Raw genomic sequence first — 57671 nt, 5'->3', positions numbered from 1 at the left:
TAAATCTTTTTCAGCAAAGCGTGAAATCACGAATGCGTTTCTTGTAACCGATGATGACATTATTATATGTGATCCCGAAGCCGAGTACGCCGCCCTTGTTCATAAATTTGACGGTCAGGTAATCAAGATCAGTTCTTCAAGCACAAACTATATCAACCCGATGGATATTAACACCAACTACTCTGAGGACGATAATCCGGTGGCTTTGAAGGCGGACTTTATCCTGTCCCTCTGCGAACTGATCATGGGCGGAAAAGACGGTTTGCAGCCCATTGAAAAGACGGTTATTGACCGCTGTGTGCATCAGATTTATCAGCGGTACTTTGATCATCCTATGCCGGAGAATATGCCCATTCTGGAGGATCTGTATAATGCCCTTCTGAAACAGGAGGAAAAGGAAGCCCATCATGTGGCAACGGCTCTGGAAATCTATGTAAAGGGTTCCCTGAAGCTGTTTAACCACAGGACAAATGTGGACATCAATAACCGTCTGGTCTGCTATGACATTAAGGAACTGGGGAATCAGCTGAAAAAAATCGGTATGCTGATTGTTCAGGATCAGGTCTGGGGGCGTGTGACTGCCAACCGCAATGCGGGCAAATCGACCAGATATTATATTGATGAGTTCCATTTATTGCTGAAAGAAGAACAGACTGCCAATTATTCTGTAGAGATTTGGAAGCGGTTCCGTAAATGGGGCGGCTTGCCGACGGGTATTACCCAGAATGTAAAGGATCTGCTCCGTTCGCCCGAAATTGCCAATATCCTTGAAAATTCGGACTTCATTTATATGCTGAACCAGGCAAGCGAGGATCGGACAATTTTGGCAAAGCGTCTGAATATCTCTCCGCACCAGCTGTCTTATGTAACCAATTCCGGTGAGGGCGAGGGACTTCTGTTCTATGGTAATGTGATCCTGCCCTTTATTGACCGGTTCCCGACCGATACGGAACTTTACCGTATTATGACCACGAAATTAAATGAAGTGGTACAGGGAAAGGAGGTCTAACACATGGCAAAGAAACCTACCCGCCTTCATTTTACAGAGGATGAGCTTGCAGATCCCCGGCTTCAGAAAGCCGCCGAACGGGCAGAGAAAGCTGCTGACAGAGCTGAAAAAGCGGTGGGAAAATTATCTTCTCAGAAGAAAACCCATAAGCTTCATCTGGAAACAGATGCTTCCGGCTCACGGAAAGCGAAACTCCGCTTTGAAAAAGCAGTCATTTCAGAAGTTTCGGAACGCCCTTCTAGGGCAAAGCAGCTTGTTACCCGGAGTGCCGCAGCGTCTGTTACGGTCAAAGCACATCAGGCAGTATCGGAATATGAAGATGATAATGTGGGGGTGCAGTCTGCACAGGAAATGACAAAGGCGGCGGAAACTACTGCCTATACGGCGGATCATGCAGTATATAGCCGTAAACTGAAAGCTCACGATAAGGCAGACCGGCTGACAGAGAAATCAGACAAAGCCAATGTGAATGCTCTCTATGAAAAATTCAAGAGGGAACATCCGGATGCCAGTTCCAATGTAATTTCTCGTTGGAAACAAAGGCAGGCGATCAAAAAAGAATATGCTGCCGCCAGAGCCGGTAAAGATACGGCAAAAAATACGGCGGCGGGTGCGAAAGGAACCGGAAAAGCTGCAAAAACAGTAACGGAAAAGGTATCTGCGTTCTGTGCATCACACTCTAAAGTAATCCTGCTTGTATTAACCGGCGGGCTTCTTTTTATGATTGTATCCAGTATGTTCTCCTCCTGTGGAGCCATGTTCCAGGGCGGTATGCAGACCGTTCTTGGAACCTCTTTTACTGCAAAAGACGAGGACATTATCGGAGCGGACGATGATTATAAAGCTCTGGAAGCTTCCCTGCGGGATGAAATCAATCAAATTGAAAGCACTCACAGCGGGTATGATGAGTACCGGTATGAACTGGATGAAATCAACCATAATCCCTATGAATTGGCGGCATATCTGACCGTAAAATTTGAGGATTATACCCGTTCTGAAGTTCAGGACACTTTGCAATGGCTGTTTGAACAGCAGTATGAACTGACGCTGACGGAAGAAGTTGAAATTCGTACCGGAACCACATCCTCCACTGATCCGGAAACCGGAGAAACCACCACAGAGGAATATGAGTATGAATATTATATTCTTCATGTAAAGCTGGTAAACAAAGGTTTGAACCAGGTCATTCTAAATTCAGAATTATCAGAAGATGAAATGGAGCGATACCATGTATTGCTTCAAACCAGAGGAAACCGACCGGAACTTTTCGGAGATGATATTTACGCCACACCGGGCGGCGAATATACCGACTATGATATTCCGGGAGAAGCTCTGACAGATACACGATTTGCCAATATGATCCAAGAAGCGGAAAAATATCTGGGCTATCCTTACGTTTGGGGAGGAAGCAGCCCTTCCACCTCTTTTGACTGCTCCGGTTTTGTATCCTGGGTAATCAACCACTGCGGGAATGGATGGAATGTTGGCAGGCAGACAGCAAACGGACTGATGGGATGCTGTGACATTATTCCGCCGGATTCTGCCAGACCGGGGGACCTGATCTTCTTTCAGGGAACTTATGATACTTCCGGTGCATCGCACGTTGGAATCTATGTAGGAAATGGGATGATGATCCACTGTGGAAACCCGATTTCCTATGCATCCATTGAAACAAGCTACTGGCAGCAGCACTTTTATTGTTATGGAAGAATCAAATAAGGAGGGACTTCGAGTGGGAACAAAATTAGAAAGAATCGGTGCAGATCTGGAAAAAGCACGAAAAAAACAGGCTGAGTGGACAGCACGGGTAAAAGATTTGGAACGCAGATACCAGGAGGAAGAAAATACAGAGATCCATGACATGGTTCATGCGGCAAATCTGAACCCGAAACAGCTTTCAGAGCTGCTTAAAATGTTTGCTTCGGATATGGTTCCGAAGCCGGAAACAATCCATTCGATAAATGAGGAGGAAGTGCAGAATGAAATTTAAGAGAATCAGTGCGGTATTACTGGCATTTGTCATGTGCCTCGGAATTTTTTCTACTACGGCGTTTGCTTATGTGGACGAAAATGCAGCGGAGGAACCATCCGTTGAGGAAACGGCTTCTGAACCGGAAGCAGCTCCCGAACCTGCGGAACCAATGAAGCCACTGACACCCGACGGAAATCTTACGCTGGTCGATGATGAAGGAAAGCCTTCCAGTGTCGGAAAGCAGTTCATCACTGTTGTTACAAAAAACGGCAATTATTTTTATATTATCATTGACCGGGATGATAAGGGCGAACAGACGGTGCATTTTCTGAATCAGGTAGATGAAGCTGATCTTCTGAAACTGATGGATGAAAAAGAAGCGGCAGAACATACAAAACCGGAAGAAACACCGGCTCCAGAACCGGAAATCAATGAACCAGCACCAGAAGCTGAAAAACCAGTTCCAGAAGAAACGCCGAAAGTAAATGTTCTGCCGGCAGTTCTGGCACTGCTTGCTCTAATGGGCGGTGGCGGTTTCTTTGCCTTTAAGAAAATTCAGGAAAAGAAGAAAGAAAAGGAAGCGGCAAAGCCCGATCCGGATGCAGATTATGTGGATGACGAGGAGGACTACGGATATAGTGAGGAATTTGAGGACGAGAATTCGGAGTTCTCTGATGAGGAGGATCATGAACCGGTATAAGGTTGAGTCATTCTAAGCAATTTCCTATGAGGCAATCTCCGGATTGCCTTTACATAGGTAAAAAACATAGATTTCAATAAAGCCATATGTTATAATTTGTGTAGCTAAAGAAATCGACAAATCGGCATTTGTAGGGGGCAGGGAAAATTATGAAGAAGATATATGAATTCGCAGGACTTAGTAAAAACCAAAAAAATGAATTAAAAAAAAACTATATCAAATGTGAATGGAAGAATCTGTTTCTTTCTTATATTTTTATTATTTTATCTTCATCAAAACCATTTTTTTCAAGTAAGAATGGAGCTATTCTTGTATTAATATGGTTTACTTTAGCTATTTTATTATCTGTATGTGCTTATGTAAATCAAAGCGATTATTTGAAAAGCAAGAAAAGAGCAAAGAGGTATTCAAAAAAACATAAAAATATACAAGTAGAGAATGGAGCCAACTTTTTTCCTCAAATTGGTGGCTGGAATTTTATTGGAATGCAGGTTTTTGTAGCTAGTTTATTTTATATTATAGCTATACCAATATCTACTTACTTGCAATTTAAGAACTTCGAAATCTATAAAGAAGATTATATGAACCTAATTATAGGAATTTTTGCAGATACATATATTGTAGCTTTCTTTAACATGGTTCTTCATTTAATTATAGATTTTATATATGATTATGCAAATGATAGAATAACCTTAAAGAGGGCTGTATTCAATCTAAAACTAAAAGATGTAGTAGGCTGTGTTGGAACAGTTATTATTTTAATTATGGCATTTACCCACTATTTTAATAGAGAGTTTGAAGGATTATTTGGAGATATGGGTGCAAAAATAATGGGTGGTATCTATATTATTTTTATGATATTTCCACTGATTAAATGTTTAATACAAGTAAGAAATAACAAGAAAAAGGTACACAAATAATGTAAAATTAAAATAACAACTTCCAGTCTATAGAATTAAGAAAATAAGAATTTGGAGGAATGTGTAATGTTAAAAATCGGAATTGATAGGAAGCGGCATAATGCAAGCACATAATCTTATTGTTGAAAATATGAGAAATGAAATAAAAAATTTGACGCTTTTCAAAAAAGTGTCTGAAACAAAAAATTTTACAATTATCCATAATTTTCAAGAAGCAAAATTTTATGCATTTGAAAAGGATGATTATGAAGGTATTTCAGGCTCAACATGGAACAATATACGAGAATATCAATTTAGTCAAGCAATGTCTTCCCTATATTCTATGTCAGATTATAGAGAAAGAGCAAAAGAAATGCGAAGTATAAATATTCCAGAAGTAGATGAAATTCAATATACGGATGAAGCGTTGCAAATAGTGGACGAAATATACACAGACTTACTGCTGTGTGTACGTTCCAGAATTATCGGAAGCGACACCCCCTTTTTTGAAAAAATGTTCGATATATATAAAGTTGGCGGATGGCCATGTGGCTGGAATGGAAAATATCCAGAGGGAAATTTCATAGTATATTTTCCTGTCTAAAAATACAACTTCCAGTTTGTTGAATTGAATATTACTTTTACATAGCAGTCATGCACTACGGTGTGTGGCTGCTTATTTTTTTGGAAAGGAGCAAATGCGAATGAAATTAGTTTTAGCTGAGAAGCCTTCGGTTGCTCAGAGCATTGCAAAAGTGCTGGGAGCAAATAAGCGAGAGGACGGTTATCTGGAGGGGAATGGATATGTGGTCAGCTGGTGTGTCGGTCATCTGGTAGAACTGGCACAGCCGGAAGCTTATGAGGAAAAATACAGCAAATGGAGTTACAATGATCTCCCTATCTTCCCCTCTGACTGGAAGTATGAAGTTTCTTCAGGTACGAAAAAGCAGTTTGGTATTCTGAAAAAGCTGATGAACAGAAATGACATTGAAAGTCTTGTGTGTGCAACAGATGCCGGGCGTGAGGGCGAGCTGATCTTCCGTCTGGTGTATCACAAGGCAGAATGTCGGAAACCTTTTGAACGGCTTTGGATTTCGTCCATGGAGGATTCCGCTATCCGTGAAGGCTTTGAACATATCAGGTCTGGAACCGAATATGACGCTTTATATGAAGCAGCCCTGTGCCGGGAGCGAGCCGACTGGATTGTTGGTATTAACGCTACCCGGCTTTTTTCAACCCTTTATGGACAGACATTGAATGTAGGGCGTGTAATGACTCCTACCCTTTCCATGGCGGTAATGAGGGAAGCGGCTATTGCTGCCTTTAAGCCTGAACCATTCTATACGGTTCAAATCGGATTGGATGGATTCTCTGCGGTAAGTGAACGATTTAAAAATAAAGCCGATACTGAAGCCATCGCTCAGGCGGGGACGGCAGCTGTAGTGACGAAAGCAGAACGCAAAGAAAAGACAGAAAAGCCTCCTGCCCTCTACGATCTGACCAGTTTGCAGAGGGATGCCAATCGTTTACTGGGCTATACGGCACAGCAGACCTTGAATTACACCCAAAATCTCTATGAGAAGAAGCTGGTCACTTATCCTCGCACTGACAGCAGATTTTTGACAGAGGATATGGTTTCGGGACTTCCGGCTCTTGCAGAACTTGTTTTCCACACATTTTCCGTAAACGATGTGGAAAATCCACCGGTTCATGCCAGACAGGTTGTGGATAACAAAAAAGTGACTGACCATCACGCAATTATTCCCACTAGAGAATTGGAGAAATGTAATTTAACTGAGCTTCCAAAAGGAGAGCTTGCAATTTTACAGCTGATTTCCAATCGCCTGTGTGTGGCGGTTGGAGAATTACACCGATATGCAGAGATAGTGATTGAACTGGATTGCGGCGGTACACTCTTTTCTGCTAAAGGAAAAACGGTGTTGCAGGACGGATGGAAAGCTCTTGTAAAAAAAGAAGCTTCAGCAAAAGCAGAGAAAAAGGAAATGGAACTTCCTGCTCTCTCCGTTGGCGATGTACTGACTATTCAAAAAACTGAGGTAAAGGAAGGAAAGACTTCTCCTCCGAAACATTATACCGAGGATACGCTTCTTCAGAGCATGGAAACTGCTGGTGCAGATGAAATGCCGGATGACGCAGAACGAAAAGGTCTGGGAACGCCTGCAACCCGTGCTGGTATCATTGAAAAGCTGGTGCGTATCGGCTTTCTGGAACGCAAGGGGGATAAGAAAACCAAGTATTTGATTCCAACTCATAAGGGAACGGCTCTGGTAACAGTTATGCCGGAACAGATCCAGTCTCCGTCCATGACAGCAGACTGGGAAGAAAAGCTCCTTCTCATTGAAAAAGGGGAATATGAAAGCGGCGATTTTATGAATGAGATCCAGTCCTTCATCTCCGGGTTGGTTCAAAACTATGAGGTCATCAAAGAATCGGAAGTGCTGATGTACAAAGAAAGTAACTCCATTGGGAAATGCCCGATATGCGGAAAACCTGTGGAGGAAAAAGCCAAAGGGTTCTTCTGTTCAGATCGCAGCTGTAAATTTGCCCTCTGGAAGAACAACCGCTATTTTGAGAGTATCGGAAAAATGCTGAACAGTGCCACTGCCCAAAAACTGCTTGTTGACGGTAAGGTAAAGCTGAAAAGCTGCAAATCAGCGAGAACCGGCAGCACCTTTGATGCAACCGTTTGTCTTTCTGTATCCGATGATGGAAAAGTACAGTTTTGCATGGAATTTGAAAATGGAGGGAAACGCAAATGACGAACGAATTTAACCCGGAAGGAAAAGAAATCAGATTTATTGACAGCCGCTATCACGATCTGTTCCGGATTCCCGATGGCGGTTGTGTGCAGATCCACTACCCCAATGAAACCGTCATAAAGCCCTGCAAATTCATTGACGAGTATCATACTCAGGTTGGATACAATGTCTTTCACATCTGTCAGTTTGCAGAAATCATGGAGCGTAACGGTGCTGTTTATATGGCAGAGCCTGAGATTATGGGCGAGGAAGCGGCATGGAGAGTCGGAAAAGATCGAGTGCTTGCTGTCCAGACCTGCGAGGACGGCTATGACTACACGCTGTTTGATGAAAATTACAATGATATAGACGGCGGGCAGATTGATAACCTGGATATGACAATGCTTGAGATCCGAAGGGATATTCTGAAATCTTATAATCTGGAAAATCGGGAGCTTCGTGTCATGGTCTATGATGAGGTAATGGAGCAGGCTTTCAGAAGTAACAGTTTTTCAGATTTTGTAAAGTCTGAAAACTATCTGAAAAATGCAGAGATGGCTATGGAGGACGATTATGGAATGCTGGATGGTGTGATCAATAATGGAAAATCTTCCGTCTTGGAGCAGCTAAAGGAACTGTCTGCTTCTGATAATCCACGAATTCCTGCCAGAAACCATCCGGAAAAGGAGTTGGAATGACCGATTTCACACAAGAGGAACGCAATTTAATGATGCTTTACAGCCCCGGCACAAAAACGGGGCTGTATCAGGCACTTATGCAGATGAAAAGCCAGCTTACCAGAGAAGAAACAGAGCTTTGTTCTTTGACGGATTCTGTTCTTAGTAAATTGTCCGGTATGGATGATAAAACCTTTGAAACGCTGGAGCTTTATCCTGATTTTTAGAAATGGAGGGAAAGAATGAACGCAAAAGAGCGATTCTATTCAGGGGTGGCAAGAGAAACCATCAAAAAAGTCACATCAACCAGGGAAAACTGGACTTCATTCCTGACTACGATGGCAAGAAATTATGAGTTCACTTACCCCGAACAGATTATGATCTACGCACAGCGTCCCAATGCTGTTTCTTGTAAGCCTTATGACGAGTGGAATAATGAAAATTATCGCAGATATGTCAAACGGGGTTCCACCGGAATCGCTCTGTTTGTGATGAATCGGGATAAACCGTATCTCCGGTATGTGTTTGATATAGCTGATACCGGTGTCCGCCATTCTTCCCCGGAGCTGAAGCCATGGGAAGTGACAAATGAAAACCGTGGATATGTGATGGAGCATATGGAGCGTACCTACGGCATGAAGTCAGAAGGTTTGTTGGAAGCCCAGCTTGAGGAAATTGCACAGACGCTTGCGGCGGAATATTGGAACGATCATAACAGTCAGTTTCTCGACATCATTGCGGACAGCTATCTTGAGGAGTATGATGGACTTAACATCGAAGTGACATTTAAAACGGCGGTTGCAACCAGCGTATCATATGCGATTTACAGCCGCTTGGTGGAAAATCCAGATGACTACTTCGAGCATGAAGATTTCCTGAATATTTTTGATTTCAATTCCAGACAGACCGTAAATGCCCTTGGAACTGCGGTCAATGCTGTCAGCTCAGAGATTTTCAGAGAAATGGAAAAAGCCATTGGTGCATATGAACAGATTAAGAGTGCTGAAAGGAGCGTATATGATGAACGAAATGACTTACAGACAGGCTGGGGATTATCTGATTCCAGATATGAAACTGGAGAATCAGAGCAACAGAAACTTAGGCAAGTATGGCAGAATGCGGAGGGCGTATCTGGAACAGAACAATCCGATGCTCTTAAACGACATGATTCTGACAGAAACGCTGTTTCCCCATCTGTGGGAGATCGAGGATACGGCGAACGCCAGAGTGGAACTGCTGATGAAGCAGTATCTGGAGCAGAACCCGGCACCGGACAAAGAAACGGATCAGCTGGGCTGGGTAAGGCATATGAACAGCCTGAAAGCACAGGCGGAGGAAATCGTGATGACGGAGCTTATCAACAGCTGAGCCTGAACCTGTTTCCTTCAGAAAATGAACAAATTAGTTTTATCGACCGAGCAGAGAGCTTCATGCCCTCTGCTTTTTCTTTTTCCCAGGAAGAAATTGACCACTTTCTTTTGCTTGGCAGTAATACGGACGAAGCCAGAGAAATCGTTGCTCTGGAATATATGAAACAAAAGTCCATAGACGAAATTATTCCAACCTTAAAACAGGTTTATCATGGCGGCTATGGTCTGAAAGAAAACAGCGGAAATATTTCTGCATGGTATGGAGAGGAAGAAATTTCTCTTGCCAGAGGCTCTTCTGCTCTTAATAGTTCCATGGTGCAGATTCTTTCATGGAGTGAGGCGGCAGAACGTATCGGAGAACTTCTGGAAAGCGGACAGTATGCAATGAATGTAGAACTGGAAGAAGCTGCCGGATATGAAAGATTGAATGTAGCTCAGTCGATCTGGTATCTCTACCATGATCTTTCTGATGAAGCGAAAGAAATGGGATTCTTCCCATCCCTTTCAGAAATTCACAGTAATAGTTTTCCAGAAGAAACAGCATGGCTGGCAGAACAGCTGAGTAACCCGGAATTTTTGTCAGCGATGAAAGAGGAATATCAAGGTTTTATAACGGCTCACAATACGAACCGTTCGTTGCTTCGTTTTCACTATCATAAGCTGAATACACTGGAAAAGCGGATCAGTGAACTGGACATACCTCTCAGAGAATATCAGTCAGATATGGTACAGATGCCACTTGTCCGCCAGTTCATTACAGATGATGAAATCAATGCCGATCTGGCAAGGGGAAGCGGCTTTGCCGGAGGCAAGCGTCGGATCTATGAATACTGGCAGGAACCGCACAGCACACAGGATAAAGCTGATTTCTTAAAACACGAATTTGGCACTGGCGGTCATTCCCATGCCTGCTCCAATGCAACGCACAGCGGACAGGATCATGATGCCAAAGGTGTTCGTTACAGCAAAAGCGGCTGCGATCAGGTGCAGATGTCCTGGCTTCAGGTGGCACAGAGAATCGACGCTCTGATAAAGAAAGGGCGTTATCTTACGCCAGAGGAAGAAGCAGAACGAAAGGCGATGGAAGAAGCCAGGGAAGATATTTCAGAAGAATTTTTAGAGGACGAAACCAGTAAGATTTCTGTATCAGAACCGGAGCATTTCATCGATCACTTTTATGTAGTGGAGGATATTGAAAAGCGAGGTTCGCTGGATATTCAGAAATACAGTTCACTTGAAGAAGCACTGAGAAATTATCTGGAACTTCCTTCCGATAAAAAGAAAGCTTTAGGGGCAATGAATACCACTCCTCTCCCCGGCAGTCTGGATCTGGTTCATTGTGTCGATGGTCAGGACACAATCATTCAGGACTACGCAAAGGTGGACGACTGGCAGAACCCTGAAATTATGGATGCCCTTGCTCAGATTGAGCAGACCATCGAGAAAAAGAAAATACCGGCAATTCCGGCAGTAAATTTTCATATTACGGATGACCACTTAGGGGAAGGCGGACCGAAACAGAAATTTGCAAACAATATTGCAGCCATTGAAACCCTGTTCAAGCTGGAACAGGAAGGAAGAAATGCTGCCCCGGCAGAACAGGAAATCCTGTCAAAGTATGTTGGCTGGGGCGGTCTGGCGGATGCCTTTGATCCGGACAAGGAATCTTGGGCGAGTGAATATGCCGTTTTGAAAAACCTGCTGTCTGAGGAAGAATATGCGGCGGCGAGAGCTTCTACACTGAACGCCCATTATACCAGTCCGACTGTGATTCGTGCCATTTATGATGCCGTATCTCAGATGGGCTTTGAGAACGGGAATATTCTGGAACCATCCATGGGAACCGGAAATTTCTTCGGTATGCTTCCGCTGGGAATGCAGAGCAGCCGTCTGTATGGTGTGGAGCTGGATTCGATTACTGGAAGGATTGCACAGAAGCTTTATCCTCATGCGGAAATTACTGTAGCCGGTTTTGAAACAACTGACCGTAGGGACTTCTATGATCTGGCAGTTGGAAATGTACCGTTTGGAAATTACAAGGTATCCGATAAACCTTATGATAAGCTGGGGTTTTCGATTCATAACTATTTCTTTGCAAAAGCTCTGGATCAGGTTCGTCCCGGCGGCATCCTTGCCTTTGTGACAAGCCGCTATACGCTGGATTCAAAAAATTCAGACGCAAGGCGGTATCTGGCACAGAGAGCCGAACTGCTTGGGGCAATCCGTCTGCCTAATGATGCCTTTAAGAAAAATGCCGGTGCTGAGGTGGTTTCTGATATTATTTTCCTTCAGAAGCGTGACCATCCCATTGACATTGTTCCTGATTGGGTGTATTTGAACCGCACAGAAGAAGGACACACCATGAACAGCTATTTTGTGGAACATCCGGAAATGGTTCTGGGCGATACGGTTCTGGAAAGCACCCCTTACGGAAAGGATGATATTACAGTAAAACCGCTGGAAGGAGCAGATCTTTCTGAGCTTCTGAAAGAGGCAGTATCCCATATCCGGGGAACCTATCAGGCGGCAGAGCTGCCGGACGCTAAGCTGGCAGGAAAAGAGGCGGAAACCATTCCGGCAATGCCAGATATAAAGAACTTTTCCTATGCAGTCGTAGAGGGAGAAGTTTATTTCCGTGAAAACTCCATTATGCGTCATGTAGAATTGAATGAGAAAGCAAAAGAACGGGTAACAGGCATGGTGGAGCTTCGGGGAATCGTCAATGAACTGATTGAGTATCAGTTAGAGGATTTCCCTGACGAAATGATTTTTCAGAAACAGGCAGAGCTGAACGCTGCTTATGATGATTTTACCGAAAAATACGGTCTAATTAACCACCGCTCCAATGCTCAGGTATTTTCGGATGATTCCTCCTACTATCTTCTGTGCTCGCTGGAAAATGTGGATGAGAATGGGAATCTGAAAAGCAAAGCGGATATGTTCACAAAGCGGACAATCAAGCCAGAACATAAAGTAACGAGTGTAGATACCCCGTCAGAGGCACTTGCAATCTCCATTGGCGAACGTGGCAAGGTAGATCTGCCCTTTATGGCAGAACTGCTCGGAACTCCGGGAAACTATGAAACCATTCAGACGGAGCTTCGTGGCGTTATCTTCAAAGATCCCATGGCTCCTGCTGATCCGGAAGCTGGCTGGCAGACTGCGGATGAATATCTTTCAGGGGATGTGCGGAGCAAACTAAAAGTCGCACAGCTGGCAGCCGCCAGGGATTCTGCTTTTCGTATCAATGAAGAAGCTCTTAAAAAGGCACAGCCCAAAGATCTGGACGCATCAGAAATTGATGTACGTCTTGGAGCAACATGGGTTGATCCTGCTTATATTCAGAAGTTTATGGAAGAAACCTTTGAAACACCTTATTTTTTGCGGCATTCCATCGAAGTAAACTTTTCTGAAATGACCTCTGAATGGAGAATCAATGGGAAAAGTTCCCCAAGCTCCAACGATGTGGCGGCGTATGTAACTTATGGCACGGAGCGGGCGAATGCCTACCGGATTCTGGAAGAAACATTGAATCTGAAGGATATTCGCATTTATGACCTTGTGGAAGATCCAGACGGGAAGATAAAGCGTGTTCTGAATAAAAAAGATACTACCCTCGCCCAGCAGAAACAGCAGGCAATCAAGGATGCTTTCCGGGATTGGGTGTGGAAAGATCCTCATCGCCGTGAATCGTTAGTTACGAAGTATAATGAATTGTTTAATTCCACCAGACCTCGTGAATATGATGGAAGTCATATCCGTTTTGGTGGAATGAACCCGGATATTACCCTCCGGGAACATCAGAGGAACGCTATCGCCCATGTGCTTTACGGTGGAAATACGCTGCTGGCTCACGAAGTCGGTGCCGGAAAGACCTTTGAAATGGCAGCGTCCGCAATGGAAAGCAAGCGTCTTGGACTGAGCCAGAAAGCCCTGTTTGTAGTTCCAAACCATCTGACACTACAATGGGCGAATGAGTTTCTGCACCTGTACCCCAGTGCAAAGCTGCTGGTTGCCACAAAGAAAGATTTTGAAACAGCCAACCGCAAGAAATTCTGTGCCAGAATTGCTACTGGCGATTACGATGCAGTGATTATCGGTCACAGTCAGTTTGAACGTATTCCCCTGTCCGCAGAACGGCAGGAACGACAGCTGCGGGAACAGATTGATGAGATTGAAGGGGCTATCGCAGAATTGAAATACCAGCGTGGAGAGAATTTCACGATTAAGCAGATGGAGAAAACCAGAAAATCTCTGGAAGCCAGACTGGAAAAACTCCTTGCCGCAGACAAAAAGGATGATGTGATTACCTTTGAACAGCTTGGCGTAGACCGGCTGTTTGTAGACGAGAGCCATGCGTTCAAAAATCTGTTCCTTTATACGAAAATGAGGAATGTGGCAGGACTTTCCACCTCAGAAGCACAGAAATCGTCCGATATGTTTATGAAATGTCGCTATATGGATGAAATTACCGACGGGCGTGGCGTTATTTTTGCAACAGGAACGCCCGTAAGCAACTCCATGACCGAGCTTTACACGGTTATGCGGTATCTTCAGTATGACACGCTTCAGCAGAAAAAACTTACCCACTTTGATTCCTGGGCATCCACCTTTGGAGAAACTACCACTGCCATCGAGCTGGCTCCCGAAGGAACCGGATACCGGGCAAGGACGAGATTTGCAAAGTTTTTTAACCTGCCGGAGCTGATGAATATGTTCAAGGAAGCAGCCGACATCAAAACCTCTGACCAGTTGAATCTTCCGGTTCCCGACGCAAGATTTGAAACTGTGGTTGTCCAGCCCTCTGATTTTCAGAAGGGTATGGTTGCAGAGCTGTCGGAACGGGCGGCGGCAGTCCACTCCGGTATGGTTGATCCTTCGGTCGATAATATGCTGAAGATAACCACGGATGGGCGAAAAATCGGTCTGGATCAGCGTCTGATGAACCCGATGCTACCTGACGATCCAAACAGCAAGCTCAATGCCTGCGTGGAAAACATTCTCCGGATCTGGCAGGATGGACAGCCGGACCGGCTGACACAGTTGGTATTCTGTGATTTTTCTACACCGAAAAATGACGGCACATTCAATGTCTATGATGACATCCGTACAAAGCTGCTTGCCTCCGGTGTCCCCTCCGAAGAAGTTGCATTTATTCACAATGCAGATACGGAAGCGAAAAAGAAAGACTTGTTTGCAAAAGTCCGCACCGGACAGGTGCGTGTACTCCTTGGAAGTACCCAGAAAATGGGTGCTGGAACCAATGTCCAAGATAAACTGGTAGCAGTCCATCATCTGGATGTGGGCTGGCGTCCGTCTGATATGACGCAGAGAAACGGGCGTATTATCCGTCAGGGAAATCAGAATAAAGAAGTCCAGGTGTATCAGTATGTGACGGAGGGAACCTTTGACGCATATCTGTATCAGACCTTAGAGAATAAGCAGAAATTCATCAGCCAGATCATGACCAGCAAATCTCCCGTCCGTTCCTGTGATGATGTGGACGAGCAGGCTCTCTCTTATGCAGAGATCAAGGCTCTCTGTGCCGGTAATCCGATGATTAAGGAAAAGATGGATCTGGATATTGAAGTTGCCCGTTTGAAAGTGCTGAAAGCCGATCATCAGAGCCAGCAGTACCGTATGGAGGACAGACTTCTGAAATACTTTCCAGCAGAGATTGAACGGCAGAAAAGTTATATTTCCGGCTTTGAAGCGGACTTGAAAATCATAGAAGCTCATCCGCAGATTCCGGAAGGTTTCTATGGGATAGAGATTCATGGGACACAGTATGCTGAAAAAAACGATGCTGGCGAGCTGATTCTTGCTGCCTGCAAAGAGCTGAAAAGCACAGAGCCGGTTTCTCTGGGCAGTTACCGGGGATTTCAGATGGAGCTTTTTTATGACAGCTTTCGCAGTGAATTTCAGGTCTTTCTGAAAGGCTCTATGAGCCACAGAGTTGCACTTGGAATAGACGCCAGAGGCAACATTACCCGAATGGATAATGCCCTGGCAGGCGTTCCCGAGAAGCTGGAACAGGCAAAGGAAACTCTGACAAATCTTTATAACCAGCAGGAAGCAGCAAAATGTGAACTTGGAAAACCATTTCCACAGGAAGCAGAGCTTTCAGCCAAAAGCCAGCGGCTGGCAGAACTTGATGCCGCCTTAAACATGGAGGATCAGTCAGAAGCCGATGAAGAACACCGGAAAGAAGAACGTCCTTCTGTCCTTGCGGATCTGAAATCGAAGGCGGAACAGATTCCGCCGATGAAGCGTTCTGAATATCGGGAGGAGGTGCTGTAATGGCAAAGCGGGATCAGGATGTGCATTTCCTTGCGTCAAAAGAGGAAGTCGAACGAATTCATCAGAAGATGGAGGAAATCGGTATCCGTAGTATGGGGGCATATCTTAGGAAAATGGCTCTGGACGGGTACTGTATCAATCTGGAGTTGCAGGATGTGAAAGCTCTGGTTTCGCTTCTGCGGATCTGCTCCAATAATCTGAATCAGTATGCCAAAAGAGCCAATGAAACAGGGAGTATCTATGAGGCGGATATTAAAGATTTGCAGGATCGGTTGGAGGAAATCTGGGTGGAAATGAAGGAGGTTCTTGTGCATTTATCTTCTATCCAGTAATGACCGGCGAACTGTTGAGGAGCCGCAGTGTGGGCTGCGGCTTTACATAGTGATCAGGTAATGTTTTTGTAGATTCGGTTAGATGTGTATGGTATACTGGGGGTATGAAAGGTGTAGATAAATCGGAAATTGAATGGAGCAACAAATCATAGCGAGAGGAAAGAGGAAGATGAAAAATGGATTGCTTTATTTAGGGTTAGTATTGTTTTTAACCGGGTGCAGCAGTAAAAATACTGATTTGAAAGAGCCGGATAATTTCAGGGCAGAAAGTTCTGCTGCGATCCAACCGGATGAAACAACACCGGAGGGAGAAACGGCTATCTCTGGAACCTACGCAGTACCGGAGGGATGGAGCAAAGCAGATGAATATTCTACCGAGGAAGTAGCGTTTTATATAGCGGACAGACATGAGGGCGATGACTATCCGGATAATATTTCAATCAGCTTCGGAATGAACCGATACAGTGCAGAGGAACACACTGCATTTCGGGATGCAATCGTACAGCAACTCCTCATGCAACTTGACGGCGTGGATGCTCAACTGAATGGGGATGGCACATATACAGAGCAAGACTATGTAGTTTATATCTTCACGATTGAAGAAGCTGACGGAGTAATTACAAAGCAATATTATATTGTGAAAGATTATGGGTATTGTTTAGTCCATGTGACAAATTTTAGCGGAGCAAAAGATGTATTTGAAGCAGCCCAAGATATTGTAGACAGTTTTGTATGGGCTGATAACAGCTAGAATGAAGAATGATTTCTCGAAAAATCGGAATTAATAGAAGGGTAATATAATGGATATTTTACACTGGCTACAAACATGGTTTGCTCAAAATTGTGTTGACGATTGGCAACATTTTTATGGCATTAAAATAGAAACATTGGATAATCCAGGCTGGCATATAGATATAGATTTAAGCAGTACAGAAGTAGAAAATAAACCCTTTCAAGAGATTTATCAGGACTTTGAAAATGATATAAGTTGGTTACATTGTAAAGTTACTAATAAAATTTTTTCGGCTGCTTGTAGTCCCGATAATTTAGTAACTGTTTTAGAAATATTCAAATGTTGGATAGAAGAATGAAATGCCATTTATCAGGGAGTTGGATAAAGCGACAAATCGGAATTGGAGGAAGTATAGATGAAAGTGAGCAAGTATGTCTGTGGAGCCGTTAGGCAATTTTCGTACTGGTTTGCACATGGCACGATAGGATACCCTTTGTTGGAGGGAATTGATTATGTTGGAGAAGTTTTGAAAGAGGAAAGCAGTTTTGCGGAACAGGCATTTGCTATATTTATGAATACTCTGGAAATAGATGAAGATGGAAATGTTACAAACTACAAACAAGCAGAATTTCGTGCAGCACAACATATAAGAGCCTATTTTGATAAAGATTATGTTGTTGTTCCAGCATTTGAGTATTGGGAAACTGAATTATATCCAGTAAGCAAAAACTCATATGTAAAATAACAATTCAAAGTTGTGAGGAGATGGGGGTATTGTATATAAAGCCTGATATTAGAGCCAGTATTACATTGACAAAGGACACCCCTGTGTATAGTGGCTATCGCCCTGCTCATTTAGTCAGCAATTATTTGACAACAGGTGTTCACAAGTATTTCAATACGGATATATTAAAAAATGGAGAAACAGTAGAAGGAACGATCACCTTTCTTTCCCCAGAACATTATCCCCATTCATTAAAAGTGGGTATGCGATTTGTGTTTCAAGAAGGTTCACGCATTACAGGATATGCTGAAATTCTTGAAATTTACAATGAACTTCTAAAGGCATAACTTCTTGTCTTCAGGATGTCGAATAGCGTGTGAAAGCGGAAGTTGCGGAGGTTAACATGGAAGAATTATTGGTTTATGCACTTTTACTTTATCAAGAGTTGCTAATAGAAACTGAGTACAATAAACGGCTTGATGAAATGTTTCTCAACGATCCTGAAAATGATGATTTGCTTTATTTAGAATGGGAAACAGACATAAAAAAAGCCATTACTTATGTGAGAACACATATTAATTACAATAATCTGGACATTAGTTTATTTGGAAAAATTTTGATGAGCAAACTGAAAGAGGTCTATAAAAATTATTCGGATATAAGAGAATTTGCAGGTCGAATGTATAACTTGTGGGAGGCTTTGCCTGGAAATCTCCAAGATATAGAACCATTTTGGGCACTTAGTTATGCTGATGATCCCTTATCATGGGGAGATGAGGGACAAACCAGAAATATTTATGAGAGTATGTTGTGTTACTATGGAGATTAAACGAATAGAACAATTCCAGTTTATCTGAGAATCAAATACCATGAATTCAAAGGTAATAAATACAAACACAAAATTAAAAGTACGGGTGAAAAAAATGGAACAAAATGAAAAACGATGGGGAAAGAAAACATACAGTCCAAATGCTTGTTATTCGAGGGCAGTAAAACTCTGCAAAGCAATCCGAGAAGGAAAAAACGTGGCAGAGGATATTGCAAAAATTGAACCATATCTTAAAAATTATTGCAAAGAACGAAGAGAAACGATGCAGGAGCAGCTTTGTTTTAGGACGGAGGACTTTGTAAACCCTCAAGACGCATTATATGAGATAAGTCCTGCTATGAAAAAATACTGGGACAGTGTTTATCCGCTCCTGGAAACGCCGGAGAGTAAATATATGGCGCTTCTTCGTTTTGTTAATGCTTACCAAAAATGTTTGGGGATTCCTCATACGGAAAGCATTCATATTTTGAAAGAAATCGGTTGGACGCCAACAGACATTATGGCAACTTATCTGGATGGGCGTTTTGGCGACCGCTTATTTCCACTGTCCCCAGATGTTGTGGCAAAAGCCGTGCAAGAAGACATGGATACAGCAGTGCATCTGATGGAACGGGAAGGTCACGACGGTCTGTTTACCCATGGCTACAGTATGTACCACCAATTCTGGTGGATTGATTTCATGTATCTTTTTGTAAAATATGAGGATCGTACTTTTTTGACAACACAGCACAAGAGCAAACGTCTGTGTAAGCATTGTGGAGAAATTCTGGAAAAATTAGAGCAGGGTGCAGCAATGCACGAGGATGCAGAGATCTGGACTGACCTGCCTGATTTTTCAATTTTTGATGGTGCTACACTTGTACAGAAGCACTTGCTGGCATCTGCCGCAGGCCAGCGTTTATGCAAAGGAAATGATTGGAGTTCTTATGTAATGTCTTATCATGTGGTAGATGAACAGCATGGGTATGGTGCGGCACTTTGCTTTAATGCATTGCTAAAAGGACCGGAATACTATAATAAAGAAACAACTGTAAGGGAAGTGTGTTTTTATCGCTTTGATCATTTCATGCCCTTTGACCATGTGCCGGAAAGCTGGAGGTGCAGTCCGACAGAGCTGCCGGAAGATTTTGTAAGAAAGGCATACCGTTCCTTTTGTAAACTGGCGGGACTTGAAAAAAAGAAGTAGTTCATTTGATATTGGAGTGTATCCAGAAAGGAGCTGATCCCATGAAAATAATATTGAAACTTCTGGCACTACCGATCCTGTTGCTTGTAAAAATTCTTTGTATCCTCGGCAATCTGCTTACCAATGTTTCCTCTTATGTAATTGGACTGCTCCTGTTGGTTATCGGCGGCTGTGCGATTTACTGTATTGTAAAAGCACTGTGGACTTCCCTTGCAATTCTTGCAGGCATGGGACTGGCTGCATTTCTGGCAATCTTTCTATTAGTATGGGCAGTTGTAAAGCTGGAAACTATAAGCAGTTCGCTTGGAACATTTATCAGGTCATAAAAAATTTTGAAGCAGAAGTCACCTTCGGGTGGCTTTTTCTTTTAGAAAGGATGTGATGGAAATGGCGGCGACAAGGTTGATTGCTCTCCATGTCAATAAAGGAAAAACGGTTGCACAGTGTCTGGCTGACCGTACGGACTATTCGCAAAATGCTGCGAAAACCAATGATGGGGAATTTATCAGCTCCTATGAATGTGATCCCAAAACTGCGGATGAAGAATTTCTTCTATCCAAAAGACAGTATCAGCATATTACGGGCAGGGACCAGAAAAATAATGTGATTGCATACCAGATACGTCAGTCCTTTAAGCCGGGAGAAATTACACCGGAGGAAGCAAATCAGGTTGGTTACGAAACCGCAATGCGTTGGACAAAAGGAAATCATGCCTTTATCGTTGCTACCCATATTGATAAAGCCCATATCCACAACCATATTATTTACAACTCTACTTCCCTGGATTGTACCAAAAAATTCAGAGATTTTATTCACTCAGGACTTGCAGTACAAAAATTGAGCGATATGGTCTGTCTGGAGCATGGCTTGTCCATTATTATACCGAAGCCCTATAAAGAACGGATCAAGCGTACTGTTTTCCCGAAAAAAAGAACTTATCGGGATGAACTGTGTGAAGCGATTGATCTTGTGCTGAAAGAAAAACCAAAAACCTTTGAAAAATTTGTTCAGCTTCTTTCGGACAGAGGATTTGTTTTTAAGGATGGGAAGCAGCCAGCTTTCCGAGGACGGGACCAAAAGCGTTTTGTCCGTCTGCGTTCTCTTGGGGAAGGCTACAGTGAAAAAGAATTGCGGGCTATCATCGCCGGAAAAAGCCTATACAGGACAAAAGGGACTTCCACTAACGCCCCAAGGCAGAAGCAGTTTCATCTTCTCATTGATATTCAATCCAAAATGGCAGAAGGTAAAACAGCAGGCTATGAAAAATGGGCAAAGAAATATAATCGCAAAGAAGCTGCCAGAACGGTTTGCCTTTTGAAAGAAAAAGGCATAAACAGCTATGAAGATCTGGCTGTTTTGACAGATGAGCTGTCCGCCCGTTTTTCTGAACTTACGGATTCCATCAAGAACGCAGAAAAAAGAATGGTGGAGATCAAAGCATTGCAGACACATATTAACAATTATTATAAGACCAGGCAGACTTATGTGGACTACCGCAAGTCCGGCTACAGCAAAAAATTCCTGGAGGAGCATCGGGAGGAAATCACTCTTCACAAAGCGGCAAAGCAGGCATTTGATCAGCTGGAGGGAAAAAAGCTTCCATCCCGTCAGTCACTCCATGAAGAATTTAATCAGCTGATGATTCAGAAAAAACAGGAATATGCAGAGTACCGTCAGGTCAAAAAAGAAATGCAGGATTACCTGACTGCACGGCAGACGGTAGAAACTATTTTGAATATAGACAGAAAAAAGAAACAGGAGAAAGAAACGATCCGGTAAAGAAACCATGGCTGCCGCCCCCTTTGTTGGAGTGGCCGCCATGGCTTTTTTTTGATAAAAAGAAAAGAAACAACACCAGTGACTGTGACAAGTATTGTTTCTTATTCATCTTCATCAGGAACATATTCCATAATATCCTCAATTCTGCAATCAAGAATTTTACAGAGATTGTTCAAAACAAGCGTTTTTACAATCATATTTTTCCGAAGTCTGTGAAGCTGTGCCTTATCAATTCCGTAATCTTTAATCAGCTTATACTGGCTGATGTCCTTTTCTTTCAGTGTTGCCCATAACCTGTCATACTTAATCATCTCTGTGCCACCTCTCCTTGTATTTTAAGGGGCATTGATTTATAATAATATGGTGCGTGTATGCACCCCAATCTAATCAGAAAAAAGAAAAATAAAATGGAAAAAATGAGTATGAAAAAGAAAATCGCCGGAGCTGTTTTACTGCTCTCTGCACTAATCAGTCTTTACATTTACAGAGGAAAAACGATAGAAATCAAAGTTGTCCCTAAAATGGCAGCACCTATTTCTGAGGAAGCAGAATTTTTTGAGAAGAAATATAGTTCCAGCGTTGAAGCTGAGAACTGTTTTGTCTGCGGGTATTTGGAGAACAGCCTGATTCCTTATTATGCCAAGCGTGACTCCATTGGAATCATTCACTGGAACAGCCAATGGGTAAGCGATACCGGAGTAAGGGCATACGATGATGACGGAAAAGAATTGTTTGGAAATGAAAGTATGAGCCTGATGGCAAATTCTTTCGGAGATGGTTATGGCAGTGTTTATATTCAGGAAATGGCAAACCGGGGAATTTCTGAACTATCAGCATATTTTAGTGATACTGACTGTGTGTATTTTGAAAAACTGTCCGGGCTTCTGTGCCAGAATTGTCTGGATAAGGTTGCAGAATTTTACTGTGACCAAAAAGAAAGTGGGAACAGCAGCTATATCGGAACGACTGGTTTTTCTCTGATTGATTTTCAGACAAGAGAGCTTTATCCTCTCTCCGATCCTTACCGTGGCTATATGATTCGTGATTATTATATCCAGTATGACTTCCAGAACAATGAGGATGAAAGCTATATCGACCTGACAATTTTCTATGAACCGGAGCGGAAAGAAAATTAAAATCTTTTGGAAAATGATTTTGTAAACGTTCAGAATGAACGGGCAGCCAGTATCGAAGATACTGTTCAAAGGGGATTGGGGACGCTGCCCCAACAAGCATTTTGAGCAAACCTGTACAGGTTTGCCCTGCTTGCGAATTTGTGAGCAATTAAGCTTTGTGATTTTATAAGGGAAATGGTATAATAAAAACGATATTTATAGCTGAAAAAATAAGAAATACCGGAGGATGAAGATGGTCAAAAAAGCTTATAAAAAACTACTTTCCTATCCTATCGTCCGGATGAGCATAATCGGTATCCTTCTTACCATTTTTGTTTATCGCCTGCTTCTGTTCGTGACCTATGGAGATGAAGTGTCACAGACCATTATAAAATGGATCTGTATAGGTTTTGCCTGCTTACATATATCCGTATTTCTGATCAGCATGATCCGCTATGTGACACAAGTTCAGAAAGCAAGCCACTACCTCCATATTCTTCCGGCTTATGCTAAGGAACGGCTGAAATATGATCTGCAAACCGAGGATCGACTGGATGATATGTATTTTACCAGTGAATTTCTTTTAATATATCAGTTTCAGTTTAGAAAAAAATATGGTTTTGCCTGTATTCCCTATAAAGAGATAGAGGAAGTCAGAATCAGCCGCACGAATAAAAATGTTCTGGAAATTTTGAATCCACAAGGAACCATTTTGCATATGGCTGTTTTTCTCCATGCTTTTGATGGACAACAGGCTGCGGAACTAAATCGAAAAATTTTTTCCCTGAAAAACCGAGAACAGGCTGTCAGAACAACCATGGAAGAACAGGCTGTACGGGACTATATCGCAAAGCAGAAAATCAAAAAATCTCTGAGCGGTGTTCCCCTGGCTGTTTGTGATTTTGTAGTTATTTTGGCGTTTCTGTTTTCCTTAATGGTGGCAGAATATTACCGGAACGAAGTGAAACTTCTGGAGATAGACCATGCATTGGAGTTCACAGAAGAAGCATTTACTTATGGGGGCGGAACCCTTTTGTTCTGGCCCAATCTGCAATTTTATGTAGTCATGTACGGAACTACATTGCTGCTTCTGGTTTGCGGCACTCTATTTGCCCGAAAGGTTTTCAGTGCAAAAGAAGATTCCCGATCTGAGAGAATACAGAAGATCAGGCTTCTGCTCTTTACCGCAGGCGAGATGCTGTTTATTTTGTTTATAGGGCTTCTGTATACTTCTGATGTGCATACATGGGAACAGATGGTGCAGGGATTCCAGTTGCTATTTTGACAGTTCAGCGGATACAAAGATTTGAAGCCGCCAGAACTGGAAATATGAAATTTATCTTTTTAAATGGCTATATGAGATGGAGAATCAGATAGGATGTTCAAAATTTGTGAAGCTTGAATTTCTATGGGCTGATGTTGCTAGGGATGGAGCAAATGATAAATCGAAATTTTGAGAGGAGTAACTATCATGGTTATTGATACTTGGGAAAATGGTCAGTATAAAGAAATCTGGGTTTATTCAGAAGAAACAGATGATGATGAGCGGGCGATGTGTGGATTGATAAATGGTGATTGGGGTTGGCTCAATTATTATAACGAGGAATGTGACGCAGGATTAAGCTCCAGAAATCCGAACTATACTGGTACAGACGATGAAACCATGAATTTTATAATAAATGGTGAACTTGACCTATACCCTTTATCTTATGTGTTGCTCGCAGAACAAGTGATGAAAGCCCTTGAATATTTTGAAAAGTATCATAAGTTGCCCACATTCATAATGTGGCATGATGATAATTTCGCTTAGAAAATTCTCATTCATGGGGAAATAAAACAAAACAAGAAATCGGAATTAAGAGGTGCTTTGCATGGCAGATTGCTGTATTTATGTTGAACAAAATTATAAGACTGCATATCAAAACTATTTGGAGATTGATGATACACAACAATGTTTAATAACAGAAGATATGATAATATACGGCGATATACGGTTTGAACAAAAAGGAAAATGGTGTTTGATAACTACCAGCTATGAGTTTGCTTTAGAAGTCTTGCTGCAAATGAGTTCTGGAAATAAACTGATTTACTTTTATACAGATGAAGATCAGTTAGATGGTGAATTTATTGTGTTAGAAAATAATACTATACTGCGAAGATTTTTATGTTATGGGGACACACCTGAACTGAATGAAGATTATGGAAAATTGTCTATTGAGGAAAAAATAGTTCTTAAATATTGGAATGATTTAGATTTATTATTAAAAGTTGCCAGTCAGTCACCTAATCTGTTTTTTAATTGCTAGGAAATGTTGGAGGTTAATTTCCAGTTTATCGGAGAGTCGAATACTATGGAATTAAAGGCAATAACTATAATCCAAAAAGAATATACAGAATATGACGATTTCTTTCTATCTTGCGAAGCGTTTATAGGACCAGAAAATGAAACGTATGTATACAGAGTTTACGATTTTAATGTAATAAGTATAAAAAGGCTTTATAATCAGTTTTCTGATTACGGTATTATGTTAAATATAGGTTGGATGATTATGAAATTTTATGATGAAGATGAAATTAAACAAAAAGTAACCGAATTGGTAAGAAAATTCAGTTCAGAAAATGATGACGAATTTTATTTGAAATTAAGTCGTTATCTAAGACTACAAGAAGAATAATTGGCAGTTTTCAGTTTGCCAAACCCTTCGAAAGGAATACACCGCCTATGAAAAAAGCCGCTGCTTTAATTCTGTCAGTCCTATTTTATATCGCAGCTTTTGCACTGGCATTTATATGTGCGTCAGAACAAAATCTGCTTTACTTCGCCTGCATACTGCCCCCAATTGTGGCTCTGTATTTTGTGATTGCCGGAAATATTTTCTCCCACCGGCTGGGGCTGAACCGCTGGCTGTTATGGTTTGTGTTGAATTTTGCTGGAGGGATATGTAGCTGGGGACTTCTGATTGCCTGTTTCCCCCATATTTTATTTAACGGATTCATTTTATTCTATCTTATTCCTGTAACCGTTACTTTTGTCATAGTATGGGCGGTTGTAGGGATTGGCTTTTTATGTGTTTCATTATGGAAACGCCGCCCTGTTTCTGTTGATACAACAGGACAACTGCCTGTTGCTACGCCCAAAAGAACAGGTGCAGGAATTGAAAGATTCACAGGCATTGTCCGTGTGATCGGTATCATGGGGCTGATACTGTCAATCGCTTGTTTAGCTTTGGGAGTAAAAGGGATTGTCACGATACGCCCAGCTTCCGATTATGAGGATATGGGGATACATACCTTTTCCCCGTACAAGGTTCTGCCCCATACCGTGGAGAACCATGCCACCGGTCGGGATAAACGAAACAATCCCACCAAAACTGTGTATGTGGTTTATTATCAGACTTCGGACGGCACAGGCTACCAATGGAAATTGGAAAGCAGCAACGACAAAGACTATGCAAATCAGATTCTTGCCGAAGGGGAAAGCGTAGATCGTCGTGTACTGTTCATCAAAGAAAACGGAAAATATATGACTGTGGACGCTGAGCTGACGGCTGATACCTATGCAGCAGGACAACAAAAGCGGTATCTTTGGATGGTCGGACTGTCTGGCAGTTATCTAGTGCTATGCTTTGTGGTGTGGCTGGTTATGAAACGGCGTACAGTAGAGGAACTATAGAAATAAATCGAAATTTTAAATAGGAGAAGTTGTGTGTGAACCATGATATAAATTTAAATATTCATTATACTGCACCTAAAGAAATATGGGAAAAGATAGACAAAATATATGAATCAATGCCCTATTGGTCGGGAAGCAAGAATAGACCTCAATGGCTAGGAAAAGATGTAGATTTATGGGCTTCTGTTGAACCAAGTGGAATACAGATTGCTGGAATAATGCCTGATGATATTTGGGAAGAATGGTATAACCTACTAAAAAAACGATTAACAGAAGTTTTAGGGTATGAAATTGGTGAACCAGAAGAAGGATATGATTTTAAGTATTTTTAAGAACTATTTCCACTCTGAAGAAACCAGAAGTCCCGTATTTATGAAGTATCATTTGCAAGGAGGTCCCCGCCCATGAAAAAAACAACCATCATCCCAACCGTCAGTGTCCTGATTGCTCTAGTTTGTGCTGCTCTGTTTTGCTTGAACTGGAATCCGGAGCCACTTCTGAAAGGAAAGGAACAGCCGGTGACACTGAGCGATATAGAACAAAATCTTATAACCGATTTTAACGGTTTCCCAGCGGGGGAGGATATTCCAAGGCTGACCAGTGCAGCGGACTTTTCAGAAATCATCTATTTGTCAGATTATGTGACAGCAGAGCCAGTGGGGATTGTCGAAACCGGTATTTCCAGCCTGAAACCATGGGAAGATCATTACTATACGCAAAGAGTCAAGGGCAGAACAACCGGACGTCAAATCCGTCGGCCGGAAATTACTTCATCCGACTGGGATTTGCTGGGCAGCTATCAGCCATATTACCTGCTGGAGCTTCCGGATCATACTTATATCGTGGCACAAATTCCGCAGGAAACAGCGAAAGCAATCGAAAGTGGCAAAAGCATCACACTTCCAATCGGTCAGAAGGTAAGAATGAGCAATGCCGCTCGGAATGAACTTTCTGCCATCTGCGAGGAATACGGGGCAGATATGGATGGCGTGTTCTATGCTGTTAATGACAAATGGCAGGAGGAGCACCAGTTCATCTTGTTTCTGTTACGCTTCGGGGCTGCCGCCCTGCTTTGGTTTGTGCTTGCCGTAGGACTGACGCTGGCAGGATGGAAGCTGTTCACAAGCGAGGAGCCCTAAAAAGCGGAGGGAAAAATCTATGGATACAGGAAAACCAAATGAACCGAAAGAAAAATCTGTTCCCATAGCCGGAGTGCTTCTTTCCTGCCTACTTACCCTAAAGGTGTTGTTTATCAGTTTTAAAAGGATCATTCAAGCGAGCGGAGGGCTTGTTTATGCCTTTTACAAAGTAGGTCTGATACTATTTATTTTTTTATATGTTATTCTGGGACTGATCCTTATTCCGGCTCTGCTTATTATTTTTATCATACAGGCAGTCCGTCGCAGAAAGAACCGTAGGTACATAAGGAATTGTATATTTTCTGCACTTTGGTGTTTTATGATGATTCTGTCAGGTCCTGTGATAAACCGTGTTTCTCCTGCCATTGAAAAGCTGATAACTGAGATCAAAATACTGACCTATGAATCAACGGTTGAGAAGATCCACAATGGGGAGCAGCTTCAGAAATATGAGGATATGACTGGAGGAATAAACGGCAGTGAGGATGTGGCATTCTTCCAGTATTCTCCCGGTGAATATGAAGAAGATGGTCATATGTATTACCTGAAGGAATACTACATTCTTTATTCTGAAGATTCTTCCTGTGATGTAGAGCGGATAAAGAAACACGCAAGAGGACTTCCGCTTTACCAGCATGGCAGGATTGAAATGGAGGAAATTAAAAGCAACTGGTATCGCTTAGAGGTAACTTATAGCTTAAATTCATAGGGAAAAGAGAACCTCATGTATTTATATGAAAATTAGGATTGGAAAGGGAATGGGGAATATTTCAGATGATAAAAGGAGCAATTCTTAATAAAGGAGAAGATGGATACACCTATTTCAAAAAAATATTTAAGGCTCTTAACAATTTTCAAAAGGACTATAACTGGTTAATAACCGATTGTGAGGCATATCCAAAGAAGTTAGGACATGAGATGCGTATACATCAATCTAAGCATGGAAATTATGCGTGGATAAGTGGAGAAGAATTAAGCGGAATTATAAAAAAAGATGATTTCCATTGGATTTGGGCTGTATTATCAGGGTTTGATAAAAACTGTTCAAAGGATGAGGTTTTGAAATATGAATTTCCGTATGCAGATTGTTATGATGGGTTTTGGAAAGAAAAACCTTCTATTCAGCATCCACTTGCCCGTATAGAACTTGTTGCATGGGATGGCGATTTAACTTTATTCATAAGTAAGGATGAGGATCTTGTAAATCGTTTCAGAAATGCCTTCCCATTAAGCAGGGATTTAGAGGAATTCAATGCGGAACTCTAGGCATCTAAAACTCCTAATACGGAACTCTTTAGGAAATTCTATCATAAATACGGGCAAGAAAGAACTTGGCCGCTTATTTGCCAGTACATTGAGCAAAGGAGAAAATTACGATTAGGCATTGAACAATCAGATAGATGATTTATTGTAGAAAATTAAAATAGCTGATAATGTTGAATAGGAAGTATAAACGAGAATAATAATGCTATCACAACTAGAATTATATTAAAAATGGAGGGAAGTAGATATTTCTTCCCCAATTAAAGGAGTAAGAAAAAATGTCAGATTTTAATCATCCATCTCAACAACAGAAGTTTGCATTGTATATGAAACGGGCATTGGCGTTGTTCGTTTCTGTCTGTCTTTATATCGGGCTTTTTCAATTATGCTTTTCTTCTATTTTGGATGGACATGGAATAGACTATGAAATTCTCTCATGGGGCTTTTGCATTGCTGTGATAGGGTACTTTTGGATTGCCGGAGGTCTGTTTTATCATTACCTGGGCTTACAGCGGTGGAAGCTTTGGGTTGCCATGAATATCATAGGTTTCCTCCTCAGCTTTCCGGTCTTTCACCGTTTGGAACCGTGGCAGGAAGAGCTGGATATGATCATGCTGACATGGTGGGTGGTATCCTGTCTTATTGTTGCCTGGGGAGTAGTAGGTGTTGGGTATATTTGTGTGCAATTTGTTTCTAATTTTCTTGAGAAATAATAGAACGATTAACTGAAAAGTCCATGTTCTGTGTGCTTCTGCCTCGGATCATGGACTTTCTGTCTATTCACATTCAAATTGCTGTTTACTGTCATAATCTCCCAGATTTTCTTTGAGAAAATTGGCTTTCTTGATATACATAGGGTTGACCAGCTCCCCTTTTTCATGAAGCAGGCTGAATTTGTAATCTAACAGTGCAGCCGGTACATATAGCTTTCTGGCTGTTTCAAAAAATGAATATTCTGATAAACATTCCAGAACCGTCCGGTCTTCTAAAAGCAGTTCTGCCGCAAAAAAGTTTGCCTCATCTTCTTCTATCGAACTGCCGTCAAACATCTCCATTTCATGGAAGCCCCGCATCATGGCGATCTTCGTATGAAGAATTGCATGACCAAGTTCATGGGCGATTAAAATGCGTTCCAAAACCTCATTGACATTACTGTCTATGACAATATTCTTCTGTCTGGACTGATAGTAAAAAAATCCCTTCAGCTTTTTCTGCATATCGTGATAATGAACTTTAATTCCCAATAACCGGCAGAGTTCATAAGGATCTCTGGTATCATATTTTTTGACCAGTTTTTCTACCACACTGATAATATGTGCTGCCGTTCTCATCTGAATCACCTCCGAATCTTACACATAAAACATATCTTGTGCATGAGTGATTATTCGTATATCTTAAACTATTCTTTGGCTTTATGTTTTCTGTATTTCTTCGGTGTGAATTTTTCTTTTGCGGTCTGTTTAGAATCCATATATACTGCCATAATTGCCTGAAAAAACACATCTTTGGCGTCATCGTCCAATTCGCCGCCGGCAAATAAAGAGTTTACCCGTCCTAACACTTCCTGAGCCTCTTTTGCACCTTTGGAGCCGAAATTTTCCCTGGCTGACGCAATGAACAGATCTTTGTCCAGATTGCTTTGTGTGTCCGTTTCTTCATCATCCATGAGATACGATACAGAAACGTGCAGAGCTTCTGCCAACTTTCTCACATTGCTTTTACGGGGGAGCGTTCCAAGCTGTTCGTAAGTATAGAGGGAACGTTCTGAAATGCCGGTCACCTGTGCTAATTCTGTCTGGGAAAGATTTAGTGCCAAACGGGCTTCTTTCACTTTTTCTCCAAAAGTCATATTCTTACCTGCCTTTCAAAAAATATTTCGTAACTTCCGATTAGTTGTTGACAAACTTCCGAAAAATGTTATAATCAAATCAGAACAGATGTTCTTCTGCTTTATTATATATCGGAAGTTTTGGAGTGTCAATAACTTCCGAATGGAAACTTTCGGAAAATAAATCGGAAGTTTCGATGATGTTGCCTGCTCTCCGGTATTTCTTTCCCTTTAGCCGGTCTGTGGGATTAGAGAGGAATAGGAATTTATGACATAGTTTGAAAGGAGATTTTACATGAGCAGGAATAATACACAGGTCTTAAATAACATCCGTATGCTGTGCCGGATACAGAAGGTAAATGAAAAAATGCTGTATGACCGTTCCCGACTGATTCTGTCGATTTATCGGGATGTCTGCTGGTCTGCTATAGGACGGGCTGATAAGGTGCATGAGGACTTGATCTGCACTTGCGGAGCAAATCTGAGCGATGCTCTGGTCTATCTGGAAACCTTCGCACCGGATGAAGAAAGAGAACGTTTTGAGGAGCGTATCCGCAGCCTGTTTGAAACAAAGTGGATGATTGAGCTGGTGGATCACGCCATGGGACGAATTAAGGAATACCCATGCAGGGGAGATTTATACTGCGAGATTATCTCCAAAAGTTATTTAAGCCGTTTTCATTATAGAGAATCAGAGCTGCTTGAAGTTTTAAGCATGGAACGTAGCACATACTATGACCGTAAAAAAGAAGCAATCCTTTTGTTTGGCTTATCCTTATGGGGGACTTCTATTCCGATGCTCAAGCAGTTTTTGCGGGAAACGAAAGATGAGGAGGATGCCTACCGGATTTATGAGAAATATTGATGATGGAGTCCGATAAAAGTCCGACTTAATTCCGACCGTTTTCCTACTGAAAGTCCGACTTGACAGGTGTTAAGATTGGTATGCTGGAAGAATGCAGCATATCAATAAAAAAATCAGATCCGCCTCGTGCCGATATGGTACGGGGCATTTTTTATGCCGTCTTCCAGACATTTTGCATGAAAAGAACCAGAGATTTTCTCCGGTTCTTTTTTTGTGCCGTCAAGGAGGAAACGGTATGTACTATAACCAGAAAGAAAGCGGAAAAAGAATTGCGGAATTAAGAAAAGAAAAAGGATTAACCCAGGAACAGCTGGCGGAGAAACTCAACATCAGCACAAGCAATCTTGGAAAACTGGAGCGGGGCTTGCAGAGTTTTTCTATTGATCTGCTGATTGAAATTGGTTTTTTCTTTGGGGTTTCCACGGATTATTTGCTGCTTGGGTGTAGCATTCCAAATTACGATGCTGGAAAAGAGGTTGATTCTTTGGTTACACAGCTGCAAGCCTTGAAGAAAAAAATGTAGAAAACCGCCGTACCACGGTGGGTATCCGCCGTACAAGGTCATAAAAAAATGAATGTGGAACAGGTACAATTTAGTCACAGCCAAAGAAAACGGCTGAATGTACCTTGAAAACTTCATACACATTCATCAGATACGTTCCTGTTGTCGGTGTGAAAACATCAGCCACATCAGCGGTACGCCATGAGGTATCGGCTATCCAAGCAGAACAGATTTTTCAGTTGCTTTTGAACCGATATGAGCGAAAACTACCGGCTTGTAACGATCAGGTTGCTCCTAATCTTGGCAATGAAACCAACAGGTATAATGATACTTCTCTACGGAGCTGGCGGAGAACCCGGCAGAGGTTAGATTCCTATGGAGCTGATCAGCAGTCAGCCGTCTGATGATTTCCCGATAAACCACTTTATCACCCAGGGGTGCCGAGGGCAAATATGGGGTTCAACATAATTTTCGGAAGGGCTGTTTTCATCTGCTTGCAGATGGGAGCAGCCCTTTGTACATACCCAATGAGAGGAGGTTTTATTTATGATGAAAAGTAATTGGGTATATCGCCGAGGCGATATTTATTGTGCTGATCTGAACCCTGTAGTCGGCTCTGAACAAGGCGGCATCCGTCCGGTGGTAGTGATCCAGAATGATATAGGAAATAAACATTCTACAACCTTGATCGTGGCTACGGTCACGACAAAAATCAGAAAGAAAGGGCAGATGCCGACGCATTATCTCATTCAAAACAATCCGGCATTTTCCGAGCCATCGGTGGTAATGCTGGAGCAGATCCGCACGATTGATAAGAAGCGGATTGAGGGGTACCTGGGAAAGGCAACCCAGAGTGAAATGCTTGGTATTGATAAAGCGTTGCTTGCCAGTGTCGCATTACAGCATTTTTGCAGAGATTTGTCAAAAAACAGTGATGCATTATCTGCCAATCCTTAAGCATAATTCAACTTGTGAAAGCGTAGGCTTGTGGTAAGGAAATGAAGGTGGTGTATAGCGTGAATTTGGAAAATATGAAGGATGTGGACATCCGTACAGTGGACAAATCTTCGTTATCCGAACTGCGTGACATTAAGATAAAGAAAACCGCAGAAAATCGTTTGGATGTCGAAGATCTGCAAAGACAGACACCGAATTTCTACTGTTTTCGGGTGGGAGAAATAGCGGTTGAGTTCGATTATGCAAGGAACGGAAGGTCGGTAAACGACCTGTTTTCGTTAATGGTTCAGGCGAGCCTGTGACATCATTGTGTAAATAAGGCATGGCGGGTATATTATAAGTGAACCTGTCAGAAAGGTGGCGGACCGACTACCCCTCGGTCTGCCATCGCTTATAATAGCCCCCTTTGATAATAACCAAAGGAGTGGATGATTATGACAAAGAAACCTTTGAAAAAGGTGTATCATGCCTCCATTTACCTGAGATTATCAAAGGAAGATGGAGATGTGACAAGCGGCTCTAAAAATGAGAGCAACAGTATATCAAACCAGAAAAGTCTGGTTATGGATTATTTGAAGGACAAGCATGATATTCAGGTAGTTTCCATTCGGGAAGATGACGGATACAGCGGCGTTGATTTTAACCGTCCGGGCTTTCAGCTTATGCTGGAGGACATAAAGAAAGGAATCATTGACTGTATCATTGTCAAAGATTTATCCCGGTTCGGTCGAAACTATATTGAGGTTGGACGTTATCTGGAGAAGCTGTTCCCCATGCTGGGTGTCAGATTCATTGCTGTGAATGACAATTATGACAGTCTGGAAGTGGATACGGCACATGATATTGTAATGCCGTTTAAGAACCTGATTAACGATTCTTACTGCCGGGATCTCTCAGTCAAAATCAGAAGCCATCTGGCAGTCAAACGCAAAAACGGCGAATTTATTGGAGCATTTGCCTGTTACGGATACTTAAAAGATCCGGAAAACAAGAACCATCTTGTGATTGATACATACGCCGGACCGGTGGTGCAGGATATTTTCCGCATGAAAATCAATGGATACAGTCAGTATAAAATTGCGGATACCCTCAATGAACAGGGAATCCTCTCCCCCATGGAATATAAACGAAGCATTGGCGTTCATTTTGAGACATCTTTTAAGGTAAATACTAAAGCCCTCTGGAGTGCCAAGGCAGTTTCCAGAATATTAACGAACGAAGTTTATACCGGCGTATTAGTGCAGGGCAAACAGACTACGCCGAACCATAAGGTAAAAGTGCGTCAGGCAGTTGAGGAAAAAGACTGGATCAGAGTGGAAAATGCCCATGCCCCACTGATTGATCCCTGCCTGTTTGAGATTGTGCAGACGCTTCTGGAACGGGATACCCGCACTTCTCCAAAGGCTGATTCAGTCTTTCCTCTCTCCGGTCTTTTGTACTGCGGGGACTGTGGACAGCCCATGGTACGAAAAACAACCACCTATTCCCTGAAAGGTGCCGGAGATTTTCAACCTCAGAAATATTCTTACTTTGTCTGCCAGGGACAAATCAAAGACAAAGCCTGCTCATGGCACAGGATAAGAGAAAAAGAACTTCTGGACACGGTTCTTCTGGCAGTCAATCATCATGTAAAAAATGTGCTGAATACGGAAAAAGCTCTAAAAGATATTGATACTGCCCCGTCCGTGCAGTTCCTGATTCAAAAGTATGAAAGCCATATTGAAAAAAAGGAACTAGAGCTTCAGAAGGCAGAAAAACTGAAGGTTGGGATCTACGAGGACCTGAAAGACGGACTGTTGGATAAAGCCGAGTATCTGAAGCTGAAACAGGAATTTGACAGTCGGATTGAAAATGCTTCTGAAGCGATCCGGAGTCTCCGTCAGGAAATATCGGCATTGCAGGAAAATCATTCTGAGCATTATGCCTGGATGGATTATTTCAAGGAGTTTGGAGAATTGCAGGAGCTTACACGCTGGGCGGCAGCCATTACTATCAACCGTATTTTGATATTCGAAGATAACCGTATCAAAATCGTGTTTAACTTTGAAGATGCTTTTATGCAGGCACAGGAGCTTTTAAGAGAACTGGAGGGAAAGGAAGGAGCGTAAGATATGGCACGAAAGAAAAGATTAAATACAGCGGCTGTACTGGGAGCTGAATGTGCTTCTGTTTCGGGAATACCGGAAGATTCAGGTTCGGGCTTTTGCACAGCGGCATATGTCCGGTTGTCTGTAGAGGACAGCGGAAAGATTGACGGTTACAGTCTGCAAAATCAGGAGGACTTACTTCTGTCCTTTATCAATGAACACAAAGATCTGCATCTCTATAAGATGTATGTAGATAATGGATTCACAGGAACAAAATTTGAACGTCCTGCTTTTGAAGAAATGATGGAGGATATGAAACAGGGACGGATCAACTGCATTGTTGTAAAGGATTTGTCCCGCCTGGGACGAAACTATCTGGAGGCAGGCAATTATCTGGAACAGATTTTCCCGTTTTTCAAGATTCGCTTTATCTCAATCACAGACGGTTATGACAGCTTCTCTCCTGATTTTACGGATGAAGCACTGATGATTCCTCTAAAAAATATCATCAATGAGGGATATGCGAAAGACATTTCCCTGAAGGTATCATCCTCCATAGCGACGAGGAAAAAACAGGGAAAGTTCATGGGGAAATATCCTCCTTACGGATACCTGAAAGATCCGGCGGATAAAAACCATCTGATTGCAGATCCGGAAACAAGCCCCGTTGTTCAGAGAATTTTCCAGCTGCGTTCCGAAGGGAATGCATTAGGAGCCATTGCCAAGATTCTGAATGGGGAACAGATTTCTTCCCCGACACGTTACCTTCTGGAAAAAGGAATTTCCAAAGAAAGCCGTTTTGCTGAGTCGTTCTGGGATAGAAATATTGTCCGCCGTATTTTAAAGAACCGGGTTTACCTGGGAATGATCGTGTACGGCAAAGAAGAAACTTCCTTTGCAAAAGGCATCAAACGGCATACCATACCGGAAACAGACTGGCAGGTAGCTCAGGGAAACCATGAACCGATTATCGAAGAAGAACTGTTTTACAGCGTTCAGGAACTCTTGGAACAAAGCAAAAAGGATTTTTATGAAAAAACAGGGATCAATGAGGACTATCAGCCGGAAAATCTGTTCCGTGGCATTATAAAATGTGCCGATTGTGGTCGGGCGATGAAAATGAGCAAGTTTGTGAGAACAACCAAATCCGGCGAAAAGAGTTATAGTGCAGTCTACGAATGCGGACGGCATAAAAATTTATATGATTACTCCTGCCCTCAAAAAAGTATTCATAAGAAAGACTTGGATCGATCTGTGGAAGAAGCAATCCGCTATCATATCCAGTTGTTTCTGAATACAGAACAGGTCATTGCAGAACTGAATAAGAAAGCAACGGTCAGACAGTCAGCCGCCAATCATCAGGATATGATCAAGCAGAAACAGCGTAGAATCGTAAAGGTTGAGCAGATGTCCTGCGGCATATATGAAGATTATCAGGATGGACTTCTGAATGAAACAGAATATCTGACATTAAGAAAGAATTATTCGGAAGAAATTCTTACACTGACTGAGGAAATTGAACATTTGTCGCAGGAACAGGTTCTATACAAGGAAGAATTTCATGCTTCCGGTTCCCTTTCGGAAATCGTTTATCAGTACAAAGAGTTTCCGGTGCTGATTCGTGAAATCATTGAGGCATTTATTGCAGAAGTTCAAGTACATACAGACAGCAGGCTGACCATCCGCTTCCGCTTTGAGGACGAATTTGAGAAATTGCAGCAACTTGCAGAAATGCGAAAGGGGGCTTAACTCATGGAAAACAAACCTTATGTTGTGGCACTTTACACTCGAATGTCCAAGGAAGATGATGATGTTGGGCTTTATGGAAACAAAGAAGAAAGCAACAGCATTACCAATCAGCGTATGCTTCTGTATGAGTATCTCAAAACACATCCGGAATTTCAGGGATATGAAGTGAAGGAGTTTTGTGATGACGGTTTCAGCGGTAAACGTATAGACCGACCGCAGTTCAATGAAATGCTGGATCTTGTGCGAAAGAGGAAAATCAACTGCATTATCGTTAAGGACTTCTCCCGCTTTTGCAGGGACTATATTGAAATCGGGAACTATCTGGAACAGCTCTTTCCGTTCCTGGGCATCCGTTTCATAGCAGTCACAGACAACTATGACAGTAAAGACAGCGGAACCGAAACTGCCGGGCTGGAGGTGGCATTTAAGAATTTCATTGCTGACTTTTACAGCAGAGACACTTCCAAGAAGCTTCGCAGTACCCGCAGTGAAATGGCAAGAGAAGGGAAATTTGCCAGTGCAAATGCCCCCTACGGCTATCTGAAATCCCCGGAGGACAAGCACAAACTGATTGTGGATGAAGAAGCCGCCCCGGTGGTCAGAAAGATTTTTGAACTGAAACTTGCCGGTCTGTCTGCTCTGAAAATCACAAAGATGCTGAATGAATCCGGCACTCCCTCTCCGGCACAGTATGCACTTCAGAAAAAACGGGGAATGGACTGGAGAAGAAAAAACAGCATTTCCGGTTGGGATTCTACGAAAGTGGTTGGTATTCTGAAGGATGAACGCTATGCCGGAAATATGGTTTCTCTCAAGCGGACGCTGAAAGGAATTTACGGCAAGGATACGCCGGTCGAGAAAGAAAACTGGATCAGGGTTGAGAATACCCATGAAGGGATTGTATCTTACGAAGATTTTCTCAGGGTACAGGAAACCTTCAAGGTATATCAGAAGCGACAGCCAAAGGAAATTGACCGCACTAATGCGTTTGAGTGTGCTCATTGCGGCAGAAAGCTGTCATACAGCAAAGACCGAAAGAAGCTGATCTGCCGATATGGGGAAGTCAATCCCCAGGCGGTATGCAGCAATGCAGCCTACTCTGACAAAAAACTGCGGGGAGCAGTCATGGCGGCTTTACAGTGGCATTTTGAACAGTTCCTTCATTGGGAGGAGCTTCAAAAGACGCAGCAGGAAAAAGAAGAAGCTGACCTTGACACCTCTCTGTATGAACGATCAATCACAAACCTTGATAAAAAGAAAACCTGCCTTTATGAGAAATACCGGGAGGGGGATCTCACAAGAGACGAGTATATGAAACAGCGAAGTGAAATCAATACAAAAGTTGAGGAACTGCAAAACAAAGTTCAGGCGATTGAGGCAAGGCGTATGATAAAGAAGAATGGCAATGCAAGAGTTGACCTTCTATCTGAACTGATTCATCAGTATCAGGATGTGAAAACCTTTACCAAGGAGCTGGAACGAATTTTCGTGGAACAGGTTCTGGTGTACGATGCGGAGCATATCAAAATCAAATGGAAGTTTGATGATGTGTTTGCGGCATTGCTGGGAAATGAGTAATCTCCCGATGGGGATTGCTCAGCCCACTATATTTTTTGTTCCTAACTTGACACCAGCAGATGTCACCGATCGTTTGGAACACATCAACCCATCCCTCGCCGCCCAAGCCAGAGTAGTGCTGGACATCAACAAATCCGAACGGCATATCCGGGGCGGACTGGCTACAAGAGAAAAATACCAGCATCGGCTGGCAATCTGCAGTAAAGAGAACAGCTAAACAAATACTTATGTGTACTATATACATCACAAAAACCGGCAGACCCTCACAATCTGCCGGTTTTTATATCAATTATTCTAATTTCAAAGCTTAGTTGGTTCCAATCGACATTGTCTCAGGCAATGTGCTTCCGCCATCAATAACAATCTGAGAACCTGTCAGATAGCTGGATTCGTCGCTTCCCAGGAATGCAAAGAGCTCTCCTACCTCGATTGGTTTTGCGAGGCGCTTCATGGGAACGCCGACTGCGATATCTGCGATTGCTGCCTCCGGATTTTCAGGATTAGATTCCAGAGCCATCTTTTCAACCATAGGTGTACGCGCATAGCCCAACTGTGAGCAGTTTACACGGATGTTGCGGTTTGCATACTCAACAGCCAGACATTTTGTCAGGCCAACCAGAGCAGCCTTTGTCATAGCATACGCTGCCTCACCTGCGTCTGCTACAATATCTCCGGTTACAGAGGAAGCGATCACAATATTGCCTCCGCCCTGCTTTAACATATATGGGATTACTGCCTTACAGGTGTTCCATACACCTTTGATATTTACATCGATATGGAAATCTCTGGTAGCATCATCCATCTCCTCAAAAGGAGCCAGACGGCATACACCTGCGTTGCAGCAGGCTACATTGATCTCTCCAAAAGCCTCAATGCCCTTTGCCGCAGCTGCATCCATCTGTGCGCGGTCCGCTACATTGGCAACTACGGTGATAATCTCTGAATTGTATTCCTTGCGCAGTTTTTCAGCTGTTTCTTCTACAGCAGGAGAGAGATCTACCATGATCAGCTTTGCTCCGTATTTTGCATACGCAGTAGAAATTCCTTCTCCAAGTCCGGCAGCAGCTCCGGTAATCAGTGCAACTTTTCCATCCAGTTTAGCCATTTTATCTTCTCCTTTACTTCATTCATTTATTTTCAGACGTTTCGTTTCGTCCGGATTAACTGTTTTACAAACTTAAAATTGCTGTACTCCATCCGGTGTTTCAATCTCAACCGGATGTTTCTTCCAGTTTACCAGAAGCATCCACAGCCAGATCACTACACCGATGCCCAAATATACTCCAAAGCAGATCCAGGAATCAATTCCCTGGCCCAATGTACAGAAAAATGCAATCGCAACTGCAATGAGCATCGCAAACACACGAAATGCATCACCGCCCTTAACGGTATTCGCACTCTTCCACTCAGGATGCTTGTGATGAATGCACACAGCTGAAATCATTGTTAAAGCATACGCACAGGCGCAGCCAAAACTCATCAGATTGAAAAATGCACTCATAAAATCGGAAGAGTTCTGAAGTACAATAAAGATCAAAGATAATACCAGCAGAAAAATGTTAGGAAGCATCGGCTGCTGATTTTTATTTACCTTGGCAAATACTTTTGGAAGGAAATTCTTATTTGCCATGGAATACAGCATACGTACGGTAGACATCCAGAATCCCAGCAAAGATGCTCCCATACCCAGAAGGCAGGAAAGAATACCTACAATAATCGGCCAGAAGGTCCATCCCAATACATTCTGCATGGTCGCAATGGTCAGGAAACCGTCCTGTGCGAAATTGGCATGAATGTCCTTCAGACCATCCAGACCTGCTACACAGAAATAATAAAATACATAAATACAGCCGCAGGTGAGAATGGAACCGCAGATTGCTTTTTTAGAATTTTTAATAGGGAAATCTCCTTCTTCTACCATCTGAGGAACGGTTTCAAATCCAAAATACGGAGTGATCAAAAGAGCCATTCCAATGATCCAGCCCGGTATACCGTTCACAGACTCCAACGTTGTAGTGAAAATATTTCCAAAGTTTTCCAGATGCCAATGACCGGAAAACAGAAGAATAAATCCAGTCAGAATGGTTACTGTGATATTACAAAACAGCATACCTGCCTGAGCCTTTACCAGAAACTGCACATTCTGGATACTCATTAAAAAATACAGAACCAAGAGTACAGCTGCACATCCCACCATGGGCCAAGTACCAAGGTTTAAACCCAGCGTTTTGTTTACCCAGGTCATAATTGCCATAACCACTGCCGGAGGAACGGAAATCCACGCTGCCATAATAAGCCAGGAAGCCAGGAAACCAACGTGCTTATTGATCCCTACGGTATTGTAGATCAGCTCGCCTCCTGAGGTATGGAACAAGGATGCCAGCTCACTGTATACCAGAGCTACCGGAAGGATCGCCACTGTCATCAGGGCGAATGCCAGAAACGTACCGCTGCCGCAATAACCATAAAATACAGAATCCCAATAGTTTACAAATGTGAAAATAGATCCTGTCGCAACCGTATAAACAAAAATCAATTTCAGACTCTTATTCAAACCATTGCTTTTATTTTGTTTGTCCTCCATGTAAAACACAACCCCTTTACTTTTACTTTGCAATTTTTCAGCATACAAAAAAGCCCAAAATCCCCCCTATACTTAAAAGAGAAAATCTGGACTTCGATGTCGCTGTTCGCTGATATGCGCCGTTGTATATCAGTTATGTTTTTTAAAGAGATATCGCTTTAATTGTTTTCAATCATACCACTTTGCTCAAAGTTTGTCAAGTAATTAACAATTTTTATCCTACATGTTATACGCCATTAACAAAATCCGGGCAATTTCTGCCATGGTCTGCTCCTTATCCATAGCCTGACGGCGAATATAGGAATATGCCTCATTTTCAGAAAGCTTCCTGTGCTCCATTAAAAGCCCCTTCGCCTTTTCAATGTATTTTCTGTCCTCCAGCGCTTTTTTTGTTTTCTCACATTCCCTTTCTGCCTTCATAATATGATCTTCCTGACAAAGAGCTACCTCCACCGCTCCCAAAAGCGCTGATTCCTCTACCGGCTTCACAAGATATCCCATAATATCCTCCTGGGCTGCCTGATGCAGCAGCGCTTTATTGCGGCAGGAAGTAAGCACAATGATAAAACCTGCCAGCTTCTCCCTGTGGATCACCCGAATTGCCTCAAGCCCGGTCATAACAGGCATACTCAAATCCATAATCACAAAATCCGGACGTTCCCTTCGGCATACCATAACTGCTTCCAGCCCGTCTGCTGCTTCTCCCACAACCTGATACCCATTATTCTGAAGAAATTCCACTGCCTTTTTACAGGCTTTACCATCATCATCTGCAACCACAACCCGATACATAATTCCCCCTTCATCCAATACTCCAAACTTAAAACTGGAAATTTTTGTCTATTTATTAACAATTTTCACTATGTGAAATCATTGTATCATGGGGGGAATAAAATTGCAACTTAAGGCAGCCGGTATCACTGCATAAAGCCTGCAACAGCCTGGTTCAGATGAATCAAACGCCTCTGGATCCGTTCATCTTTAATAGTTAATCCCCAACACCGCCAGTTTCCCGTCTCTCATCCCAAATACAATATTGGGCCCGCCGTTTTCTCCAGTAAGGACAAAACCAGCCATACTTGGGGAGCGTGCCGTCTCATCTGCCGCGTGAGAAGCCTGTACTTCAGATTCCTTTTTCTCAGCTTCAGGAGCTTTTTCCGTTTCTTCTGTATGTGCTGTCGTTCCTTCCGTCCTGGCTGTTTCTGATACAGCGCTTGTCTCCTGTACGCTTTTTGTTTCTTCCTTTGCTCCGCATCCAACAGCCAGTGCCATTACAGCTCCTGCGATCAATAATACATTCCATCTCTTCCTCATATTTCAATTCTCCTTCCCAGTTTATTTTACAATTTTCTTTTGTTTTGCAAATTTCAGATTAGTTTCAGGGTTTTAAAAATTTTTCTTGATTTTTCTCAAAAGTGCCCGTATACTGTATCACGAAGCGGACGCCGCAGGAGCGCCCCATACGTTTCAGACAGCAAACTGCTGTGCATAAGATCAAAAATTATCTGCCACCGGGTAGGAATGTTGAAAGCATTCACATACGCATCGATAGGTCTTTGAAGATGTGTATATGAATGCTTTTTATATATCACCGGCAGATAAGGAGGACATCATGAAATCATTTACCACACTCAAAAACTACTTTTCAAAAACAGAGCTGATTCTCTGGAGTACCTCAGTCGTTTTGATTCTGATTGCTTTCTGTCTCTTTGACCGGACCAGTTATATGACCCTTTGGACCTCATTGATCGGAGTGACTTCTCTCATCTTCTGTGCCAAGGGAAATCCCATGGGACAGCTTTTGATGGTGCTGTTCAGCCTGCTTTACGGAATGATTTCCCTGAACGTTTCTTATTATGGAGAAATGATCACATATCTGGGAATGACCATGCCTATGGCTGTGTTCTCTCTGATCACATGGCTGAAAAATCCATTTAATGGAAATCGTTCGGAAGTCGAAATCTACCATATCAAACGGCATGATATTGTGCTTATGTCCGTTTTGACTGCAGTCGTGACCATCCTGTTTTACTTTATTTTAAAGGCCTTTAACACTGCCAATTTAATCCCCAGCACGATTTCTGTAACTACCAGCTTCCTGGCTGTATATCTAACCTTTAAGCGCAGTCCCTACTATGCGGCAGGATACGCCGCCAATGACCTGATCCTGATCATACTGTGGACTATGGCCTCAATGGAAGATATCAGCTGCCTGTCTGTAACCGTATGCTTTGCCGCCTTTTTTGTAAATGATATTTACGGCTTTTTAAACTGGCGCAGGATGGGACAGCGACAGGCTGCGGTGGCTGCAGGCAGCTAAAAAGCTGTCCCCCTAAAGGAACAGCTTCCAGACTGCAATCAATATAGAAAATACTGCGATCCCCCGTTTTAAAACGCCCTGATTTATGCGCACTGCGTTTTTGCTCCCCAGATACACGCCAACGCCATGGCTTGCCAGAGCGGCAGCCAACACAGGCAGGAGCGCCGGGACATCGCACTGGCTCATGTAGCCGATACAGGCCGGAATCCCGATAAAAATGGAGTTAAACAGGGCAATTCCTACTGCCACACGAACGCCGGTGCCGAATACTACTAAAAGCGGCATCACCAATATTGGGCCGCCTGCTCCGGACAAAGCACAGATCAAACCCGTAACAAACCCCAGAAGCAGGGTGGGGACAAGATGCTTCTCCAGTCGAAAGCCCTTCTCCTTTGCCCCGGCGGCCCCGGCAGCCGCCTTTTTCTCCGTCTCAGCAGCTTTTCCGTCCTTTCTCAGCAGAATGGAAATACCGGACAACAGCACCACCACATACAGAAGTATCTTGACCTGCTCTTCCGGGATAATCAAATTCAGCTTTACGCCCAGAACCGCACCTGCCATACTTCCTGCACTTAAGCGCAGACCAAAGGACACGTCCAGATTTCCAGCTTTTTTATAATTGAAAGATCCCAGCGCGCCCGACAGGATAAAGGCCGCAAAGCTCAGTGCAAGTCCCTGGGTGACGCTCATCTGCAGAAGGCCTGTATACACGATCGGAAGGAGAAATCCCGCCACTCCGGTAAGCCCTACCAGACCGCCGACTCCGAAATTGGATAATATAACTGTCAACCAGAAACAGAAAACCTTAGAGGATTAAATTTTTCGTTAAAAGCCATATCAAACCTGCCTGAGCGCAGCGAGTTTTTAATATGGCTTTTGCTTTTAGAAAAATTTCAGCCCCTTAGGTTTTCTTATGGCCGGAAACCGGAGTCCTGAACACCAGACGCCAGAGTGCGGTGTAAAGTGCGGAAACTCAAAGTCAATTTTCCTCTTGTTTCCCTTCCCGAAAACAGTTATAATTCTCTTTACTGCCCATTTTCAGGCTAAAAAGAGGAAATATCAAGTAATCAAAATCATTGATATTAGTGCTTAAAAGTGTTTGAATATACTCGAGGAGGATTATTTATGAACACTTCTAATATCACTAATTACAAACCAAAAGATTTTGCTGGATTATTAGGTGTCTCTGTTAAAACGCTGCAGCGTTGGGATAGAGAGGGGATTCTGAAAGCAAACCGTACTCCAACTGATAGACGTTATTACACTTATGACCAATATCTTCAATTTAAAGGCATTCATACCGAAAATGATGATCGTCAGACTGTTATTTATGCCAGAGTATCTACAAGAAACCAAACGGATAATCTACAAAACCAGGCAGCGTTTTTACGTCAGTTTTGTAACGCCAGGGGAATGATCGTAGACCAATGCATTGAAGAGTATGGAAGTGGTCTTAATTACAACCGTAAAAAGTGGAATCAATTATTGGATGAAGTGATGGAACAAAAAATCAGGACGATTATAGTCACGCATAAAGATAGATTTGTCAGATTTGGCTATGATTGGTTCGAAAAATTCTGTATGAAGTTCAACACGACCATAGTAGTAGTAAACAATGAAGAGCTATCACCACGGGAAGAACTTGTACAGGATATTGTTTCCATCCTTCATGTATTCTCCTGCAGGTTGTACGGACTTCGTAAGTATAAAAAACAAATAGAAGGAGATGAGGAGATTGCTAAAGAACTTCAAGACGGAAATAAATCCAACAGAGGAACAGAAGGTTAAGATCCGTAAGAAGATAGGAACGTGTAGATTTATCTATAATTTCTATCTTGCTCACAATAAAGAACTTCATGAAAATGGTAAAAAGTTTATGAGCAGTCATCAATTTAGAGTCTGGCTTAATAATGAATATCTGCCGGATCACCCGGAATATGCATGGATCAAGGAGGCATATTCAAAAGCAGTAACCCAGTCTGTAAATCATGGACAGACCGCATTTACAAGATTTTTCAAACATCAAAGCGGCTTTCCTAAATTCAAAAAAGGGTAAGTCGGATGTAAAAATGTACTTCGTGAAGAATAATCCAAAGGATTGCCGCTGCGAAAGACATCGGATCAATATCCCATCCCTTGGGTGGGTCAGAATCAAAGAAAAGGGATATATCCCTGCTACAAAAGATGGATATGTCATAAAAAGCGGTTCGGTCTCCATGAAAGCGGACAGGTTTTATGTTTCAGTTCTGATAGAAATACCGGATAACAAAACAACCGATATCTACAGCGAAGGGATTGGCATAGACCTTGGATTAAAAGATTTTGCCATTCTCTCAAATGGTAAGAAATATAAGAACATTAATAAATGAGCAAGACTGAAAAAACTTGAAAAACAACTGATCCGGGAGCAGAGATGTCTCTCCCGTAAGTATGAAAATTTAAAGAAAGGAGAGTCCACTCAAAAAGCAAATATACAAAAGCAAAAGCTTAAGGTACAGAAACTTCATCATCGGATAGACAATATCCGAACTGATCATATCAATAAGGCCATCGCTGAGATAGTGAAAACCAAGCCGTCTTATATAACGATTGAGGATCTGAATGTATCAGGAATGATGAAGAACCGGCATCTTTCAAAAGCAGTTGCATCACAGAAATTCTATGAGTTTAGGACAAAGTTGAAAGTGAAGTGTGATGATAATGGCATTGAATTAAGAATTGCAGACAGGTTTTATCCATCTTCTAAAATATGTCATTGTTGAGGTTCTATAAAAAAGGACTTAAAACTTTCAGACAGGATCTACAAATGCAGTTGTAGTTATGTAGAGGATAGAGATCTTAATGCGAGTCTTAATTTAAAAGATGCAGTAACTTACAAAATTGCATGATCAGGCAAGTGTAAGTATGTACCGAAGGCTATTTCGGGAATTGACGACTGTGGAGTGTACAAGAACCTGTTAGTAGCAAGTTGCCAGCAACTGCCAACGCATACACAATGAAGCAGTAAAAAGTATCCGTGAGGACTTTAATTTCTCGATGTGTTTGAGTATAGTTGAACACATTTTGAGTGGCAGGTTTTTACAAATGACATTTTATCAGGAACTGCAATTAAATTCCGCTGGTTCCAAAGCCCTGATCCGGATCACCCGGGACAAAAAGGAACGTATGCGCCACATTCTTATCTACAACTTCAAGGTCTATCTGGTTGTCGCCTTCTGCTTTGCCGCCGTCACGCTGTTCAGTATGATATTTGGAAATGAAAACAGTATCGCCGGAGTAGTTGTGCTGCTGGCTCTTTTAGTGCTGCGCCAGGCCGATTTTGGAATCCATACCTCTCACGGGCTTTTATGTATTGCCGGCATCTTCGGCATTCTCATGACCGGCCCCAGACTGTCCAATATGGTATCTCCCTTTGCCGCCTTTTTTATCAATCTGATCTGCATCCTGCTTTTGATGCTTTTAGGCTGCCACAATGTAATCATGTCCAACCATTCTACCTTTGTGCTGTCCTATCTGATTCTTCAGGGCTATGATGTAAGCGGCTATTCCTGGATGATGCGTACGGCCGGGCTTTTTGTAGGTATGCTTTTATGTATGGCAGTATTTTATAAAAATCAGAAACACCGGCTTCACAAAAGAGAATTTAAGGATCTGTTCCACGAATTTGATCCCCGCTCCCTGAGAAATCGGTGGTATATCAAACTGACCTTATGTGTATCTACGGTACTTTTAATTGCATCCCTTCTCGGTATCCCACGGGCCATGTGGGCCGGAATTGCCTGTATGTCCGTGTGCCTTCCCTTCCAGAAGGATCTTGTAAAACGGGCTCACATACGCTGGATCTACAACATCCTGGGATGCATGATCTTTCTTGTAATCTATGCCGTTCTGCCTAAAGAACTCCATCCCATGATCGGACTTTTAGGCGGCATCGGAGTGGGATACTCTGCCGGATACCCCTGGCAGACGGTATTTAATACCTTCGGCGCCCTCTCCATTGCCTCCGGACTTTTCGGTGCGGCCGGCGCTGTGATCCTGCGCATTGCAACCAATGCAGGCGCTGCCTTCTATACAGCTCTGATGGGCAGTCTCATTGACAGGGCTTCCGACCGGCTTTTCTGCAGGGAATAGAATATGGAAAATCAAAAAACAGCCCAAGGGCCGCCGCCATTTTCAGGCAGCACACCCTGAGCTGTTTTTCATTTTAAAATATTACTTAAGCTCCGGCCAATACTCCTTATTTGCCACAATAAGCTCATCCAGGATCTGCTTTGCCACACCGGCGCTTGGCACGGTCTTGGACAGAGTAAGAGCCTGCCACAGCTTTAAGTAGCTCTTCTCTACATAAGCCTCTACCACAAGCTTCTCAACTGCCAGCTGCTCCTGCATCATCCCGCGCTCAAAGGTGGGGATCTCGCCCTGGCACATAGCCTCAGGACCGTTACTTCCTACTACACAGGGAACCTCTACCATGGCGTCGGAGTCAAAGTTGCTGATCGCGCCCTTGTTCTCCACGATGCACAGCATGATCTCATGGGTGTTGTAGGCGATAGCCTTTGCCAGAGACACGATAAAGGAAGCGTGATTGTCCACGGTAAACTCGCCGCCGGTGGCCGTACCCTTGCGGATGATCTCTCTGGCTGCGCCGAATACCTCTTTCTCACGGCCTTCGATCACCTCGTCGGCGCGAGTGTGGTTTGGGTCGGAATGTTCTACCACATAGTCGGGATAAAGATAATATTTCAGATAAGTATTTGGTAAAAACTGGGGATCCAGTGCCAGAAGGTCCTTTGCCTTTCTGTGGGTTGCCTGCCAGCTCTCATCCATGTGCTGAGTCTCAATGGCCTTCTGAGTAAGGTAACCGTTTTCAGACACATACTCTAAGAGCTTTGGCATATAATCCTCGCCTGTGGTCTTATCCTTTACGCTGGTCCACCAGCCGAAATGGTTCAGGCCGAAATAGCGCACATCCAGATCATCATACTCTTTTCCCACAATGTAGGCCATTCTTCTTCTGGTTCCTACGGGCATATCGCAGATATTGATGACTCTTGCATCGGGACGCAGTACCCGGCAGGCCTCTGCCACGATAGCAGCCGGATTGGAGTAGTTTAACATCCAGCACTCAGGAGAATATTTTACCATATAGTCAATGATCTCCAGCATACCGGTGATGCTTCTCATACCGTAGGCAATACCGCCCGGTCCGCAGGTTTCCTGACCAACCACACCATACTTTAAGGGGATTCTCTCATCTAACTGGCGCATGGCGTATTTTCCCACACGGATATGTGCCATACAGAAATCCTTTCCTGTAAATGCTTCCGCAGGATCTGTGGTGTAGGAGAAATGAATGTGGGGTGCTTCCTCCTTCATCAGTATCTCCAGCGCTTCCCCGATGACAGCCTGACGCTCCCCGTCATTGTCGTAAAGGGTAACGGAATTTAACGGAAAATCCTCCTGGTGCTCCAGCATCATTTTCACGATTCCCGGTGTATAGGTGCTTCCGCCGCCTGCGATTACTACATCAAATGCTTTCTTTGCCATATCTGCATACTCCCTTTCTAAACTTTACTGATCCAGGCCCAGTTCCCTATCCACTGCCTGTCTCACCTGGTTAATGTGGAGACCGTAAATTACCTGTACGTTTTCTCCCTTTTTCATCACTCCGGCAGCTCCTGTCTTCTGCTTTAAAACATCATCCTGTACCAGAGTATTATCCTTTACAATCAGACGCAGACGGGTAAAGCAGTTGTCTACCTTTACGATATTGCCTGCTCCGCCCAGGGCTTCCACGATCAGAGCTGCGTTGATTTCTTCGCCCTTTGCGTTCTTTTTGCCTTCCTGCTTCTCCTTGTACTCAGCCTTGGTATGAAGCTTCATTTCCATGCCCTCAGACTCACGTCCCAGAGTTTTTAAGTTGAACTTGGCGATCATAAAACGGAACAGCAGGTAGTAAACTACAAATTCGCCTACACCGATCAGCAGGTACGTCGGCCATGCTGTCTTTTCAATCCCCAACGGCAGGTTGTAAAGGATAAAGTCAATAAAACCATTCGGTCCGATGGCACGGCAGTTCAGCAGGTTAAATACAACCATACCCAAACCGCTTAATACAGCGTGCGCTACAAACAGGATAGGCGCTGTAAACAGGAAAGAGAACTCGATGGGCTCTGTTACGCCTGCGATAAAGGAGGTAAATGCCGCCGGGATCAGGATTGCCTTGATCTTTGTACGGTTCTCCGGTCTTGCAGTATGGTACATAGCCAGACATGCGCCCACCAGACCGAACATCTTGGAAAGTCCTCTTGCATCCCATACAACAGAAGCGGATAACATCGCTACGTTCGGATCTGCCATTTCTGCATAGTAAATGTTGCGGCAGCCCTCAAATACCTGTCCTGCCACCTCAACAGTACCGCCAAGATTGGTGTACAGGAACGGAGTGTATACCAGATGGTGAAGTCCTGTGGGGATCAGCAGACGCTCTAATGCTCCATAAAGGAAGATTCCGAAGTTTCCGGCCTGATTGATGAAATATCCCAGCTGGTCAATACCGGACTGAACCACCGGCCATACATAAGTCAGCACTACTGCCAACAGGATAACCACAGGAATCAGAACGATAAATACGAAACGTGTTCCGCCGTAAATCTGGAACGCATTGTTAAATTCTGTATCAATAAAACGGTTGTGTACATACGCGGTCACGCAGCCCAGGATCATTCCCAGGAATACGCCCATATCCAGAATCTGGATTCCCAGAACCATCGCCTGTCCGGTTCCTCTTAAGGCTGCCGGATCAGCTAAAATACCGCGAAGATCCATAAATTTGTTCATGGCATTGATAAATACCAGAAATGCCAGCATGGCAGTAAATCCGGCTTCCGCCTTTTTCTTCTTTGCCAGTCCAACTGCGATTCCTGCACAGAAGATCAGTCCCAGGTTATTTAAAATAGCCACCAGAGCGCCGGATAAGATGGTTCCGAAGCCCTTTGTTACCGGATTATCCAGGAATGGAAGGATCTCGATCAGTCTTGCGTTTGTAAATACATTTCCCACTGCAATGAGAAGACCGGCGATCGGAAGGATCAGCACCGGCATGAACATAGCTTTGGAAAATGCCTGCATTATGCTCATAACTTTTTCTTTCATTTCATACCTCTCCGTTTTTCTAACTTTAACCCCGCGTGGTCGATGATTGGATTATACGCAGACAACGGGCAAAAGTACATAGATTTCAGACAAAAGAAAACGTGTTACCCGGATGTGTAACACGTTTTCTTATCCCAGAGAAACCTGGTAATATTCATAAACCAAAAGCTCGATCATGGTCATTATCTTAGAAAAAAACAGGGTCGGCTTCATGTTTCTGTCATCTAAAGGATTGTCATCCGGCACCTCTATAATACAGCCGCAGTGCTCCTTTAAGGGGCTTGCCCCGTCATTGGTAAAGCCCACGGTAAACACTGTGTTCTCCTCTGCCATTTTCACACGGTTGAGCACATAGGGAGAACGGCCCGATCTGGAAAAAACGATAAAAACGCCGATATCCTCCAGATTATTCTCAAAGACTCCAATGGAATCAGCCCCATCAGAAAAAATGCACTTGATTCCCAATACCAGCAGCTTTTTTGCCAGATATTCTGCCATCATGGATGAAAATCCCATGCCATAGATAAAAACCACCTGATCTGTCTGGTAGATCTTTTCTGCAGCCAGACGGAGGCTGCGGTAATTTTCCATGGAAACAGCTCCCTCTCCTGCAAAATGGCTGATAAAGCCCTCGTTCAGCTCATAGCTCTGGCTTCCTTCTCCCACAGCCCCCAAAAGCTTATAATACATCTCAATAAAACCGTTATAGCCCAGCTTTCTGGAAAGACGCATCACCGTAGAAGTAGAAGTAAAATTAGCCTTTGCAACTCCCCGGACCCCCAGCTTCAAAGCCTCATCAAGATGAAGCAGCAGATATTCCAGCACCGCCTGCTCTGTATCCGTCAAAGACACACCGCAGGTCAGCTTATTCAGATCCAGATTCATAAATTTCTCCTCCCTGCTCGGGCAGCTTCTGCAGATATCCAACTGCCACGATCCGGTCGATCAGGTCAATATACCTGCCATCCCGGTAGCTGTACCAGATCTGCTCACAAACCTGACGGAATGCTTCATATTCACTGTCTGTCAGCTGAGTGATCACAGCATTTTTCTGTAAAAGCGCTTCTCTCACAGCCGCCTCTTCCTCAGCCCACAGCTTCCTCTGATATTCGCAGGATTCCTCCGCCGTCTTATCCAGAATCAGCAAATCTCCTTCGGACAGCTTTTTCCGGCTTTCCAGGCTCATCACAAGCACATCTGCAGACCGTGTGTGATTGTCCTCTGTAAAATAAGGCGCCACCTCATAAAATGCCTGAGCATAATAATTTACAATGGAATTTTCCGCCGCGTCTGCCTCCTTTGACTGCAGCGTACGGTACAGTTCGGAATAATCCGCAGTTACCGGCCTTGCCCCCAGTGCTCTTGCCATAGAAAGCGCTGTTTCCGACTGCTGAACCCGTACGTCAAGTCCCTCAAGATCTCCAGGACTGTGTATTTCCCCCCTGGAACTGTAAAAGCAGCGGCTTCCTCCGTCATAGTAGGTCAATCCGTACATCCCAAGCTCTGCCATCTGCGCTCCTTTAAGCAGTTCTTCACCGATCGGGCCATTATGAACCGCCCAGAAATGTTCCGGATCCTCATAAATATACGGCATTCCCAGTACATTAAATTCCTCAACAAAATTTCCCAGAGCCGAAACATCTGCCTTTACGATATCTGTTCCTCCGTACTGAAGCTGCTCTAAACAGGCGCGCCCGTCCCCCATATCCGCATTATTCAATACTTCTATTTTTACCCGTCCCTCCGTCCGCTCCTCTACCTGCTCCGAAAACCATTCCACCGCTTTTGTTGTAATGCTTTCATCTGGAAGATTATTCTTTAAAAGAAGCGTTATCGAAGGCTCTGCCATCCGACCGTCAAAGCCATCGGAAGCAGAACCGCAGGATGCCGCTATCAAACAAAGTACAGCGGCAGCAGTCAGAAAAAACAGCCGTTTTTTTCTATTCACCATGATTTTTTCCTTTTGTTTATCTTATCGCAGCAGCCATCATTTATTCATCAAAGCAGCCAAGAACCGTCTCTAAAAGCAGCCCATTGGCAGTATCATTGATCCGCCGCTCCTCCTCTGCCTCCGGCCCCTCTGCGCCTTCCGGGTTTTCACCGCATATATCTGCTCCGATCAGTGTACGTCCTTTAAGAAAAGTCCTGATAAAATCCGCCGTTTCCGCTATGCCTGCCTGTCCCTGATCCCAGTTGGTGCGGGCAAAATCGGGCGAAAGGACATCCTTATCAATGGAGAGATACACAGAATCCTCAGAATCCTCCAATCGCCGGATATCTCCGGCGCATCCAGAATCCCCAAAGCATCTGGCATATTTTAAAGCTCCGGCTCCCCACTTCTCCTTAAGTGCCTCCTCCGGAATCCATACCACCTTTTTCCACAGTTCTTCCGGAAGCTCATTTTCCGCTTCTTTCACTGCCTCACAGGGTGGGCCTGCCAGAAAAACCCGGTTCAGATAAGGATTCTCCTCCAAAGAGGCCCGAATCCATCCCCCGCAGGAGAGAATATCTCCAAACATGGGCTGCTGCAGATCTGTGTGATGATCCAGTACCAGAAGATCGAAGGGTTCCTTCACCTGATCCAGCCACAGCTTTGTGACATAATGATAATTGCCGGAATCCAGAAAATGGATCCCATCCGCTCCAAGAGGCTCCATCCTTTCCTTCAGCTCCCTTTCCCCCTCTTCGTCACAGTAGCAGTTGGTGCCGGGAATTGTTCTGCAGTCCAGCCATATTCTGTTTTCCTGCGGAACCGTTTCATAAAAGCTCTCTGTTTCGTAGATCCCGCTGAAATTCATCAGAACCACCTGTTTTTTTCTCATTTGTTTCTGGCTCCTTTTTACAGTGCTGTTCCCTTCTTCGGAATATAAAACCGGCCCATATCCATGCCCTCCAGTTTAAGCAGTGCTTCCTTTGTCCGAATCCCGCCTCCAAATCCGGTTAGATTTCCTCCCGTTCCTACAACCCGGTGACAGGGAATGATGATGCCTATGGGATTATGTCCTACCGCTCCTCCCACTGCCTGGGCAGACATCCGCAAAATGCCTTTTCGGTCTGCCACCTGCTTTGCAATCTGGCCATAAGTTATTGTACAGCCATAGGGGATTTTTAACAGTTCCTCCCAGACCACCTTTCTGAAATCACTTCCCTGCGGCGCCAGAGCCGGGGTAAAGTCCGGCCTTTTTCCTGAAAAGTAAATATCCAGCCATTCCCTTGTTTCTCTCAGAATCCGGGGGATTTTGTCCGCAGCAGGAATACATACCTCACGCTCTTTCGTCAGCCGCTCTACATCTTCGGGATACCGCTCTTGTGGAAAGGAAAGCGCCGTCAAAGCATCCTCTGAAGCTGTAAGAGTCAAAGCACCTACAGGGGACTCATACACTGTCTGATAAATGATTCTTCCTTTGTCATCCATCCGCTCAAATTCTCCTGCTCTCCCAGATCATACCGTTTTTCGTGCCGCTCCCGCCATCTGTCCGATCAATCCCGGCCCAGAGTCCGGTTCGCCTTCAGGCAAAGAAAAAGGAGCCCTGCGGCTCCCTTCCCTTCTTATCACCTGCAGGCAGATTACTTTACTGCGATTGCCTCGATCTCACATAAAACTCCCTTTGGAAGAGTCTTTACTGCTACGCAGCTTCTTGCCGGCTTGGAGGTAAAATACTTTGCATATACTTCATTAAATGCTGCAAAGTCGCCCATATCTGCTAAAAAGCAGGTGGTCTTGAATACCTTATCGAAGCCGCTGCCTGCTGCCTCCAGGATAGCGCCTACGTTCTTACAGCTCTGCTCTGCCTGAGCGGCAATGCCGTCTGCTACTGTACCGTCTGCCGGATTTACAGGAATCTGTCCGGAAGTATAGATTACCCCATTTACCTCAAATGCCTGAGAATAAGGTCCGATTGCACCTGGTGCGTTCTTTGTGTCAATTACGTTCATTCCGAAAACCTCCTAATACCTTAATAAGGCCTATTATAGCCGACTTTTATACATTATGCAATGTTTTATTCTTAATGCAGATCCTATGTTTATGCATCACTTACAGAGGACAACAGAGACAGCAGATATTCCTTCGTATTCCTCACCGGATCCTCCAGCACCAGTTCCAGAAACTGCTGCAGCCGGGTTCCAACCTCTTTTCCGGGCTTCATCCCCGCCTTTATAAGATCATTCCCCGTAACTGCCAGCATTTTAAGGCTTATGCAGTCGCCATCCCGGCGGATCTCATCTCTGAGACTGCAAAGTACTCTCAGGCACTCCGCCGCAGGCGGACACTCCTCAGCCAGACACAGCTTTACCCTAAGGAGATCGTCAAACAGCTCCGGCTCCATCCGACTCATAGCCCGGCGCAGTCCGGTTTTTATCCTGTCATTATGCTTGGAAAGCTCTTTTTTTAAATATCCAGCCTGTATAGCTGCACCGTCTTTATCGGACTGTATACTGTCCTCTGTCGGCTCCCCACACAGGGAAATTTTAATCCACTGAACCAGAGTCTTTACCCTGTAAATAGTATCATTATCCAGCTTCAGCGCCTTAAGCACCAAAACAGCCTCTTTAGGCTCGCATTTCCGCATAAAAACCGCCCAGCGCAGTGATTTTTCCGCCGGAACAGAGGACGGTATGTGAAAGCAGGAGCCGCCGGAAATCTCCGGGATCCGGTGAAAGGTCTCTGATACCCAGGGGCTGATCCCTGTCTCGTAAACCTGCCGGATGCGTCCGGGAAGGGGGCTTATAAGAAGCTTTGTAAGCTCCACCTGAACCCGCTCCCGGCTTACATGGACCAGATTGGGAGCAATTTTTTTTATGGCATTTTCCGTATGCTCCTCAATTTCAAACCCAAGCTGGGCGGAAAAACGGATGGCTCTTAAAATGCGCAGAGCGTCCTCTGTAAAGCGCTCCTCTGCCGCTCCCACACAGCGGATCACACCATCCTCCAGATCCTTCCGGCCTCCAAAGGCATCCACAAGACCGCGATCCCGGTTATAAGCCATAGCATTGATGGTAAAATCCCGGCGCTTTAAGTCCTCAATGAGATCCGGCGTAAAGGTCACGCTGTCCGGATGACGGCCATCAGTATAATCGCCGTCAATCCGGAAGGTAGTAACCTCGTAGCCTTCCTTTCCCATCATTACAGTCACCGTGCCGTGCTGGATTCCTGTATCCACGGTTCTGCGGAATACAGCCTTGACCTCCTCCGGTTTTGCACTGGTGGTAATATCCCAGTCTCCCGGCTCCCGTCCCAGAAGCATATCCCGTACGCAGCCGCCTACCAGATACGCCTCATATCCATGCTCACAAAGCTTTTCTACAATCTCCTGTGCAGCAGCGGGAATCTGTATTTTCATCAATATGCCCGTCCCCAGTAAACCATCTTTTTCGCCGGCTTGCCGCAGCATACGCAGTGGTCGGAGAGATTCTCCTGCTCAAAGGGCATACATCTGGAGGTAGCGCCTGTCTCTTCCTTAATCTTATCCTCACACTCACGGCAGCCGCACCACATAGCCTTTACAAAACCTGGCTTATTGTTAATGGTATCCACAAACTCATCCCATTCTGTAGCAGTATAGGTATGAGCCTCTCTGTGAGCTCTGGCCTTTTCCAGCATATCCTTCTGAATGGTTTCAAGCAGTTCACCGGCCTTTGCCTCCAGCTCGTCCAGGCAAACAACTGTCTTTTCGTGGGTATCTCTGCGCACCAGAACGGCCTGATTCTGCTCCATATCCTTAGGACCGATCTCCACACGCAGAGGAATACCTCGCATCTCGCAGTCTGCAAACTTCCAGCCGGGGCTCTTGTCTGTATCATCTACCTTTACAGCATAGCCGGACTTCACCAGCCGGTCTCTCAGCTCAAACGCCTTGTCTAAAACGCCTTCCTTCTTCTGCTGGATCGGTACAACCATGATCTGTACTGGAGCAATTCTCGGAGGCAGAACCAGGCCGTTGTCATCGCCATGTACCATGATAATAGCGCCGATCATACGGGTTGTCATACCCCAGGAAGTCTGGTAAACGTGCTTTAAGGTATTGTCCTTATCTGCAAACTGGATGCCGAAGGCCTTTGCAAAACCGTCGCCAAAGTTATGGCTGGTACCGGACTGCAGTGCCTTTCCGTCATGCATCAGAGACTCGATGGTATAGGTAGCCTCTGCGCCTGCAAACTTCTCCTTGTCTGTTTTCTGTCCCTTTACAACAGGGATCGCCAGAACCTGCTCGCAGAAGTCAGCGTACACATTTAACATCTGTACGGTTCTCTCCTCTGCCTCTTCCGCTGTGGCATGAGCCGTATGGCCCTCCTGCCATAAGAACTCTCTGGAGCGCAGGAACGGACGGGTTGTCTTCTCCCAACGGACAACAGAGCACCACTGGTTGTAAACTCTCGGAAGATCTCTGTAGGAGTGAATGTCCTTTGCGTAAAAATCACAGAATAACGTCTCAGAGGTAGGTCTTACACACATACGCTCCTGAAGAGGCTCCAATCCACCGTGTGTCACCCATGCAACCTCAGGCGCAAAGCCTTCTACATGATCCTTCTCCTTCTGAAGAAGGCTTTCCGGAATAAATACAGGCATATATACGTTCTGCACGCCTGTTTCCTTAAATCTGCGGTCCAGCTCCTTCTGGATATTCTCCCAGATTGCATAGCCCGCAGGCTTGATTACCATACAGCCCTTTACGCTTGCATAATCGCAGAGTTCTGCTTTCTTTACCACATCCGTATACCACTGGGCGAAATCCACGTCCATGGATGTGATGGCTTCTACCATTTTTTTGTTGTCTGCCATGATGATTCTCCTTTTCTTTTCTATATAACAAAAAAGCCATCCAATCCCATGCATCTATGCGCTCTGCAAGGGACCGAACAGCTCGGCGGTACCACCCTGATTAGTCTTTATGACTCTCTCTTTTATCCATTAACGCCGGATCTGCGCTGTATTCATCATACAGGGCTCCAGGGCCGGTTGGGTCCGGGCTTTCGTAAGGAACTTCCACCTTTTGTTCCTCTCTCTGCAACGTGCTCCGGGCTTACTATTCCCCTTCTTAGCCTTTCTCATGTATCTATGTCGCATCATGGAAAGTATGTCTTTCGTTATTGTAAATTCTACGACGGATTGTGTGGTTTGTCAACATGGATATTTTCCCGACGCTTGAAAAAATATGCCGCAGATACCAGATGAATCCGGCTCCTGCGGCATATCGCTGTTCATTTATGTTACAACACATTTCTTAAAGCAGATTATTAACGATACCATGGTACAATCTGAATACGAAGCTCAGAACCACCATCATAGTAGAAATCTCCTACTTCCTTTAACTTATAGCCTTCCGGTACATTGGTCAGCTCGCTGGAGTTTACATTTCCCTTTCCGTCTACAAGGCCCGCTGCCCAGATCTCTCCGTTCGCCCATACATGGTTTTCTTCCTCGCATACATACACTACATTTACCATTCCACCAAGTTTCTGCTCCGGTACAATCTGAACCCGAAGCTCTGCGCCGCCGTCATAGTAGAAATCTCCTACTTCCTTTAACTTATAGCCTTCCGGTACATTCGTCAGCTCGCTGGAATTTACATTTCCCTTTCCATCTAC

Annotated in this window: 58 protein-coding genes and 3 pseudogenes (1 of these 61 running past the window's edge); 43 read left to right on the top strand and 18 right to left on the bottom strand. The window is 43.8% G+C overall.

All coding sequences use genetic code 11. The features are described 5' to 3' along the window. From ACZM6M_RS10865 to ACZM6M_RS10770, 20 genes and pseudogenes are all read left to right on the top strand, one after another. On the top strand, positions 1-1009 hold the final stretch of the coding sequence (locus tag ACZM6M_RS10865; RefSeq protein WP_489490416.1) for a VirB4-like conjugal transfer ATPase, CD1110 family. 1379 nt of this gene lie to the left of the window's left edge; only the last 1009 of its 2388 coding nucleotides appear in the window; the start codon falls outside the window, past its left edge; its stop codon occupies positions 1007-1009. A gap of 3 nt (positions 1010-1012) precedes the next feature. After that, positions 1013-2728: a C40 family peptidase gene (locus ACZM6M_RS10860; RefSeq protein ID WP_489490411.1), complete on the top strand. Its 1716-nt coding sequence runs from the start codon at positions 1013-1015 to the stop codon at positions 2726-2728. A gap of 13 nt (positions 2729-2741) precedes the next feature. Then, the gene (locus tag ACZM6M_RS10855; protein ID WP_489490410.1) at positions 2742-2999 is read left to right on the top strand and encodes a DUF4315 family protein; all 258 of its coding nucleotides are present in this window, start codon (positions 2742-2744) and stop codon (positions 2997-2999) included. After that, positions 2989-3681: a DUF4366 domain-containing protein gene (locus tag ACZM6M_RS10850; RefSeq protein ID WP_489490409.1), complete on the top strand. Its 693-nt coding sequence runs from the start codon at positions 2989-2991 to the stop codon at positions 3679-3681. The genes ACZM6M_RS10855 and ACZM6M_RS10850 overlap by 11 nt, the downstream gene beginning before the upstream one ends. A 149-nt stretch (positions 3682-3830) precedes the next feature. After that, entirely contained in the window at positions 3831-4601 is a 771-nt protein-coding gene (locus ACZM6M_RS10845; RefSeq protein ID WP_489490408.1) for a hypothetical protein, read from the top strand. Between the two features lie 100 nt (positions 4602-4701). Then, positions 4702-5184, top strand: coding sequence for a hypothetical protein (locus tag ACZM6M_RS10840; protein ID WP_489490407.1), 483 nt, complete (start codon positions 4702-4704; stop codon positions 5182-5184). A gap of 100 nt (positions 5185-5284) precedes the next feature. Next, positions 5285-7360: a type IA DNA topoisomerase gene (locus ACZM6M_RS10835; RefSeq protein WP_489490406.1), complete on the top strand. Its 2076-nt coding sequence runs from the start codon at positions 5285-5287 to the stop codon at positions 7358-7360. After that, positions 7357-8037: a DUF4316 domain-containing protein gene (locus ACZM6M_RS10830; RefSeq protein ID WP_489490405.1), complete on the top strand. Its 681-nt coding sequence runs from the start codon at positions 7357-7359 to the stop codon at positions 8035-8037. Before ACZM6M_RS10835 ends, ACZM6M_RS10830 begins: the two co-directional genes overlap by 4 nt. After that, on the top strand, positions 8034-8243 hold the full coding sequence (locus ACZM6M_RS10825) for a transposon-transfer assisting family protein (protein ID WP_489490404.1): 210 nt from the start codon (positions 8034-8036) through the stop codon (positions 8241-8243). The genes ACZM6M_RS10830 and ACZM6M_RS10825 overlap by 4 nt, the downstream gene beginning before the upstream one ends. Positions 8244-8928: 685 nt before the next feature. Then, complete coding sequence (locus ACZM6M_RS10820; RefSeq protein WP_489490403.1) at positions 8929-9384, top strand: TnpV protein; 456 nt, start codon at positions 8929-8931, stop codon at positions 9382-9384. Positions 9385-10853: 1469 nt separating this feature from the next. Further along, a pseudogene (locus ACZM6M_RS10815) lies at positions 10854-15686 on the top strand (SNF2-related protein); the annotation flags it as partial. Then, positions 15686-16018 carry a plasmid mobilization protein gene (locus tag ACZM6M_RS10810; RefSeq protein ID WP_489490402.1) on the top strand — a complete coding sequence of 111 codons (333 nt, stop codon included), beginning with the start codon at positions 15686-15688 and terminating at the stop codon, positions 16016-16018. The pseudogene ACZM6M_RS10815 and the gene ACZM6M_RS10810, both read left to right, overlap by 1 nt. Before the next feature lie 169 nt (positions 16019-16187). Continuing rightward, positions 16188-16769: a hypothetical protein gene (locus ACZM6M_RS10805; protein WP_489490401.1), complete on the top strand. Its 582-nt coding sequence runs from the start codon at positions 16188-16190 to the stop codon at positions 16767-16769. Positions 16770-16818: 49 nt separating this feature from the next. Next, the gene (locus tag ACZM6M_RS10800) at positions 16819-17109 is read left to right on the top strand and encodes an immunity 53 family protein (RefSeq protein WP_489490400.1); all 291 of its coding nucleotides are present in this window, start codon (positions 16819-16821) and stop codon (positions 17107-17109) included. A 57-nt stretch (positions 17110-17166) separates the two neighbouring features. Next, complete coding sequence (locus ACZM6M_RS10795) at positions 17167-17496, top strand: DUF7677 family protein (RefSeq protein ID WP_489490399.1); 330 nt, start codon at positions 17167-17169, stop codon at positions 17494-17496. A 29-nt stretch (positions 17497-17525) separates the two neighbouring features. After that, a complete protein-coding gene (locus ACZM6M_RS10790; RefSeq protein WP_489490398.1) occupies positions 17526-17822 on the top strand; it encodes a hypothetical protein in 297 nt (98 codons plus the stop codon). A gap of 56 nt (positions 17823-17878) precedes the next feature. Continuing rightward, a complete protein-coding gene (locus ACZM6M_RS10785; protein ID WP_489490397.1) occupies positions 17879-18304 on the top strand; it encodes a hypothetical protein in 426 nt (141 codons plus the stop codon). 94 nt (positions 18305-18398) lie between these two features. After that, a complete protein-coding gene (locus ACZM6M_RS10780; protein WP_489490396.1) occupies positions 18399-19490 on the top strand; it encodes a hypothetical protein in 1092 nt (363 codons plus the stop codon). A gap of 41 nt (positions 19491-19531) precedes the next feature. Further along, positions 19532-19816, top strand: coding sequence for a hypothetical protein (locus tag ACZM6M_RS10775; protein ID WP_489490395.1), 285 nt, complete (start codon positions 19532-19534; stop codon positions 19814-19816). 61 nt (positions 19817-19877) lie between these two features. Beyond that, positions 19878-21269, top strand: coding sequence for a relaxase/mobilization nuclease domain-containing protein (locus ACZM6M_RS10770; protein WP_489490394.1), 1392 nt, complete (start codon positions 19878-19880; stop codon positions 21267-21269). A 101-nt stretch (positions 21270-21370) separates the two neighbouring features. Here ACZM6M_RS10770 and ACZM6M_RS10765 read toward each other — a convergent pair whose 3' ends face one another. Then, positions 21371-21580: a helix-turn-helix domain-containing protein gene (locus ACZM6M_RS10765; protein WP_489490393.1), complete on the bottom strand. Its 210-nt coding sequence runs from the start codon at positions 21578-21580 to the stop codon at positions 21371-21373. Between the two features lie 111 nt (positions 21581-21691). On the opposite strand from ACZM6M_RS10765, the gene ACZM6M_RS10760 reads away from it, so the two are divergent. From ACZM6M_RS10760 to ACZM6M_RS10710, 11 genes are all read left to right on the top strand, one after another. Continuing rightward, entirely contained in the window at positions 21692-22405 is a 714-nt protein-coding gene (locus tag ACZM6M_RS10760; RefSeq protein WP_489490392.1) for a hypothetical protein, read from the top strand. A gap of 232 nt (positions 22406-22637) precedes the next feature. Continuing rightward, the gene (locus ACZM6M_RS10755) at positions 22638-23669 is read left to right on the top strand and encodes a hypothetical protein (RefSeq protein ID WP_489490391.1); all 1032 of its coding nucleotides are present in this window, start codon (positions 22638-22640) and stop codon (positions 23667-23669) included. A gap of 186 nt (positions 23670-23855) precedes the next feature. Continuing rightward, positions 23856-24194: a hypothetical protein gene (locus tag ACZM6M_RS10750; protein WP_489490390.1), complete on the top strand. Its 339-nt coding sequence runs from the start codon at positions 23856-23858 to the stop codon at positions 24192-24194. Between the two features lie 61 nt (positions 24195-24255). Then, complete coding sequence (locus ACZM6M_RS10745; protein WP_489490389.1) at positions 24256-24690, top strand: hypothetical protein; 435 nt, start codon at positions 24256-24258, stop codon at positions 24688-24690. A gap of 45 nt (positions 24691-24735) precedes the next feature. After that, positions 24736-25059, top strand: coding sequence for an Imm8 family immunity protein (locus tag ACZM6M_RS10740; protein ID WP_489490388.1), 324 nt, complete (start codon positions 24736-24738; stop codon positions 25057-25059). Between the two features lie 47 nt (positions 25060-25106). Next, entirely contained in the window at positions 25107-26057 is a 951-nt protein-coding gene (locus ACZM6M_RS10735) for a hypothetical protein (protein WP_489490387.1), read from the top strand. 35 nt (positions 26058-26092) lie between these two features. After that, a complete protein-coding gene (locus ACZM6M_RS10730; protein ID WP_489490386.1) occupies positions 26093-26389 on the top strand; it encodes a hypothetical protein in 297 nt (98 codons plus the stop codon). A 72-nt stretch (positions 26390-26461) separates the two neighbouring features. After that, positions 26462-27196 carry a hypothetical protein gene (locus tag ACZM6M_RS10725; RefSeq protein ID WP_489490385.1) on the top strand — a complete coding sequence of 245 codons (735 nt, stop codon included), beginning with the start codon at positions 26462-26464 and terminating at the stop codon, positions 27194-27196. Positions 27197-27215: 19 nt separating this feature from the next. Continuing rightward, on the top strand, positions 27216-27905 hold the full coding sequence (locus ACZM6M_RS10720) for a hypothetical protein (RefSeq protein WP_489490384.1): 690 nt from the start codon (positions 27216-27218) through the stop codon (positions 27903-27905). Between the two features lie 65 nt (positions 27906-27970). Then, positions 27971-28462 carry a DUF2691 family protein gene (locus ACZM6M_RS10715; RefSeq protein WP_489490383.1) on the top strand — a complete coding sequence of 164 codons (492 nt, stop codon included), beginning with the start codon at positions 27971-27973 and terminating at the stop codon, positions 28460-28462. A 275-nt stretch (positions 28463-28737) separates the two neighbouring features. Further along, positions 28738-29172 carry a hypothetical protein gene (locus ACZM6M_RS10710; protein ID WP_489490382.1) on the top strand — a complete coding sequence of 145 codons (435 nt, stop codon included), beginning with the start codon at positions 28738-28740 and terminating at the stop codon, positions 29170-29172. A gap of 63 nt (positions 29173-29235) precedes the next feature. Here the strand turns inward: ACZM6M_RS10710 and ACZM6M_RS10705 are convergent, their stop codons facing one another. Together ACZM6M_RS10705 and ACZM6M_RS10700 are read right to left on the bottom strand one after the other, a co-directional pair. Further along, positions 29236-29790, bottom strand: a complete 555-nt coding sequence (locus tag ACZM6M_RS10705; protein ID WP_489490381.1) for an ImmA/IrrE family metallo-endopeptidase — start codon at positions 29788-29790, stop codon at positions 29236-29238. 68 nt (positions 29791-29858) lie between these two features. After that, positions 29859-30308 (bottom strand): helix-turn-helix domain-containing protein, encoded by a 450-nt coding sequence (locus tag ACZM6M_RS10700; RefSeq protein ID WP_489490380.1) that lies wholly within the window; start codon positions 30306-30308, stop codon positions 29859-29861. A gap of 274 nt (positions 30309-30582) precedes the next feature. On the opposite strand from ACZM6M_RS10700, the gene ACZM6M_RS10695 reads away from it, so the two are divergent. The 8 genes and pseudogenes from ACZM6M_RS10695 to ACZM6M_RS10660 form a co-directional block, all read left to right on the top strand. Next, a complete protein-coding gene (locus ACZM6M_RS10695) occupies positions 30583-31152 on the top strand; it encodes a hypothetical protein (protein WP_489490379.1) in 570 nt (189 codons plus the stop codon). 235 nt (positions 31153-31387) lie between these two features. Next, complete coding sequence (locus ACZM6M_RS10690; RefSeq protein WP_489490378.1) at positions 31388-31675, top strand: helix-turn-helix domain-containing protein; 288 nt, start codon at positions 31388-31390, stop codon at positions 31673-31675. A gap of 525 nt (positions 31676-32200) precedes the next feature. Continuing rightward, a complete protein-coding gene (locus ACZM6M_RS10685) occupies positions 32201-32611 on the top strand; it encodes a type II toxin-antitoxin system PemK/MazF family toxin (RefSeq protein WP_489490377.1) in 411 nt (136 codons plus the stop codon). A 50-nt stretch (positions 32612-32661) separates the two neighbouring features. Then, complete coding sequence (locus ACZM6M_RS10680) at positions 32662-32913, top strand: DUF6870 family protein (RefSeq protein ID WP_489490376.1); 252 nt, start codon at positions 32662-32664, stop codon at positions 32911-32913. Positions 32914-33045: 132 nt separating this feature from the next. Then, complete coding sequence (locus ACZM6M_RS10675) at positions 33046-34719, top strand: recombinase family protein (RefSeq protein ID WP_489490375.1); 1674 nt, start codon at positions 33046-33048, stop codon at positions 34717-34719. Between the two features lie 3 nt (positions 34720-34722). Continuing rightward, on the top strand, positions 34723-36447 hold the full coding sequence (locus ACZM6M_RS10670) for a recombinase family protein (protein WP_489490374.1): 1725 nt from the start codon (positions 34723-34725) through the stop codon (positions 36445-36447). A 3-nt stretch (positions 36448-36450) separates the two neighbouring features. Beyond that, the gene (locus ACZM6M_RS10665; RefSeq protein ID WP_489490372.1) at positions 36451-38025 is read left to right on the top strand and encodes a recombinase family protein; all 1575 of its coding nucleotides are present in this window, start codon (positions 36451-36453) and stop codon (positions 38023-38025) included. A 58-nt stretch (positions 38026-38083) separates the two neighbouring features. Further along, a pseudogene (locus ACZM6M_RS10660) lies at positions 38084-38242 on the top strand (sporulation transcriptional regulator SpoIIID); the annotation flags it as partial. Positions 38243-38332: 90 nt separating this feature from the next. Here ACZM6M_RS10660 and ucpA read toward each other — a convergent pair. From ucpA to ACZM6M_RS10640, 4 genes are all read right to left on the bottom strand, one after another. Further along, entirely contained in the window at positions 38333-39130 is a 798-nt protein-coding gene (gene ucpA / locus ACZM6M_RS10655; protein ID WP_296036387.1) for an SDR family oxidoreductase UcpA, read from the bottom strand. A 72-nt stretch (positions 39131-39202) separates the two neighbouring features. Then, on the bottom strand, positions 39203-40609 hold the full coding sequence (locus tag ACZM6M_RS10650) for an APC family permease (protein WP_337434564.1): 1407 nt from the start codon (positions 40607-40609) through the stop codon (positions 39203-39205). A gap of 219 nt (positions 40610-40828) precedes the next feature. Further along, positions 40829-41401 carry an ANTAR domain-containing response regulator gene (locus ACZM6M_RS10645; protein WP_337434565.1) on the bottom strand — a complete coding sequence of 191 codons (573 nt, stop codon included), beginning with the start codon at positions 41399-41401 and terminating at the stop codon, positions 40829-40831. A gap of 189 nt (positions 41402-41590) precedes the next feature. Beyond that, positions 41591-41923, bottom strand: a complete 333-nt coding sequence (locus tag ACZM6M_RS10640; protein ID WP_337434566.1) for a hypothetical protein — start codon at positions 41921-41923, stop codon at positions 41591-41593. A 298-nt stretch (positions 41924-42221) separates the two neighbouring features. On the opposite strand from ACZM6M_RS10640, the gene pnuC reads away from it, so the two are divergent. After that, positions 42222-42929 carry a nicotinamide riboside transporter PnuC gene (pnuC, locus tag ACZM6M_RS10635; protein ID WP_337434567.1) on the top strand — a complete coding sequence of 236 codons (708 nt, stop codon included), beginning with the start codon at positions 42222-42224 and terminating at the stop codon, positions 42927-42929. Positions 42930-42941: 12 nt separating this feature from the next. On the opposite strand, the gene ACZM6M_RS10630 is transcribed toward pnuC, so the two are convergent. Beyond that, positions 42942-43718 carry a sulfite exporter TauE/SafE family protein gene (locus tag ACZM6M_RS10630; RefSeq protein WP_337434568.1) on the bottom strand — a complete coding sequence of 259 codons (777 nt, stop codon included), beginning with the start codon at positions 43716-43718 and terminating at the stop codon, positions 42942-42944. Positions 43719-44069: 351 nt separating this feature from the next. Here ACZM6M_RS10630 and ACZM6M_RS10625 point away from each other — a divergent pair, with 351 nt between their 5' ends. From ACZM6M_RS10625 to ACZM6M_RS10615, 3 genes and pseudogenes are all read left to right on the top strand, one after another. After that, a complete protein-coding gene (locus ACZM6M_RS10625) occupies positions 44070-44717 on the top strand; it encodes an IS607 family transposase (protein WP_418926759.1) in 648 nt (215 codons plus the stop codon). Further along, positions 44656-45817 (top strand): annotated as a pseudogene (locus ACZM6M_RS10620) (RNA-guided endonuclease InsQ/TnpB family protein). Before ACZM6M_RS10625 ends, ACZM6M_RS10620 begins: the two are co-directional and overlap by 62 nt. 196 nt (positions 45818-46013) lie before the next feature. Continuing rightward, the gene (locus tag ACZM6M_RS10615) at positions 46014-47060 is read left to right on the top strand and encodes an FUSC family protein (RefSeq protein ID WP_337433351.1); all 1047 of its coding nucleotides are present in this window, start codon (positions 46014-46016) and stop codon (positions 47058-47060) included. An 81-nt stretch (positions 47061-47141) separates the two neighbouring features. Here the strand turns inward: ACZM6M_RS10615 and ACZM6M_RS10610 are convergent, their stop codons facing one another. The 10 genes from ACZM6M_RS10610 to ACZM6M_RS10565 form a co-directional block, all read right to left on the bottom strand. Next, on the bottom strand, positions 47142-48476 hold the full coding sequence (locus tag ACZM6M_RS10610; protein ID WP_066544783.1) for a 6-phospho-alpha-glucosidase: 1335 nt from the start codon (positions 48474-48476) through the stop codon (positions 47142-47144). A 24-nt stretch (positions 48477-48500) separates the two neighbouring features. Next, entirely contained in the window at positions 48501-50084 is a 1584-nt protein-coding gene (locus ACZM6M_RS10605; protein WP_418763593.1) for a PTS transporter subunit EIIC, read from the bottom strand. Positions 50085-50213: 129 nt separating this feature from the next. After that, the gene (locus ACZM6M_RS10600; protein WP_066544789.1) at positions 50214-50969 is read right to left on the bottom strand and encodes a MurR/RpiR family transcriptional regulator; all 756 of its coding nucleotides are present in this window, start codon (positions 50967-50969) and stop codon (positions 50214-50216) included. Then, positions 50950-52035, bottom strand: coding sequence for a DctP family TRAP transporter solute-binding subunit (locus tag ACZM6M_RS10595; protein ID WP_489490369.1), 1086 nt, complete (start codon positions 52033-52035; stop codon positions 50950-50952). The genes ACZM6M_RS10600 and ACZM6M_RS10595 overlap by 20 nt, the downstream gene beginning before the upstream one ends. A 40-nt stretch (positions 52036-52075) precedes the next feature. Continuing rightward, a complete protein-coding gene (locus tag ACZM6M_RS10590) occupies positions 52076-52906 on the bottom strand; it encodes a hypothetical protein (RefSeq protein ID WP_489490367.1) in 831 nt (276 codons plus the stop codon). A gap of 17 nt (positions 52907-52923) precedes the next feature. Then, positions 52924-53481 carry a methylated-DNA--[protein]-cysteine S-methyltransferase gene (locus tag ACZM6M_RS10585; RefSeq protein WP_066545291.1) on the bottom strand — a complete coding sequence of 186 codons (558 nt, stop codon included), beginning with the start codon at positions 53479-53481 and terminating at the stop codon, positions 52924-52926. 170 nt (positions 53482-53651) lie between these two features. After that, complete coding sequence (locus ACZM6M_RS10580; RefSeq protein WP_066544793.1) at positions 53652-54020, bottom strand: RidA family protein; 369 nt, start codon at positions 54018-54020, stop codon at positions 53652-53654. A gap of 89 nt (positions 54021-54109) precedes the next feature. Beyond that, the gene (locus ACZM6M_RS10575) at positions 54110-55426 is read right to left on the bottom strand and encodes a CCA tRNA nucleotidyltransferase (RefSeq protein ID WP_489490364.1); all 1317 of its coding nucleotides are present in this window, start codon (positions 55424-55426) and stop codon (positions 54110-54112) included. Then, positions 55426-56865, bottom strand: coding sequence for a proline--tRNA ligase (gene proS, locus ACZM6M_RS10570; RefSeq protein ID WP_066544797.1), 1440 nt, complete (start codon positions 56863-56865; stop codon positions 55426-55428). The genes ACZM6M_RS10575 and proS overlap by 1 nt, the downstream gene beginning before the upstream one ends. A gap of 455 nt (positions 56866-57320) precedes the next feature. Next, on the bottom strand, positions 57321-57671 hold a 351-nt coding region (locus ACZM6M_RS10565; RefSeq protein WP_489490363.1), incomplete at its 5' end, for a hypothetical protein.

The organism is Enterocloster sp., from assembly GCF_057861365.1.
The sequence above is the reverse complement of the archived record's forward strand: the minus strand, read 5'-3'. Positions and strand labels throughout refer to the sequence as shown.

Coding starts and splice junctions, on each gene's coding strand:
- ACZM6M_RS10775 (WP_489490395.1), top strand. CDS start 19,532: ATGAAAATAATATTGAAACTTCTGGCACTACCGATCCTGTTGCTTGTA.
- pnuC (WP_337434567.1), top strand. CDS start 42,222: ATGAAATCATTTACCACACTCAAAAACTACTTTTCAAAAACAGAGCTG.
- ACZM6M_RS10755 (WP_489490391.1), top strand. CDS start 22,638: ATGGTCAAAAAAGCTTATAAAAAACTACTTTCCTATCCTATCGTCCGG.
- ACZM6M_RS10845 (WP_489490408.1), top strand. CDS start 3,831: ATGAAGAAGATATATGAATTCGCAGGACTTAGTAAAAACCAAAAAAAT.
- ACZM6M_RS10640 (WP_337434566.1), bottom strand. CDS start 41,923: ATGAGGAAGAGATGGAATGTATTATTGATCGCAGGAGCTGTAATGGCA.
- ACZM6M_RS10650 (WP_337434564.1), bottom strand. CDS start 40,609: ATGGAGGACAAACAAAATAAAAGCAATGGTTTGAATAAGAGTCTGAAA.
- ACZM6M_RS10820 (WP_489490403.1), top strand. CDS start 8,929: ATGCCCTTGGAACTGCGGTCAATGCTGTCAGCTCAGAGATTTTCAGAG.
- ACZM6M_RS10690 (WP_489490378.1), top strand. CDS start 31,388: ATGTACTATAACCAGAAAGAAAGCGGAAAAAGAATTGCGGAATTAAGA.
- ACZM6M_RS10765 (WP_489490393.1), bottom strand. CDS start 21,580: ATGATTAAGTATGACAGGTTATGGGCAACACTGAAAGAAAAGGACATC.
- ACZM6M_RS10600 (WP_066544789.1), bottom strand. CDS start 50,969: ATGAATCTGGATCTGAATAAGCTGACCTGCGGTGTGTCTTTGACGGAT.
- ACZM6M_RS10595 (WP_489490369.1), bottom strand. CDS start 52,035: ATGGTGAATAGAAAAAAACGGCTGTTTTTTCTGACTGCTGCCGCTGTA.
- ACZM6M_RS10715 (WP_489490383.1), top strand. CDS start 27,971: ATGATAAAAGGAGCAATTCTTAATAAAGGAGAAGATGGATACACCTAT.
- ACZM6M_RS10740 (WP_489490388.1), top strand. CDS start 24,736: ATGGAATTAAAGGCAATAACTATAATCCAAAAAGAATATACAGAATAT.
- ACZM6M_RS10645 (WP_337434565.1), bottom strand. CDS start 41,401: ATGTATCGGGTTGTGGTTGCAGATGATGATGGTAAAGCCTGTAAAAAG.
- ACZM6M_RS10780 (WP_489490396.1), top strand. CDS start 18,399: ATGGAACAAAATGAAAAACGATGGGGAAAGAAAACATACAGTCCAAAT.
- ACZM6M_RS10735 (WP_489490387.1), top strand. CDS start 25,107: ATGAAAAAAGCCGCTGCTTTAATTCTGTCAGTCCTATTTTATATCGCA.
- ACZM6M_RS10745 (WP_489490389.1), top strand. CDS start 24,256: ATGGCAGATTGCTGTATTTATGTTGAACAAAATTATAAGACTGCATAT.
- ACZM6M_RS10575 (WP_489490364.1), bottom strand. CDS start 55,426: ATGAAAATACAGATTCCCGCTGCTGCACAGGAGATTGTAGAAAAGCTT.
- ACZM6M_RS10720 (WP_489490384.1), top strand. CDS start 27,216: ATGGATACAGGAAAACCAAATGAACCGAAAGAAAAATCTGTTCCCATA.
- ACZM6M_RS10810 (WP_489490402.1), top strand. CDS start 15,686: ATGGCAAAGCGGGATCAGGATGTGCATTTCCTTGCGTCAAAAGAGGAA.
- ACZM6M_RS10850 (WP_489490409.1), top strand. CDS start 2,989: ATGAAATTTAAGAGAATCAGTGCGGTATTACTGGCATTTGTCATGTGC.
- ACZM6M_RS10805 (WP_489490401.1), top strand. CDS start 16,188: ATGAAAAATGGATTGCTTTATTTAGGGTTAGTATTGTTTTTAACCGGG.
- ACZM6M_RS10825 (WP_489490404.1), top strand. CDS start 8,034: ATGACCGATTTCACACAAGAGGAACGCAATTTAATGATGCTTTACAGC.
- ACZM6M_RS10610 (WP_066544783.1), bottom strand. CDS start 48,476: ATGGCAAAGAAAGCATTTGATGTAGTAATCGCAGGCGGCGGAAGCACC.
- ACZM6M_RS10785 (WP_489490397.1), top strand. CDS start 17,879: ATGGAAGAATTATTGGTTTATGCACTTTTACTTTATCAAGAGTTGCTA.
- ACZM6M_RS10675 (WP_489490375.1), top strand. CDS start 33,046: ATGACAAAGAAACCTTTGAAAAAGGTGTATCATGCCTCCATTTACCTG.
- ACZM6M_RS10710 (WP_489490382.1), top strand. CDS start 28,738: ATGTCAGATTTTAATCATCCATCTCAACAACAGAAGTTTGCATTGTAT.
- ACZM6M_RS10835 (WP_489490406.1), top strand. CDS start 5,285: ATGAAATTAGTTTTAGCTGAGAAGCCTTCGGTTGCTCAGAGCATTGCA.
- ACZM6M_RS10830 (WP_489490405.1), top strand. CDS start 7,357: ATGACGAACGAATTTAACCCGGAAGGAAAAGAAATCAGATTTATTGAC.
- ACZM6M_RS10795 (WP_489490399.1), top strand. CDS start 17,167: ATGAAAGTGAGCAAGTATGTCTGTGGAGCCGTTAGGCAATTTTCGTAC.
- proS (WP_066544797.1), bottom strand. CDS start 56,865: ATGGCAGACAACAAAAAAATGGTAGAAGCCATCACATCCATGGACGTG.
- ACZM6M_RS10615 (WP_337433351.1), top strand. CDS start 46,014: ATGACATTTTATCAGGAACTGCAATTAAATTCCGCTGGTTCCAAAGCC.
- ACZM6M_RS10670 (WP_489490374.1), top strand. CDS start 34,723: ATGGCACGAAAGAAAAGATTAAATACAGCGGCTGTACTGGGAGCTGAA.
- ACZM6M_RS10590 (WP_489490367.1), bottom strand. CDS start 52,906: ATGAGAAAAAAACAGGTGGTTCTGATGAATTTCAGCGGGATCTACGAA.
- ACZM6M_RS10685 (WP_489490377.1), top strand. CDS start 32,201: ATGATGAAAAGTAATTGGGTATATCGCCGAGGCGATATTTATTGTGCT.
- ACZM6M_RS10580 (WP_066544793.1), bottom strand. CDS start 54,020: ATGAACGTAATTGACACAAAGAACGCACCAGGTGCAATCGGACCTTAT.
- ACZM6M_RS10860 (WP_489490411.1), top strand. CDS start 1,013: ATGGCAAAGAAACCTACCCGCCTTCATTTTACAGAGGATGAGCTTGCA.
- ACZM6M_RS10725 (WP_489490385.1), top strand. CDS start 26,462: ATGAAAAAAACAACCATCATCCCAACCGTCAGTGTCCTGATTGCTCTA.
- ACZM6M_RS10700 (WP_489490380.1), bottom strand. CDS start 30,308: ATGACTTTTGGAGAAAAAGTGAAAGAAGCCCGTTTGGCACTAAATCTT.
- ACZM6M_RS10750 (WP_489490390.1), top strand. CDS start 23,856: ATGGTTATTGATACTTGGGAAAATGGTCAGTATAAAGAAATCTGGGTT.
- ACZM6M_RS10665 (WP_489490372.1), top strand. CDS start 36,451: ATGGAAAACAAACCTTATGTTGTGGCACTTTACACTCGAATGTCCAAG.
- ACZM6M_RS10760 (WP_489490392.1), top strand. CDS start 21,692: ATGAAAAAGAAAATCGCCGGAGCTGTTTTACTGCTCTCTGCACTAATC.
- ACZM6M_RS10770 (WP_489490394.1), top strand. CDS start 19,878: ATGGCGGCGACAAGGTTGATTGCTCTCCATGTCAATAAAGGAAAAACG.
- ACZM6M_RS10840 (WP_489490407.1), top strand. CDS start 4,702: ATGCAAGCACATAATCTTATTGTTGAAAATATGAGAAATGAAATAAAA.
- ACZM6M_RS10605 (WP_418763593.1), bottom strand. CDS start 50,084: ATGAAAGAAAAAGTTATGAGCATAATGCAGGCATTTTCCAAAGCTATG.
- ucpA (WP_296036387.1), bottom strand. CDS start 39,130: ATGGCTAAACTGGATGGAAAAGTTGCACTGATTACCGGAGCTGCTGCC.
- ACZM6M_RS10705 (WP_489490381.1), bottom strand. CDS start 29,790: ATGAGAACGGCAGCACATATTATCAGTGTGGTAGAAAAACTGGTCAAA.
- ACZM6M_RS10695 (WP_489490379.1), top strand. CDS start 30,583: ATGAGCAGGAATAATACACAGGTCTTAAATAACATCCGTATGCTGTGC.
- ACZM6M_RS10800 (WP_489490400.1), top strand. CDS start 16,819: ATGGATATTTTACACTGGCTACAAACATGGTTTGCTCAAAATTGTGTT.